Origin of the sequence: Agreia sp. Leaf335, assembly GCF_001423605.1 — a bacterium.
Taxonomy (GTDB): Bacteria; Actinomycetota; Actinomycetes; order Actinomycetales; family Microbacteriaceae; genus Agreia.
Genome location: NZ_LMOQ01000001.1, coordinates 446,734 through 504,404, shown reverse-complemented (window position 1 = coordinate 504,404; position 57,671 = coordinate 446,734). Strand labels below are relative to the sequence as shown.

The following is a 57,671-nucleotide window of genomic DNA, read 5'->3' as shown; positions in this document are numbered from 1 at the left end:
CGACGTCTTCGACCATGACGGCGGCCTTGACGGCGTCGCGGGCGTCTTTGCCGATCGTGAACGGTCCGTGGCTCTTCATGAGCACGGCGCGCGAGCGGTGGCCCTTGAGCGTCTCGACGATGCCGCGACCGATCGAGTCGTCGCCGATGATCGCGAACGGGCCGATCGGAATCTCTCCGCCGAATTCGTCGGCCATGGCCGTGATGACGCACGGGATCGGCTCGGCGCGGGCGGCCCAGGCGACCGCGTAGGTGGAGTGCGTGTGCACCACTCCCCCGACCTCGGGCATGTGCCGATACACGTAGGCGTGCGCGGCCGTGTCGCTGGAGGGCGAGCGGTCAGAACCGGGTGTGCCCGGGATGACGGTGCCGTCGAGATCGCAGAGGATCATGTTCTCGGGCGTGAGCTCGTCGTAGTCGACGCCGGATGGCTTGATCACGAACAGGTCGGCACCCGGAACGCGGCCGGAGATGTTTCCGCCGGTCCAGATCACGAGTCCGTAGCGCACCAGCTCGCCGTGCAGCCGCGCGACGTCGCCGCGAACGCGGGCGATCGCATCCTGGATCTCGGGCGAGAAGTCGATCACTGAGTCGCTCACGCGAGGGCCTTCTTTCGTGCGGTCTTGAGCCGCTTCATCACATCGTTGGCGCCGCGACCGAAGTAGTCGTGCAGCTCGGAGTAGTCGGCGTAGAGCGCGTCGTAGGCATCGGCGTTAGCCTCGTTCGGCACGTAGACGGCCACATCGAGGCGGCCCATGGCGTCGCTGGCGGCGAGCACGTCGGGGTACGCGCCGGCCGCGACCGCCGCGTGGATCGCGGAACCGAGCGCGGGGCCCTGCGTGCTCGCGAGCACAGAGATCGGCATGCGCAGGATGTCGCTGTACGTCTGCATGAGGAACGCGTTCTTGATCAGGCCGCCGGCCGCGATGAACTCGGTCACCTCGACACCCGACTCGTTGAACGTCTCGATGATCTTGCGCGTTCCGAAGGCGGTCGACTCGAGCAGGGCGCGGTAGATCTCTTCTGCGCGGGTCGCGAGCGTCTGCCCGACGAGCAGCCCGGAGAGCTCGGTGTCGACGAGAACGGAACGGTTGCCGTTGTTCCAGTCGAGGGCGAGCAGCCCGTGGCCACCGACCGGCTGGTGCTCGCTCAGCTCGGTCAGATACTGGTGGATGCTGATGCCGCGTGCATCGGCCGCCTCACGATAGTGGGCGGGAACCTGGTTCTCGACGTACCAGGCGAAGATGTCACCGACGCCGGACTGGCCGGCCTCGTAGCCGTAGAGGCCCGAGACGATGCCGCCGTCGACGACACCGCACATTCCGGGTACCTCTTTGAGGATGTCGGAGTTCATGACGTGGCAGGTCGACGTACCCATGATGGCGACCATCTGTCCCGGCTTAACGGCGCGCGCGGCGGGAGCGGTCACGTGGGCGTCGACGTTGCCGACGGCCACGGCGATGCCCTCCGGCAGGCCCGTCCATGCTGCGGCTTCGGCGGAGAGCCGACCCGCGGCATCCCCGAGCTGGCCGATGCGGTGCTCGACCTTGCCGGTGGCGAAGTCGGCGAAGTCGGGATTCAGCGCGGCGAGGAAGTCGGACGACGGGTACTCGCCGTCCTGCCAGATTCCCTTGTAGCCGGCGGTGCAGGCGTTGCGCACGTACTCACCGGTGAGCTGCCAGACGATCCAGTCGGCGGCCTCGACCCAGTGGTCCATGCGGTTGTACAGCTCGGGGTCTTCTTCGAGCAGCTGCAGGCCCTTGGCGAACTCCCACTCGCTCGAGATGAGTCCGCCGTAGCGGGGAAGCCAGGACTCACCGCGCTCCTCGGCCACCCGGTTGATGCGGTCGGCCTGAGGCTGCGCCGCGTGGTGCTTCCAGAGCTTCACGTACGCGTGCGGACGGTCGGCGTATTCGGGCAGCTCGTTGAGCGGCGTGCCGTCTGCGATCGTCGGAACCATCGTGCAGGCCGTGAAGTCGGTGCCCACTCCGATGACCTTCGACGGGTCGATGCCCGCCTCGGCAAGGGCCGCGGGAACCGTGCGCTTCAGCACGTCGACATAGTCGCTCGGCACCTGCAGGGCCCACTCGGGCGGCAGGGCGGCACCGGATGCCGCGAGCGTGCGATCCATGACCGCGTGCGGGTATTCGAGAACACCGCTGCCCAGTTCGGCGCCGTCGCTGACGCGCACGACGACGGCACGACCGGAGAGGGTTCCGTAGTCGATGCCGACGACGTAGCGTTCGTCGTCGTTCGTGTCGGCAGTACTCATCGGGGGAACTCCTTCGTTCGTTCTCACGCGGTGGATCCGGCGAATGTGACCGTTCACATTGCCGTGTTCATGTTACCCGAGCGTCGCGGCGGAATGTCAAGCGCGGCGTCCGCGCCGACCCGGTGCATCCGCGCCTGGTCGACCAGGGGCGGATGCACCGAAGAGGCGCGGATGCTCAGCGCGAGCGGGGCGGAGCGGTCGACGACCGCACGATCAGATCGGGCACGAGGGCGCGCTCCTCTGCGGGGGCACTGCGGATCGCGGCGAGCAACAGGCCGATGCAGCGCCGCCCGAACTCGTCGAAGTCCTGCCGCACCGTCGTGAGCGGTGGCCAGAAGTGCGCGGCCTCGGGAATGTCGTCGAAACCGACGACGCTGACGTCACCCGGAACATCCAGCCCGGCGTCGCGCAGCGCGTGCAGCAGGCCGAGGGCCATCTGGTCGTTGGAGGAGAACACGGCCGTCGGTCCGCCATCGCGGGCGATCGTCTGCCCGGCGGCGTAGCCGGATTCCGGGGTCCAGTCGCCGACGAGCGGCTCGACCCGGGGCAGCCCCGCGGCCTCGAGTTCCGCATGGAATCCCACGATGCGCGCCTCCGCCTCGATCCAGTCCAACGGACCGGCCAGATGCTGGATGCGCGTGTGCCCGAGGTCGATCAGATGCCTCGTCGCGCGCCTCGCGCCCGTGATCTGGTCGACCGAGAGCGCATGGTCACCCTGTCGACCCGTGGACTGCATCGTGACGAAGGGCAGGTCGAGCCCGAGCGACACCAGGGCGTCGAAGACCCTCACCTGCGGCGCGATCACCACGAGCCCCTCGATTCCGAGGTCGAGCAGGTGGGTGAGCGCGGCCTCGATCTCGCCGACGTCGGAGCCGTCGACGTTGACCGTGTTCACGAAATAGCCCTCGGCACGGGCCGCTCGCTCGATGGCACGGATGCTCGAGGCCGGCCCGTACTGGGCGCTCGACGCCGAGAGCACCCCGAGGGTCGCCGAACGCGAGGTCACGAGCGCCCGTGCGGCCCGATTGGGGCGGTAGTTCAGTTCGCCCATGACGGCGAGCACACGCTCGCGGGTCTCGGGCCGGATGCTCGGGTGGGCGTTCAGCACACGCGACACCGTCTGGTGCGACACCCCCGCAAGACGGGCGACATCGCGGATGCTGGGGGCCCGCCCGGATGCCTGCGGCTGGGTCACGCGGCCCTGCGCAGGGCGTGCGCCATCCACCACCACACGAGAGAGCCGGCAACGGCATAGAAGGCGACCGAGACGATCGCTCCGATGATCGAGACGGCGACGACCACGCCCGCACTGGCCATGCCATCATCGGTCGGCGTTCCGCTCGCGGCGAGGGCGCCGAACATGATCGAGAAGAGCGGACCGGCGACCGGCGAGATCACCGACGAAGAGATGAGCCCGAGTCCGAGCAGGATGCCCGTCGCGCTCCAGGTGACGCCCCACGGCCTGGCCGCACCGGATTCCGCGAAGATGGCTTTGCCGATCCAGATTCCGGCCCAGGTGACGAAGCCGCCCGCGACCAGGACGACCACGATCACGACCCAGAAGATCCAGGCGTCGGCAGGATCGTAGCCGAGCCACTCGAGGACCGACTCGACCGGCCCTCTGTTGTCGAACTTCGGTCCCGCCGACCCGGACGATCTGACCAGGACAAGAACGAATTGCCAGATGACGCCGAACAGGATGACGAAACCGGCCGCCGAGACGATGCCGAGTCCGGCGGTCAAGACCGTGTTCGAGATCGCTCCGGCCCGGAACGCCCGCTTGCGCTCGTCGTTCGACAGCGGAGGTCGGACGACACGCTGATTCGGGTACGAGAAGGCGGGGGGCTGGCTCAGCTGGCTCACGCGGACTCCTGTCTCAGGCTGTGTCGCCAGGATACCGGCTGGCCGCGAGCGCACGTCGACCCGTCTCGCAGTCGGGCCGAAGCGTGGCGACAGAGATGTGGCAACAGGTGTTTAATGAGGCATCATGACGTTATGGGACTTTTCGGATTCGTGCCGATCGACCCCGCTCTCCTGACGTGACGAAGACCGGGGGCGCACCCAGAACGATGTCGGCGTGGAGCACGTCGATGCTGTTGCAGTGCGCGGCATTCGGCGCGGTCACGGCCGTGATCATCGTGGCGATGAGCCCGCTCACCTCGTCGGTCGCGCTCGCCTCACCCATCGCCTACTCGGTGATCGGCTCGGTCTCGTCGCTCGTTCCCCTCGCGGCCGCGCGCTGGATCCGGGCGCCGGGCTCTCTGCTGCTCACGGCCCTCATCGCGAGCCTCCTGGCACTGCCCTTCACCGCGCTCGGTTTCTTGATCGTGATCGCCCTCGGCGTGCCCGCCTTGACCGCCGAATTCGTTCTGCTGGCCGGCCGCTTCTACATCCGGGCGAGGGAGCCGATCTGGTACCTCGCCGCCGGCGCGCTGGCCCTCGTGCTCTTCGCCATCTCTCTGCTCGTCATCGACCCCGCGGTGATGTCGGTGTGGGTCGTCATCTTCACCTTCATCGGGCGGATGCTCTCGGTTCTGCTGCTCGCGGTCGTCGCCGTGCGCATCGAGCGGGCTCTGTCGAGGGCCGGCATCCGCAGGCGTTATCGCGGGCGGGGTAGCTCGTGACCGTCTGGGGCGCTCCCCGGCTTCCGCCGAACCTCGTCGCGCGACCCGGACTCGTCTCCATCATCGAATCCGCCGCACCCCTCGTGATCGTGCACGGCCCGGCCGGAGCGGGAAAGACATCGCTTCTGGCCGAATGGGCCGCGAACACCCCGCAGCGCGGCATCTGGGTGCAGCTGGAATCGGCCGACACCTCCGGCCCGGCCGCGGTGTCGCTCGTCGCCGCCGAGCTGTCGGCGGCCGGCATGCTGCTCGAGACGAACCCCCTGCGCATGGCCGACGCGGCGCTGGTCGGCGGCACCGACGAGTGGTCTCTGCTGCGGCGCGGACTGCAAGCGCTGGGCGACGACGTCGCGCTGGTCGTCGATCGCGCCGATCTGCTGAGCGCCGAGGCGCTCGCCTTTCTCCTGGCGGTCCTTCCTCGCGTGCCCCGTCTGCGCCTCGTGCTGTCGGCTCGGCGCATCGCCGTCGTCGATGCATCGGGGCCCGTCCTCGCCGCCGAGCGCGCCGTGATCGGGTGGCGCGAACTCGCGTTCTCGCGAGACGAGGCCCGTGCCGTCCTCGGCCCCGACGAGTCCGAAGACCTCGTCGACGAGGTTCTGCGCTGGGGTGGCTCGCCCCTGCTCACGCGGGCCGTCGCGGCGGCCGCACCCCAGGCATCCGGTGCCGCCGCGCGCGTCGCGCGCGCCGTCGACACCTACGAGAGCTATCTGTGGGCCAACGCGGGCTCGTCCGAATCCGCCCCGGCCGACGACGAGTACCGCTCGTTTCTGCTGGCGATCTCGATCGCCGACGTGCTCACCGAATCGCTGGCGCACGACCTGTCGGGTTCGCCCGACGCTGCTCGCCTTCTCGCCCGCGCAGAGCAAGACGGGCTGGGACTGTGGCACGGAGACGCCAGAGACAGGGTCTTCACCCTGACGCCACTGCTTCGCGAGTCGTTCCAGCAAGAGTTGATCCGTGCCGATCGAGGCTCGCTCAGAGGGCTGCGTCGTCAGGTGGCGCAGTGGTCGCACGATCACGGTCGCCCCTACGAGGCGCTCGAGTTCGCGGTGCACGCACGAGACCTCACCCTCGCATCGACGTTCGTGCGGGACTCGTCCTTTCTCCTGCTCCGCAATCATCCGACGCAGGTCGTCGAGCTCTTTGCGAAGACACCCCTGCTCGCGCTCAGGCAGTACCCGCTGCTCGCGATGCTGCTCGCGCTCATCTTCAACGCGCGAAAGCAGCACCGGCTCCGGGCGATCGAGCTGTTCGGCCTGGCTATCGCCTCCTCGCGCATTCAGGGCGATCGGGCCGATCCTCCCGACAGGGCGCTCTTTCGCACAATCGAGAGCGCCTCGCTGAGAGTCCTCGGCTCGTTCGAGGCATCGCTGACGGCCGCGGAGGCCGCCTACGAGACGCTCACCGTCATGAGTCTGGAGGATCGAGCGCTGCTCGGTCGGCTGGTGCCCGTGCTCTTCACCCACATCGGCACGAGCTTCTTCTACAACGGCCGTATGGACAAGGCGATGGACTGCTTCCGCCGGAGCGCGTCGATCGGCGAGGCCGAGAACCTCCCCGCGGGTCTCGAGGGGCTGGCGCTCGAAGCCGGCGCCGCCGCCATCACGGGCGACCTCGTGACCGCCGAGGAGCGGGCAGCAGAGGGCGAGCGACGAACGTGGCCCGACGGCTGGACCACCGGTTACGCGGGGAGCTTCTCGCAGATCGCGCGGGCCTTCATCGCTCTGGAACGCTTCGATGACGAGACCGCGCACACCCACGTGCGGTCGCTCGACAAGCACCGGCCCACCATCGAGCACTGGCCGATCCTCGCGCACCTGGATGCTCTCATCGCGCTGTTCCGCGGAGACATCGATCGCGCCCTTCTCGACTTCGAGCGCGAGGTCGAGACGCATCTCAACCGGTCGGCACTCGGCCCCTTCACCGCGGCCCGGCTCCGGGCGACTCGATCGCTGCTGTATCTGTCGGCGGGCGACGCGGATGCCGCCGAGCAGGCACTCTCGGTACAGGGCAAGCGCGGCCGACGAGATACCGTGGCCCTGGCGCGGATCTCGCTGGCCCGCGGCAACCCCGATGCGACCCTCGAGCTGCTCGAGCGCACCTCCCCCGCAGACGATCAGACTCCGCGTGTCGAGGCCGAGGTGCTGGTTCTGCGCGCGGCTGCCCTCGTCGCGACCGGACGCGCCGAAGGATCCGCGGCCACCCTGCGAGCCGTGGCCTTTCTGCGACACAACCACCAGGGCCTCGCGTTCGCGCTCATCCCCGAACAGATTCAGCAGGCGATGCTGAACGAACTGAACGGGGTCGATTCCGCCCTCGAGGCCGCGCCGTCGCTCATCCCCATCGCCCCGACGCGCATTCCCCTGACCTCTCGCGAGGAGGCGGTCGCCGAGCAACTGGTGCGCCTGGCGTCGGCCTCCGACATCGCTGCGGCTCTCGTGGTCTCGCCCAACACCGTCAAGTCTCAGCTCAGGTCGCTCTATCGCAAACTCGGCGTGACGAACAGAGCCGATGCCATCGCCGCCCTCAGCGCTCGGCGCCACCCGCGTTAGGGCGCCGAGACAGCCCGGGGTGCTGGATCGAGCCTTGACAGGTGACCAAAGAGTCACATAACGTCGGCCTATGGATGAGGTGTTCCGGGCCCTGGCCGACCCTACGCGCAGAGCGATCCTCGACGCGCTCTTTCTCGACGACGGCCAGTCGCTGGGTGCGCTCGAAGCGCGATTCGACATGAGCCGCTTCGGCGTCATGAAGCACCTGGGCATTCTGGAGGAGGCGGGACTCGTGATCACTCGACGACGAGGCCGCGAGAAGCTGCACTTCCTCAACCCCGTGCCCATCCGGCTCGTGCACGACCGGTGGACGAGCAAGTACGCGGAACCCTGGGTCACTGCGCTCGGCGACCTCAAGACAGAACTGGAGAGAACCATGGAGAAAGTATTCGAGATCTACATCCGCACCACTCCCGAGCGCCTCTGGCAGGCGATCACCGATACGCAGATCCGCAGCATCTACAGCTTCGGCAACCGCATCGAGTCGGACTTCACCGAGGGGTCGAGCTACGTGCAGACCAACCCCCACGCGAACGCCCCCCTCGGAGACGGGGTGAACCTGGTCGTCGACCCTCCGCGCAGGCTGGTGCAATCGATGCACGCCCGGTGGAGCGACGAGGTCGAGGCCGAGGGCACCACGCGCATCACGTGGGAGATCGAGCAGGTCGGAGACTCCTGTCGGCTCGTCGTCACCCATGACGAGTTGCGCGACGGCGCCAACGATCAGCTCTACGGCGGCTGGCCGATGATCCTCTCCGGCCTCAAGACCTACCTCGAGACCGGCGAGAAGCTCACCACCCCGGGATCGCTCATGTACTCCTGATCAGGCGACGCGGCCGAGAGCCTGGTCGAGGTCGGCGATGAGGTCGTTCACGTCCTCGATGCCGATCGACAGCCTGACCAGGCCCTGGCCGATGCCGAGCCGCTCGCGCAGCTCCTCGCTGAATGAGATGTGCGTCGTGGTCGCGGGGTGCAGGGCCATCGACCTCACATCGCCGATGTTCGTCATGCGGCTGATCACGCGCAGTCCGTCGAGGAAGGCCCGGGCGCCGGCCGCTCCCCCGCGCACGGTCACGGCGAAGACCGATCCAGTGCGACCGCCGTACAGCCGCTGAGCCAGCTCGTGCGCGGGATTCGATTCGAGCCCGGCGAAGTCGACGCTCTCGACCTTCGGGTGCTGCTCGAGCCACCGCGCGACGGTCACCGAGCTGTCGAGGTGCCGTTCCATGCGCAGCGACAGGGTCTCGATGCCCTGGTGCAGCAGGAACGAGTTGAACGGCGAGAGGGCCGGCCCGATGTCGTTGACCACGGCCTCGCGGGCGAGGCGCGCGTAGCCGGTGCGGCCGTAGCGCTCCAGCAGCGACAGTGCAGCGGAGCCCTGCGGCTCGGTCAGCAGCGGATAGCGCCGCTCGGACGCGGCCCAGTCGAAGGTGCCGCCATCGACGATCGCACCCGAGAGGCCGGCGCCGTGACCCGAGAGGAACTTCGTCGACGAGTGCACGACGACCGCGGCGCCGTATTCGATGGGCCGGATGACATAGGGCGACGCGATCGTGTTGTCGACGACCAACGGGATGCCGTGCCGGGCGGCCACCCGGGCGACCTGTTCGATGTCGACGATGTCGTTCTTGGGATTCGGAATGGTCTCGGTGAAGATCGCCTTGGTGTTCGGCTGGATGACCCGATCCCACTCGTCATCGTCGGCCGTGTTCCAGACGTAGTCGACGGAGACCCCGAATCGGGCGAAGCTGCGCCCGAAGAGCACCCGCGTTCCGCTGTAGATGCTCGCTGTCGACACGATGCGTTCGCCGTTCTCCGCGAGCGCGAGCAGGGCCGACGTGATGGCCGCCTGACCCGACGCTACCACGATCGCCTCCGAACCTCCTTCGAGCGAGGCGATGCGCCTCTCGGCCACGGCACCCGACGGATTGCGTTGACGCGAGTAGATGAGCCCGTCCGCGTCTCCCGAGAACCGGTTGCGGGCGTCGTCGAACGAGTCGAAGCGGTAGCCGGCGGTCATCGCGATGGGCGAGACGCGGGCTCCGGCGTTCAGATCCTCGTACTCGCCGGCGTGCACCTGGCGGGTGTCGAAGGCGTATCCCTGCCAGTCGTACTCGGGCTGCGCGACATCGGAGGGCTGGGTGGCGTCGGTCACAGGAGGCTGCTTTCTTTGAGGGCCGGGCTGAGACATCGGCGAACGGCCGCCGCCATCTCGATGACCGCCTGCTCGAGGATCGGTCTCGGCATGGCGAAGATGATGCGGGCATACCCCTCGTACCCTCGACCGCAGAGCGCACCGTCGGTCACGGTGACCCCGGCCTGCGTCCGAAAGAACTCCGCGACCGACCCCGGGATCTCGAGATCGGAGCAGTCGAGCCAGGCGATGTATGTCGCATCCGGAATCGTGTAGCGCACCTCGGGCAGGTGCTCGTCGAGGAGTTCTGCGAGCAGGCGCCGGTTGCCGTCGAGGTAGTCGACGACCTCGGTGAGCCACTCCCGACCCTCGGTGTAGGCCACGGTTGCGGCGATGACGCCCGGAGTCGCCGCCCCGTGCATGACCGCGAATCCGAAGGTCTGGTAGAGCTCTTCGTCGGCCGTGTTGGAGGTGATCAGCTGCGCGGTCTTGAGGCCGGGCAGGTTCCAGGCCTTGGATGCCGAGGTCGACGTGATCGTGTGCCTCGCCGTGGTCTCGCTCAGCGACGCGTAGGGAATATGGGTGACGCCCTCGTAGCGCAGCGGCGCGTGGATCTCATCGGCGAAGACTCGACCGTTGTGCCGGTCGACGATGGCCGCGATCGCCTCGAGTTCGTCGCGCGTCAGCACCGTTCCGGTGGGATTCTGCGGGTTGCAGAGGATGAGCGTGCGCGCCCCCGCGTGGAACGCCGCCTCGATGCCGGCGAGGTCGTGCTGCCAGCGACCGGTTCGGGCATCGGTCACTCCGGGAACCTCGAAGACTTCCCGGCCGAGGGTGGGGACGAAGCTGAGGAACGGCATGTATGCCGGGGTCGGGATGATGACGCCCGTACCGGCCGGAGAGAACTTGGTGATGGCGACTTCGAGCGCCGCCATGACGTCGGAGACGGCGTGCACGTTCTGCCACGGAAAGTCCCACCCGTACTCGTCGCGATGCCAGGCCGCGGTCGCCTTGCCCATCTCGTGCGAGGTGGCCGGCGCCAGGTAGCCCAGGTTGCCGTCGTCGATGGCCTGGTGCAGAGCGCGGGTCACCTGCGGCGCGGTTCCGAAGTCCATCTCGGCCACCCACGCTCCGATGGTTCCGGGGTGCAGGCTCCACTTGCGGCTCGACGGGATGCTCAGCTCGGCACGGGTGATGCGGTCGAAGGCGTGAGTCATGCAGCGATCGTACGGACTGCGTCGCGCTGCCCGCCTCTGCTTTACGTCATGTGTCATCGCCGCTCGGCTTCGTCGGAGCGCGCGCCTATCGTCGTCGCATGACCACCCCCACGCCCGTGCGCACCCTCGAACGCGATGGACACCTGGTTCTCGGGGCGATGGTGCGCACACTCGGTGCGTTCCCGTCTGGCTGGCGCTATCCGGGCGCTCACAAGAATCCGGCGAACGATCCGGCCGCGCTCAAGCGGCTGGCACGCACCGCAGAGAAGGCGGGGCTCGACTTCCTCTTTCTCGGCGACTGGCTCTCGTCGAGCTCAGACCTCGAATACACAGAGCCGTCACTGCTCGCCCGCATCGATCCGTTCAGCTCGGCGGCCTATCTCGCCGCCGTCACCAATCACATCGGCCTGATCGCCACGGCCAACACCGCGCATTCCGAGCCGTACGCGATCGCCCGGGCCGCGGCATCCATCGACCGGCTCTCGGGCGGTCGCTTCGGCCTCAACCTCACCGTCGGCACCGACCCGAGGGCGAGCGCCAATTTCGGCAGAACGGATGCCGCGGGCTCCGACGACAACCGCTTCGAGACCGGGGTCGAGTTCGTGCGGGTGCTGCGCGGCCTCTGGGACAGCTGGGACGACGACGCAGTGCTCGCCGACGCGAGGCGCGGAACTCTGGTGGATCACTCGCGGGTCGACCCGATCGATCATCAGGGTCGGCGCTTCAGCGTCGCGGGCCCGCTCAACGCGCTGCGCCCGGTACAGGGCCAGATTCCGGTGGTGCACGCGGGTGTCTCGACGCGCGCCCGCGAGTTCGCCGCCCAGCACGCGGACATCCACGTGGTCGCTCCGTCGAGCCTCGGCGACGCCGTCGAGTTCCACCGACAGGCCCAGCAGCGCGCGGTCGCGGCCGGCCGCGCACCCGGCGATGTCACGATCATCACGCCCATCCTGCCCATCGTCGGCGAGACCCGAGAGGCGGCGTTCGCGCTCTACGACCAGCTCGTCGAGCTCATGCCGCTCGACGACGGCGAAGCACAGCGCACTCCATCGCCTCCCCTCCCTCCGAACCGGTCCGCGGCGGCGCTCCTGCGCTCCGTAGGCCTTCCGCTTCTCGAGCGCTCCGTCGATGAGGCCGTCTCGATCGCGACGGCCGAGAGGTTCAACGCGGTCGGTCAGCGCCTGCTCGAGGTCGTGGAGTCGCGCGCGGGTCGCACGGTCGGGGGCGCGCGGCCCGTGACCTTCCGACACCTCATCGTGGCTCAGGCCGTGCCGGCGCCCATCGTCGTGGGATCGCCCACGGACATCGCGGACCATCTCGAGCGCTGGTTCCGCGCGGGCGCCACCGACGGGTTCGCGGTGCAGAGCGCATTTCTGCACGAGCAGTTCGACGCCTTCGCCCGCCTCGTCGTGCCCGAGCTGATCCGCCGCGGCCTCGTGAACGAGGGCTACGACGCGAAGACCCTGAGAGGCCACCTGCATCTCACAAAGCCCGCTCGCGAAGCACCGGTGACACCCGAGATCGCGCCGAACTGGGTGATCTGACGCATTGTCGCCCGGCAGCGCCTTTCGGGCGGCGTCAAGCTGCGTTACCTCGCGTTGCGTACGTGACGTCGTGTGTCGCGAGATGTCCGCAATGATCGGTCCCGGTTCGTAGCGTGTGGGCATGAGCACAGTGCAGTCAGAATCTGAAGCAGCCGTCGATGACACCGCCTTCGCCGCCGAATGGCAGGCGTGGCACGACGCCCACGAGACGAACCGGGCAGACCCGCACGGATTCCTCGCGGTCACGAGCCTCAACTGGCTCGACGAGACCCCGACGAGATACCGGGATGCCCCGGGCGAGTGGTCGACGTCGGACGCCGGACCCGTGGTCACCCTGGCCGAGGGCGAAGAGCTCGTGATCGACGGAGAGAAGGCCACCGGGCGGCACGCCTTCGGCGTCATCCCCGAGCGCGGCGGAGTCACCGTGAGCGCCGGAGACGCACAGTTCGAAGTCGCCAGACGCGGAGGAGCCGACATTCTGCGCCCGCGGCACCCGTCGCATCCGACGCTCGTCGACTACACGGGCACCCCGGTCTACCCGCCGAGCGCGCGCTGGAGGGTCGAGGGCGTCTTCGTGCCCTTCGACGAGCCGAAGCCGGTGACCGTCGGCTCCGTGGCAGAGGGCCTCGAGCACGTCTACGACTCCCCCGGAGTCGTCGAGTTCGAGCTGCGAGGCGAGACCTTCTCGCTCACCGCGTTCAACGGGCAGGCGCCCGGCTCCCTGTTCGTGCTGTTCACCAACGCCACGAGCGGGGTCACGACGTATGCCGCCAACCGCTCGCTGCAGATCGCCGCGCCGGATGCCTCCGGTCGGGTGACGATCGACTTCAACCGGGCGACGAATCTTCCGTGCGCCTACACCGAGTTCGCCACCTGCCCGCTGCCTCCCGCCGAGAACCGGCTGCCCATCGCCGTGGAGGCGGGCGAGAAGACTCCCTTGCATCCGAGCACGGGAACGGAAGGAGCACCGCGATGAGCCGCACACCCTTCCACCTCGGCATCGCCCTCGACGGGGCGGGCTGGCATCCCGCCGCCTGGCGCCTCGACGCCGCGCGCCCCGCGGCCCTGTTCGACGCCGACTACTGGCTCTCGCTCGTGGTCGAGGCTCAGGCCGGCGGCATAGACCTCGTGACCATCGAGGACTCCTTCGGTCTGCAGACGACGGGCTATGGCGCGTTCGAGCTGCGCGGCGACGAGGTGCGCGGCCGGCTCGACGCGCTGCTGCTCGCCAACACCATCGCGGCGCAGGTGCCCGGCATCGGCGTCGTGCCGACCGTGACCACCACGCACACCGAACCGTTCCACACCGCCACGGGCATCCAGACCCTCGACCATGTCTCAGAGGGCTGGGCCGGATGGCGGGTGCAGGTGTCGGGCCGCTCCCACGAGGCCGCCCACGTCGGTCGGCGCGTGACTCCCGCGCTCGACCCGGTTCGCGCCGCGGCCGGCACAGACGAGGAGCAGACCGCGCTCATCCGAGAGCTGTTCCGCGAGGCGGCCGACGCGATCGAGGTCGCCCGGCGGCTCTGGGACAGTTGGGAGGACGACGCGGTGATCCGCGACGTCGCGACGGGCCGCTTCATCGACCGCGAGCGCCTGCACTACGTCGACTTCGAGGGCGAGAGCTTCAGTGTGAAGGGGCCATCGATCGTGCCTCGCTCGCCACAGGGTCAGCCGCTCGTGTACGTGTTGGCCCACCAAAAGGTGCCCTACGAACTCACCGTCGCACAGGCCGACATCGTGGGCGTCACTCCGCACTCCGACGAGCACCTCGAGCAGATTCTGGGTGAACTGGGCGACGCGGAGCTGGCGATCGATCGTCGCGTCGACCAGCCGCTGCGCGTCTGGGGCGAGGCCGTGGTGCTCATCGAGGAGACGCGCGAGGCGGCCGCGGCAGCCCTCGCGACGCTCGACGAGCTGCACGGCTCGCCCTACGCATCCGACGCCGTGATTCTCGCCGACACGGCCGAGAACGTCGCGGCGCAGCTGCTGCGCTGGCAGCAGGCCGGCCTCTCTGGAGTGCGGCTGCGGCCCGCGCGCCTGCCGCTCGATCTCGAGCGCATCACCCGGAGTGTCGTGCCCGTGCTGCACGAGACGGGGGTGCTCGAGCGCCCGCAGTCCCCGACCACTCTCCGCGAGCGCCTGGGGTTCGCCCCCGCCGAGAACCGCTATGCGACAGCCCGCCCCGAGACCGCTGACCTGATCGAGAGCGCCAGCCGATGACCACCTCCTTGTCGAAGCCCACGAAGCAGATCCACCTCGCCGCCCACTTTCCCGGCGTGAACAACACCACGGTCTGGAGCGACGAGCGTTCGCGGAGCCAGATCGCCTTCTCGTCGTTCCGCCACTTCGCGCAGAACGCCGAGCGCGGCAAGTTCGACTTCCTGTTCCTCGCCGAGGGTCTGCGACTGCGCGAGACGCGCGGACTCATCCACGACCTCGACGTCGTCGGTCGCCCGAACACGCTCGCGATCCTCGCCGCGCTCGCCGGCGTCACGACGAACATCGGTCTGGTCGGCACCCTGAGCTCGACGTTCAACGACCCCTACGAACTCGCGCGGCAACTCTCCACTCTCGACCACCTCAGCGGAGGGCGCGCGGGCTGGAACATCGTGACCACCTCCGACGCGTTCCACGGTGCGAACTTTCGCCGCGGAAAATTCCTCGACCTCGCCGATCGCTACACGAGGGCGCAGGAGTTCTTCGACGTCTCGTCGCAGCTGTAGGACAGCTGGGCCGACGACGCGATCGTGGCAGACAAGGCATCCGGCGAGTTCGTGCGCACCTCTGGCCTCGGGCTCGTCGACCATCACGGCCCGCAGTTCGATGTGACCGGCTACGCGACTCTGCCGCCCAGCCCGCAGCGGCATCCGGTGATCGTTCAGGCGGGCGATTCGCCCGACGGCCGCGATTTCGCGACGAGCTCTGCCGACGTGATCTTCTCGAGGCACGCCGATTTCGAGGCCGGGCGCGCGTTCTACGACGATGTGAAGGGGCGATTGGATGCCGTGGGGCGCCCCCGCGATTCGCTCAAGATCCTGCCCGCAGCGACTTTCATACTCGGAGATACGCACCCCGAGGCGCTGGAGCGGTCGCGTGAGATCTCGAGACTGCAGGTGAGCCCGCAGACCGCCATCTCGTTTCTCGAGCAGGTGTGGAACACCGACCTCTCGGGCTACGACGTCGAGGGCCCGCTGCCCTCGATCGATCCCGTCGTCACGGCGGAGGGCGGCGCGAAGGGCCGAGCCCACGTGCACACCGACCCGGTCGCCACGGCGAACGCCTGGCGCGAACAGGCAGAGGCGTCGGGCTGGTCGATACGCGAGCTCGTGATCTCGTTCGCCGCGAAGCACACCTTCGTGGGAACACCGACCGTCGTCGCGGAGACCATCAACCGGCATGTGCAGGAGGACGCCTCCGACGGCTTCGTTATCGTGGGCAACACGAACCCGACCGGCCTCGACGACTTCGTCGACCGGGTGATCCCCGAACTGCAGGAGCGCGGCGTGTATCGCACCGACTACGACGAGGGCGCCACGCTGCACGAGACGCTCGGGCTGCCGGCCGTGCCTGCGCATTCGGCCTCGACGTCGGCTGGCGCAGGGTTGGTCTCGGCCTAGTGGTCACGCGAGCAGACGTCGTCGTGGTCGGCGGCGGAGCCATGGGTTCCGCCGCCGCCTGGCAGCTCGCCCGCCGGGGCCGCGAGGTGACGCTGCTCGAGCGCTTCGGCCCCGGGCACACCCAGGGCGCGTCGCACGGAGCGTCGCGCAACTTCAACCTCAGCTACGGCGACGACACCTACCTGTCGCTGCTGCGCGAAGCGCTGCCAGTGTGGCGCGAGCTCGAGGCCGAGTCGGGCGTCGCCGTTCTCGATCAGGTCGGGCTCGCTAACCACGGCGCGAATCCGGCCTTCGACGCGGTGGTATCGGCCTTGCCGGCGTACGGTTTCGACGCGTCGTTCCTCGCCCCGGAGGAGGCCGGCGAACGCTGGCCGGGCATCCGCTTCGATGGTCGAGTGCTGTTCACTCCACAGGCCGGCAGGCTCAATGCGGATGCCGCGGTGTCGGCCCTGCAGCGGGCCGCGGCCGCGCGCGGCGCCGTGGTGCGGCACCATTCTCGGGTCGTCGCCATCCGGGTCGTGTCACCCGATTCGGTGCTGGTCGAGGTGCAGCCGGTCGACGCGGTGAGCGGCGAGCCGGCGGGTTCTCGCGAGATGATCGACGCGAGGCGAGTGGTCGTGACGCTCGGAGCCTGGACGCAGAAGCTCCTCGGCTCGACGGTGGCCCTGCCGCGACTCGTCGTCACTCAGGAGCAGCCGGCCCATTTCGCGGTGCGCGACTCGTCGATCGCATGGCCGGGGTTCAACCACGCGCCCAGCCCTCTCGACCCGTCGTACGACTACTGGTACTCGCCCGTGTACGGCATGTTCACGCCGGGCCAGGGCGTGAAGGCCGGATGGCACGGCTCGGGCGCGGTCATCGATCCGGATGCGCGCACGTTCGCGGCGGAGCCGGCCCAGTTGGCGGCGCTTCAGCGCTACGCCCGGGAGTGGCTGCCGGGGGTCGACGCGGAATCGTTCGTGGAGATCAGCTGCACGTACACGACGAGCCCCGACTCGAACTTCGTCGTCGACTCGGCGGGTCCTCTGGTGATCGGCGCGGGCTTCTCGGGCCACGGGTTCAAGTTCACCCCGTCGATCGGCCGCATTCTGGCCGATCTCGTCGAGGACGTGGCGTCGGCGCCCGCCTTGTTCTCGCTGGCCGCGGCCCGCTGACCTCTAGGACCACGACGCATGCAAACGGGAGGAATTGCGCGCATCCAACTCACATACGGCGTCGATCTACGGAATCTCCTCCCCTTTGCCGGCGAACGGACGGAGAACAGCGCATCCGAGCCGTATATGAGGTCTGTTGAACGGATCTCCGCCCATTCCCGACGAGGCTTGGCCCGCCCCAGGCCGCGGGGCCTCGAGATGCCAGTTGCACCATTGAACGAGAACTTCCTTGGTCTCGGACGTGACGTCGGCCTCGCACGCCAGACGTTCAACCGGATTCGCGTCGGTTACGGGATCAGAACGATCTTTCCGCGGGTGTGGCCCTCTTCGCTGAGGCGCTGGGCGTCAGCGGCGCGGGCCAGTGGAAAACGCTCCGAGACTTCCACGTCGAACCTGCCCTGAGCGGCAAGCTCGATCGCGGCGGGAACGCCCTCGGCCCGTAGCCGGACCTCCTCGTCGGTGAGTGGCACCGGGCTTCCGCCCATCCACGCCCGGATACCCAGCTCGGCGGCTCGGCCTCCGACCACGATGGTGCCGATGCGCGAGCGGTCGTCGACCAGCTCGAAGGATGCCTGGAGGGCCTCCTCTGTTCCGGCCCCGTCGAGCACCACGTCGATGCCCTCCGGCGAGGCCTCACGCACGCGCTCGACGAGCCCTTCCCCGTAGCTCAACGGAACCGCGCCGAGTTCGACCAGCCGCTCGTGGTTCGCGGGGCTCGCGGTGGCGAAAACGCGGGCTCCCCACGCCACAGCGAACTGCACGGCCGCCTGTCCCACGCCGCCCGTTCCACCATGGATCAGGAGTCGGGTTCCCTCGGTGACGCCCAGCGATCGCAGCGCCTGATAGGCGGTCGAGACCGGAATGCCCACGGCCGCCGCCTGCGACCAGGTCCAGACGGAGGGCTTGCGAGTGAGGTTCGAGGGCGCGACCACGAGGTGGCTGGCGTACGCGCCGGTGGCGCCCTGGATGATGACCTCGTCGCCCGAGACCCATCCCTCGACGCCGGAACCGACCTCGAGAATGACGCCGGAGGCATCCGCACCGACGCCGCGAGGGCCATCGAGCGGGCCCGACTCCCGGAGCCCGGAACGCAGTTTCGAGTCGATGGGATTCACCCCGATGGCCTGGATCTCTATGAGCACGTGGCCGTCGGTCACAGAGGGAAGAGGAACCTCGACGACCTCGAGAACGTCCGGTCCTCCGAGACGTGAATACTGAACAATTGTCGCCATTTTCGGCCCCGTTCTGTTCACCGAGTGCAGGTTTTTCACCGGCTCTGCGCGACGCTAGTTCGCCGACGCGCGCTTTGCAAGCCTGCGCCCCGCACATGCGGGGAGCTCTCACCTACCGGGCGCAGGACGAACCGGCCCGTCGAGCGCGAACAGCGCCGATGCGGCCGGTTTCTCCTGAATACGGGCGCCGCGTACGCTCGATCTATGCTCGAACCGCTCGACTCCCCCGCTGACACCGCATCTGACCCGGCCGCGGCCCCTGCATCTGACCCGGCCGCGGCCGCCGCTTTCACCGTTCGCCTGGCGCGACCCGACGAGTACGACGCCGTGGGCGAGCTCACCGAGCTCGGCTTCGCCACCGGTCCCTACGCTCACCTGCCACGCAGCCCCGAGCGGGCGACGCTCGAGCGCGATGCGGGTGCCCGCGCCGCCGACGGAGGCTTGCTCGTGGCCGTCGACGAGGGCACAGAGAAACTCCTCGGCACGGCGACGGTCACCCGCGCCGAGAACCCCATCTCGCGCCAGGCTCGCGACGGCGAGGCAGAGCTGCGCCTCGTGGCCGTCGACCCGGCCGCCCGGGGACGCGGCGTCGCGCAGGCGCTGGTGCAGGCATCCATCGACCTGGCCCGCAGCTGGGGTGCGCCCGCCCTCGTGCTCGACACGGGACCGCTCAACCACACGGCGCAGCGCAACTACCTCCGCGCCGGCTTCGAGCGGGTCGTGGCGCGCGAGCTCGGTACCGAGACCGGAATCGGCACTCCCCAGGTCTACCGCTACCCACTCGAGAACGTCGCACCCGTGCGCATCCGGCTCGTGCGATCCCACGAGCTCGAGGCTGTCGCCCGCCTCACGGTCGACGCCTACACGAACGACTACGACCTCTCCGAGAGCTACGTGCGGTCTCTGGCCGATGTGCATGGCCGCGCGAGGTCGGACGAGGTGTGGGTCGCTGAGGACACGGCGACCGGCGCCATCCTCGGCACCGTCTGGACGCCCCGGCCCGGCGCGCGCATCTCGCCGGTCGCGCAGGGCGACGAGCTCGACTTCCGGCTGCTGGCCGTGGCCCCGGATGCCCGGGGGCGCGGAATCGGCGAAGCGCTCGTGTCGCACGTGGTCGGCCTCGGCCGCATCCGGGGTGTGAAGCGCGTGGTGATGAACACCGGCAGCATGATGCTCCCCGCGCAAAGGCTGTACACGCGACTCGGCTTCGCGCGCCTGCCTGAGCGCGAGGAGCGCATCGAGGTGGAGCCGGGCAGATTCGTCGACATCTACGCCTTCGGGCTCGACCTGTAGCGCCGTCCCCGAACTGACTGTGCCCGAATACCTCCATTCGTGCGCCGGGACGGACGCGGAATGGCGGTATTCGGGCACAATCGCCGAGCGCGCTAGTCGGTCTTCGGCAGCCCGGGCGGGTTGATCTGGCTCGTGGGAATCGATTCGCTGTCGAGCCCCCAGCGGTCGAGCACCTCCTGGTACTGGCCACCCTCGATCGTGGCGTTGATGACGATTCCCACGGCGTCGATGAGGCCGTTGCCCTTCTTCGTCGCCGCAGCGATGTCGGCCGTCTGCGGCCATCCGCCACTCACGGTGCCCACCTGTTTGGTGTCGCCTGTCGAGGCCGCGGCGTAGGCGCCGCTCGCGTTCGGGTAGAAGTACGCGTCGGCTCGCCCTGACTGGATGGCGAGGTTCGCCGCGGCGTTGTCGTCGTAGTAGACGAGCTCGGCCGGCTTCTTACCCGCCGCGGTGAGCTCTTCATTCCAGGAGAGCAGGATCTTCTCCTGGTTGGTTCCCGATCCCACGATGATCGTCAGCCCCGAGATGTCGTCGGCGCTCTTGATCGAGGCGATGTCGCTGTCGGCCTTCACATAGAAGCCGAGCAGATCGACGCGGTAGCTGGCGAAGTCGTAGAGCTCTTTGCGCTCTTCGGTGACGGTGACGTTGTTGAGGATGATGTCGTACTTGCCCGACTGGATTCCGAGCGGCCAGTCCGCCCAGTCGACCGAGACCGGGTTGTACTCGAGACCCAGGCCGTCTGCGACGAGAGCCGCGAAGTCGGCCTCGCTTCCGAGCGGCGTGGTGTTGTCGTCGGATGCCGCGAAGACGAGAGGCGGGGCACCGCTCTTCACGGTCTGGGCGACCGTGAGCTTGCCGGCTTCGATCGGCTGGAAGCCGCTGGCCTTGAGGGACGCGACCGCGTCGGCGACGGGGTCGATACTGGGCCGGTCGGCCGCGTTCTTGGTCGTGAGGTCGAACGAGGTGGCCGCCGCGACCTGCTGCTCGGTCGAGCCGGCGGGTGCGCCGTCGGCGGAGCTCGTGCCGTTCGCGTTGGCCGCGAGGGCGATGCCGCCTCCGGCCAGGGCGACGATGACGACTGCGCCGACGATCGCCCCGATCTGCTTCTTGTTGATGGCCATGATGGTGGTACCTCTCTTGGATGCTGTTGTGGTGCGGTAGGAGTGATGCGGTGGTGCTGGGCGGTGGCCGCGCTCAGAGCACCTTGCGAAGAAAGTCCTTGGTGCGCGCATGACGCGGCCTCGACAGGACCTGGCCGGGCGTTCCCTCTTCGAGGATCTCGCCCTGTTCGAGGAAGACGACGCGGTCGGCGACCTCGCGGGCGAACCCGATCTCGTGCGTCACGATGATGAGCGTGGTGCCGCTCTTCGAGAGCTCCCGGATGACGTCGAGCACCTCTCCGACGAGCTCGGGGTCGAGCGCGCTGGTCGGCTCGTCGAACAGCAGCACCTTCGGGTTCAGCGCGAGCGCTCTCGCGATCGCCACGCGTTGCTGCTGACCGCCGGAGAGCTGCCGCGGGTAGTGGTGCTCTTTGTCTGCGAGCCCCACCCTCGCGAGCAGGGCCTTCGCCTGCTCCCGGGCCTCGGCCTTGCTCGCTCGCTTCAGGGCAACAGGCGCCTCGACGACGTTCTCGAGAGCGGTCAGGTGCGGAAAGAGATTGAAGTTCTGGAAGACGATGCCGATCTGCGTGCGACGCTCGAGGACGTTCTTCTCCGGGAGCTCGTGCAGCCTGCCGGAGCGGAGCTCGTAGCCGATGTACTGCCCGTCGACCGTGACCGATCCGGCGTCGACGGTCTCGAGGTGGTTGATGGTGCGCAGCAGCGTGGATTTGCCCGATCCCGACGGGCCGATCAGAGCGATGACCTCGCCGGGCTGCACCGTCAGCGATACGTCGCGCAGCACCCGCACGGCGCCGTAGCTCTTCGAGACGTCGGTGATCTCGACCAGTCCGACGGTGGCGCGAACCGGCTTCGCGAGGAGGGGGATCGCCTGCTCGTCGAACGAACGGATGAATGTCGGTGTGCTCATGATCCACTTCCCAGAACGAGGTCGTGTCGTCGGTTCTTCTCTGCCGCGAGCGGGTCGTCTGCGGTCTCGTCGCCGAGGCGCGCCCACTGCTGTTTCACCCAGCCCGTCGCACGCTGCACGGGCGTCGGCGGAAGCTCGCGATGTGCTCCGCGGGCGTAGTGCCGCTCGACGTAGAACTGGATGATCGAGAGCACCGTGGTGATGATCGCGTACCAGACCACGGCCACCAGCAGCATCGGGATGACCCGCTGGTTGCGGTTGTAGATCACCTGCACGGTGTAGAAGAGCTCGGGCAGCGCCACCACGAAGACCACGGAGGTGCCCTTCACGAGGCCGATGACCTCGTTGAAGAAATTGGGCAGGATGGCGCGGGCGGCCTGCGGCAGGATGATGCGGAAGAAGCGCACCCGTCGCGGCAGGCCGAGAGCCGCGGACGCCTCGAGCTGGCCCTGGTCGACAGACAGGATGCCGCCGCGAATGATCTCCGCGAAATAGGCGGCCTGGTGCAGGGTGAGCCCGATGGTGGCCGCCGCGAACGCCGTGATCAGCGTGGTGGTCGAGAACTCGACCAGCCAGAAGTCTGTCGTGAAGGGGGTCCCGAGGCCCAACGTCGGGTAGAGGTAGCCCAGGTTGTACCAGACGAGGATCTGCACGAGCAGCGGCACCGAGCGGAAGAACCAGATATAGACGTAGGCCGCCCCGCTCAGCAGCGGTGACTTCGAGAGCCGGAAGTTCGCGAGCACCGCTCCGAGGACGAACCCTCCGATGACCGACACGACCGTGAGGCCCAGGGTCACGCCGAGGCTGTTCAGCACCGACTGCGAGAAGAAGTACTCGGCGAAGACGTTCCACTCGTATTGCTTGTTCGTGACGAGCGACCAGGCGAACTGCAGCACCGCGAAGGCCACGAGCGCGCTCAGCACCCACCGCCACCAGTGTCGTGTGGGTACCACTTTCACACTGCTGCGCTGGTCGAGTAGGCCGCCCGCGGCCGTATCGAGTCCATCGGATGTGGTCTCGATACGCGGTGCTCGTTCCTCGCGACCGCTACTCGACCGGCGCAGACCGAGGCTGGCGTCATGCGCCGTCGTGATGCCGGCCACGTCGAGGGGCGCGGCATCCAGGCTCTTGGCGAACCCGTGCACGATCACCTCTTCGGGATCGAGCGTGGTGTCGAAAAGCGGGGTGTACCCCGTCTGGAAGTAGAGGTGCTTCGCCTCGGGCTGGCGCGGACCTGTCGTGAGGTACGCCCTCGTGTATCCGCGACGCACCGCCTCCTCCTCGAGCTCCTTCACCACGCGTCGGGCGAGTCCCTGCCGCCGATGCGACGACGAGGTCCAGATGCGCTTCAGCTCCGCCGTTCGCTCGTCGAATCTCTTATATGCGCCTCCGGCTATGGCGACGCCGTCGCGCAGGAGCAGCACGAATGCGCCGCCCTCGTCGGGCGAGAACGCCGACGCCGGATAGCGGCGGATCTCGGCCGACGCCTTCTCGCCGAAGAACTCTCCATAACGCGCGTCGTACTCCTGTTCGAGCTCCCGCAGCAGCGGTTGGGCCGCGGGGTCGTCGGCCGAGACGTAGACGAACCTGTCGGTACCCCGCGGTGTCTGGTCAAGCAGCGTCACGGGATGCCTCCGCCCTGGTCGATGCCGACTGCGACGCCGTCGATGACGCGGCTGCGGCCACTGCGTCGCGCTTCGCGACCTCGTCGCGCACGAGCGGAATGACGTAGCGACCGAAGTCGACGGTGTCGTTCACGAAGTCGTAGCCGCGGGCCGAGATGATGTCGACGCCCAGATCGATGTAGTCGAGCAGGGCAGCGGCCACGGTCTCCGGCGTGCCGACGAGGGCGTTCGAGTTGCCCCGCCCGCCGGATGCCGCGGCCGGCCTCGTCCACAGAGCCCGGTCGAAGCGGTCGCCCTGGTTCGCGATCGACAGCAGCCTCTGCGAGCCGGCGTTCTCGGGGTTCTTCAGGTCTCCGACGAACGACGAGGGAGCTGCCTGCGCCTGGCGGGCCTCGATCTTTCCGAGGATCTCCTCGGCCTTCTTCCACGCGAGTTCCTCGGTCGCGCCGAGGATCGGGCGGAAGGCGACCTGGATGCGGGGGCGCTCGGTGCGTCCCGCCGCGTGCGCCTCCACAGTGATGCGCTCGATCTGCTCGGCGGTGTTCGCCAGCGGCTCGCCCCACAACGCGTAGATGTCGGCGTCGGCAGCGCCGATCCGGTAGGCCGCCTCGCTCGATCCGCCGAACGAGATCTGCGGACGAGGCTGCTGCGCGGGCCAGATGTCGCTGACGAAGTTCTCGAAGCGGTAGTGGGCACCGTCGAAGCTGAAGGGCTCGCGGCTGATCCACGCCTTCTTCACAATCTGGATGTACTCGCCGGTGCGGGCGTAGCGCTCGTCCTTGGTGAGGAAATCGCCCTCCGCCGCCTGGTCTGCCGTCGACCCGCCCGTGATGACGTGCACGTTGAGGCGCCCGTCGCTGATCTGGTCGAGGGTCGCGAAGGCCTTCGCGGCATAGGTGGGGTACGACACGTTCGGCCGGTGCGCCAACAGGATCTTGAGGTGGTCGAGCTTCGACGCGATGAAGGCCGCCGCGGTCGCCGGGTCGGGCGAGCCCGAGTGGTAGGCGAAGAGGATTCGATCCCAGCCGTTGTCTTCGTGGGCTCGAGCGAACCGCAGCGTGTAGTCCTTGTCGAAACTCGCACCCGAGCGGGCCTGGGTCTCGCCGCCGTCGTTGAGCCCGGCGATGCCGAGGAATTCGATGGGCATATCTGCCTCCTTACGTCTTGCGTCTCGACACGGGCCGTGTCGCGTTGGTGAGACGTTAGGTCGGGCCGTGCAAGCGGGCCAAGCAGATTCGTTCACAATTCGTCACGTCGTCACAGGGGGTCACAAACCTCGATTTCGATGGACGAAACGTCGACGGTTGTGTCATGTCGCACGCGCCCACCTCCCTCATAGACCCGCCCGAGTTCCGGATCGCCCTCATCGGCGGCGGCCCCCGCGGAGCCGGCGTTCTCGAACGGATTGCGGCGAATCTGCCCGAGCTGTGGCGATCCGACGCACGCATCCGCATCCACGTGATCGACCCCCATCCGGCGGGCCCCGGGCGCATCTGGCGCTTCGACCAGTCGCCCCTGCTGAAGCTCAACTCGATGGCGGCCGACGTGACGATGTTCACCGACGAGTCCTCGACCATCGACGGCCCCGTGCGCCCCGGACCGTCGCTTATCGAGTGGGCTCGACTCGTGAGCGCTGGCGAGATCGCGATCCCCCGGGTCGATGCTCGCCTGCGCCAGGAGATCGAGAACCTCGCGCCCGCCAGCTTTCCGACGAGACGCCTGCAGAGCCTCTACCTCAGCTGGTTCTTCGCGGATGCCGTGGGCCTCCTTCCCGAGACCGTCACGGTGGTCGTGCACCGGGCATCCGCGGTCGAGACCGTCGACGACGGGCCGACCCAGCGCATCCTGCTCGACGACGGCGTCTCGATCGCCGCCGATGTCGTGCTGTACTCGCTCGGTCACACCGGCGCCGACGCCGAGCCCGAGCACGCCGACCTCATCGACTTCGCACGCCGCCGTGAGCTGTTCTACCTGCCACCGGCATTCACTGCGGATGCCGACACCCGGCCGATCGTGCCCGGCCAGCGGGTCATCGTGCGGGGCATGGGCCTGGCGGCGGTCGACCTCACGGTGCTGCTGACCGAGGGCCGGGGCGGCCGCTTCGACCGCGGCGACGACGGGGTGCTGCGCTACACCGCATCCGGCCTCGAGCCGCGGTTGTACTTCGGATCGCGCCGCGGCGTTCCCTATCACTCGAAGATCTCGTCGACACTCGCGGGCGAGCGGCCTGCGGCACGGTACTTCACTCCGGCGATCGCACGCGCGCTCGAAGAGACTCGCCCCTCACTCGACCTCAGCGTCGATGTGTGGCCGCTGATCGCCAAGGACATGCTGTGGGGCTACTACCGCGAGCTCTTCACCGGGCACCCCGACCGGGTCGAATCCAGTTGGGACTCGTTCGCGTACGCCTTCGACCGGCTCGATCCGCGTGCCCTGCTGCTCGCCTCGCCGCACACCGAGCTCCACGACGGCACCCCTCGAGGCCACGCGATCCCCTCGCGCGACGAACTCGCCGGCGACGACGACCTCATCGCGCGCGACGCGCAGGCCTTCGTCGACCTGGTCGAGGGCAGCGTCTCGTACTCCGACGACAGGCTCTTTTTGCCCGAACTCGATCGGCCGCTGGGTGGCGCGCTGGTCGCGGACCCGGAAGAGCTGCAGGAGCTCGTGCGCGACTACATCCGCACCGATCTCGCTCTGCGCACACGCCCGGAGCACAGCGCCACGCTCGGACTGTTCGTGGCCCTGCTCACCAGCCTGTTCACCCTCTCCGACCTCATCGACTCGCCCAAGTGGACCGCGCAGTCGCGTGTGCGCGACATCCACGGCTGGTGGCTCGGCTACTTCAGCTTCATCGCGAGCGGCCCTCCGGCACATCGGCTCGAGGAGCTCGTCGCGCTCTCCGAGGCCGGCATCGTCAAGTTCCTCGGAGCAGGAGTCTGGGTGCAGGCCGACGAGGAGGAGGGGATCTTCCGCGCCGGCAGCGCGACGACGCCGGTCACCGTCACCGCGAGCGCCCTGGTGGATGCGCGGCTTCCCGCGACGGCGATCTCGCGCAGCGACAACGAGTTGCTGAGGTCGCTGGTCACGAGCGGCGTCGGACTCGAGGAGGTCGTCACCGACGGGACCTTCTCGGCCAGCACGGGCAGGTTGTCGGTGCGGCAGCTCGACACCAGGATTCTCGGCGCGGGCGGGCAGCACTCGTCACGCCAATACGCAATCGGGCCGTACACGAACTCCCCGTTCGTCGGGGCGTTCTCGCGCCCGCGCACGAACGCGATCTCCTTCCGAGAGAACGACAAGGTCGCTCGCGCCATCCTGAGTCGCCTCGCCGAGCTGGCCGAGGAGCGAGGTGCCACTTTGCGCGCGACAGAGGCCGCGTGGTGACAGTTCGGTTGACCCGAAGTGTCACCACGCGACCTCCCGCACCGCGTCGTCAGCGGCGCAGTGCTTTGCGCGCGAGGTAGTTGCCCAAGAACTGCACCAGCTGCACGATCACGATGATCACGAGCACGGCGGCCCAGGTCACCACGGGATGGAACTGACGGTACCCGTACTGGATCGCGAACGTGCCGAGGCCGCCACCTCCGACGTAGCCGGCCACCGCCGACATGTCGACGAGCGCCACCACGATGAACGTGTACCCGAGAATCAGCGGGCCGAGCGCCTCGGGAATCAGCAGTGTCAGCATGATTCGGCTCCGGCTCGCTCCGACCGACCTCGCGGCCTCGATCACTCCGGGCTGCACCGTGAGCAGGTTCTGCTCGACGATGCGGCTGATGCCGAAGGCCGCCGCCAGCGACAGGGTGAAGATGATCGCCGTGTTGCCGATCCCTGTGCCCGTGACGAAACGCGCGAGAGGCTGAGCCGCGGCGAGGAAGATGATGAACGGAATCGGTCGGAACACGTTGACCAGCACGTTGAGCACGCCGAAGACAGGCCTGTTCGAGAAGAGGCTGTTCGATCGGGTCGTGTACAGACCGAGGCCGAGGAGCAGGCCGCCGAGGCCGCCGAAGATCAGGCTGAGGCCCACGATGTAGAGGGTCTCGTAGCTGGCTTGCCAGAGCTTGGGCAGCAGGGGAATCAGGTCATCCATGGCTCGGTGCCTCCGTGACGTCGACCTTGGTCGCGATCGTGGCGAGTGCGCGATCGACAGCATCGGCGTCGCCCGTCAGCGCGAGGGTGAGATGGCCGAAGACACGGCCCCGGATGTCGTTGATGCCGCCGTAGACCAGCTCGAATGCGACGCCGGCCCGGGCGAGGTCGGAGAACACGGCGCCCTGCGACGTGTTGCCGTCGCGGAACGACAGGGTCACGATGCGACCCGGATGCCGCTGCCGGAGCGCCGTGAGTTCGGTGGCGGACGGCACACCGCGCACCACCGTCGACACGAAGCGCTGCGACGACGCCTCCGTGGGCTTCGAGAAGACGTCGAACACGTCGCCCTGTTCCACGATGCGCCCGCCATCCATGACCGCGACCTTGGTGGCCAACGTCTGGATGACATCCATCTCGTGGGTGATGACCACGATCGTGACGCCGAACTCGGTGTTCACCCGCTTCAGCAGCTCGAGTACCTCGTGGGTGGTCTCGGGGTCGAGCGCGCTGGTCGCCTCGTCGGCGAGCAGGATGCGGGGGCTCGTCGCGAGGGCCCGAGCGATGCCGACCCGCTGCTTCTGCCCGCCCGACAGCTGTTCGGGGTAGTTGCGCGCCTTGTCGGAGAGACCGACGAAGTCGAGCAGCTCGGCCACCCGCGGGGCGATGTCGCCGCGGGGCGTCTTTGCGACCTCCAGCGGGTACGCGACATTGCCCGCGACGGTCTTGGAGGTGAAGAGGTTGAACTGCTGGAAGATCATGCCGATGCCGAGGCGCAGGCGGCGCAGCTCGCGCTCTTTCATACGGGTCACCTCATCGCCATCGACCAGGATGCTGCCGCTGGTCGCGTGTTCCAGAGCGTTGATGAGCCGCACGAGGGTGCTCTTGCCCGCTCCGGAATAGCCGATGATGCCGTAGATGTCGCCCGCCTCGATGTCGAGGGTGAGGCCCTCGACGGCGTGCACGACGTCACCGCCACGCCGGGAGGGCGGATAGGACTTGGTGACGTCGCGCAGACTGATGAGAGGCATCGAGCCGATCAGCCCTTGGCCTTGATGTCTGCCTGCACCTTGTCGAGCGACGACTGCAGGTCGGAGACGGGAGTCTTCACGAACACGGCAGTCCCGCCCGAGTTCTCCTGAACCGCGTCGGTGACCGTCTTGGTGTCCTGGTAGATCGGCACGAGTTTCTTGAAGGTCTCGTTGTCCTTGTCTTCGGCACGCGCGGCGAAGATGTTCACGTAGGGCAGAGCGTTGGCGTCGGCCGGGTCGTCCTGGGCGATCGCGTCGTCGAAGGTGAGCCCGGCATCCGCCACGAAGTCGTTGTTGATGATCGCGGCGGCCACGTCGGGAAGCGAGGTGGCCGTGAGCGATGCCTCGAGCGTCGTGACCTTCACCGTCGACTTCTCGGTGTCGACGTCGTCGACCGTCGAGAAGATGCTGCCGCCGTCTTTCAGCTCGACCAGGCCGGCTGACTGCAGCACGAGCAGGGCACGCGACAGGTTCGACTCGTCGTTCGGAATCGCGACGGTATCGCCCTTCTCGATGTCTTTCACCGAGTCGTACTTCGTGGAGTACAGAGCGAGCGGGTAGATGGCGGTGGCACCGACGGGCACGAGGTCTTCACCCGAGGCCTCGTTGTACTGGCCGAGGTAGACGATGTGCTGGAACTGGTTGAGGTCGATCTCGCCCTCGGAGAGAGCGGGGTTGGGCTGGGGGTACTCGGTGAAGTCGACGATGTCGACCGAGATGCCCTCGTCTGCCGCCGCCTTCTTGTAGATCTCCCAGTAGGGGTCGCTAGCGCCGACGACGCCGAGCTTCACGGGGTTGTCGGCAGTGCCCTTCTCGGCGTCGCCTGCGGATCCGGCGCACCCCGCGAGGGCTGCGATGAGGGGAAGAGCGGCTGCTGCGGCCAGGATCTTCTTGGAGAGGGACATGGTGCTTCCTTTCGTGGAGCAGGTGCTTTTGTGGAGCAGCTGTCCACGCTACGGACACCCCGAACGGGTCACGAAACGACGGTGTAACAAAGGGACTTGCACTGCATCCAGTGCACGCGACCCCCGCGGGTGACCCCTCTCGTCAGGTGACCGCTCTCCGCGGGTGCCGCTCTCGTCAGGCGCGGGCTCGTCGGCGAGCGAGGATCACCAGCACCAGGCCGCCGGCCAAGACGACGAGCCCTAGCGCACCGACCGCCACGGCTCCGACGACGTCCAAGAAGGTCACCACCGGTCCCACCGTGAACCGGGCATCTGAGACGGGGCCGTCACAGGAGATCCGGAGGGCACCCGCCGTGTCGGCCCCGAAGCTGCCCTGCGAGTCCCACCGCTCGGGCAGAAGCAGCCCCTGCTGAATCATGCTGGGCCTGAGTCCGAACTCTTCACCGTCGAGGTCGCCGGTGCACGAGATGTCGCTCCACCGCTCGTTGGGCGTGACATAGACGGCGTGGTCTCCGCGTGACACCTCGACCGTCATCACCTCGCCGAACGGCACGGCCGGCGCCACCTGAAACCCGGCGCCGAACCCCAGGTAGGCTCCGCCGAGCAGGCCGAACACTCCCAGCGCCGTCAGGATCAGCCCGATGACGGTGAGCGCGCGCGCCGGCCGTGCGCGGGGCTTGTTCTCATTTTCGTTCAACGGTGAGGTCACCATGCGACGAACCTACACGTCGACAACAGGCCGGTAGTGGCGCAGCACCGGCGAGAGCGGCGTCGTCGGCGTGCGCACCGCCACATCGAAGCGCTGCAGCATCGCCGGAGTGGTCGGCGTGATCTCGATGCGGCACTCCAGCTCGCCCGTGCGACCGGGAATCGTCCAGGCGACATGGGCGGGGGCGACCGACCAGGTGAACCGGGCGTCGAGCGGCGCCGCGGCCGCGGCATCCACGACCCCGCCGACCTCGGCGACGGCCGCAGCGATACGCGCATCGCGCACCTCGGCCGGCACGTCGCCGAGCAGATTCGGGCTGAACACGGTCGACGCATCGGCCGCGTCGAGGATGCGCCCGGAACCGAGAACGACGGCATCGACGGCGCGGGCCGCCGCCACGGTCGCCGGCCACAGCTCGATGCGCCGCGCGGGCTCGTCGACGGAGTCGAGAACGAGCCGCAGCATGTCTGCGGCGGCGACCGACAGCTTGAGTCCGTTCGTGTTGCCGAAGACCACCGCGCCGAGCCCCGACTCCAGGTGCCAGCGCATGTTCGACGACCAACCCGGCAACCCGCCCGAGTGCTGAGCGAAGCGGCCGAACCGCACGTCGTGCTCGACGTACAGCCCGAGCCCGTACCCCTGCGCCTCGAGGGTGGGTGACGCTGTGCGGTCGGCCGCGCCCGGTGCGACGGTGTGGATGCGCTGCATCTCGCGGCGCGACGCCCTGCTGAGAATGGCGTCGTCGGTGTTGGTGACGTCGAAGGCGCTCGAGAGCCAGCCACTCCACCGCGCGATGTCGGGCGGGGTGCTGAACATGCTCGCGGCGCAGGCCCCGATGCCGCCGCCGACGACGGGACGAGGAACCCAGCTCGAGCCCTTGTCGTAGCTCGTGTAGCCGTGCGCGATGCCGTCGCCGGGCTCGCCGTCGCCCGCGAAGTCGGCGGGCTTGTATCCCGTGCTCGTCAGCCCGAGCGGCTCGAGGAACGTCTCGCGCGCGAACTGTTCGAAGCCCTGGCCCGCGAGGTCTTCGACGATCACGCCGAGCAGCCAGAAGCCCACGTTGGAGTACTGGAAGCCCAAGCCCGGCAGGCCGGCGAAGCCCAGCCCCGCGTCGACGACCGCCAAGAAGTCCTCGCGAGAGAGGGCGAGTTCGTGATCGGCCCAGCCGTTGTCCTCCGGCAGCCCCGAAGAGTTGCTCATGAGCATCCGCACCGTCACGGGTTGAACGACACCGGCAGCATCGACCGGGTCGCGGAACTGCGGCACGAGCTCGGCGACGCGGTCGTCGAGCGACAGCAGACCGCGATCGCGCAGCACGAGTACGGCAGCGATGCAGAAGCTCTTCGACATCGAGGCGATGCGGTAGATCGTCTCCTCACCGGGAGCGCGGCCGTCGAGTTGGAACTCGCCGACCCCGTGGTGGAACAGCACGCCCTGTCGGTCGAACACGGCGTAGCTGAGTGACGGGCTCACCAGATCGGTGTCGTCGAACCAGGAGCTGAGGCGCGCGACGACGTCGGGTGAGAGTTCGGTTGCGGCACTCATGATCAGCGGGTCTCGGATGCCGGGCCGGCGTGGGCGGCGTCGTCGAGCGCCGGGCCTCCGATGGCCTGGCCCATCCAGGTGAGCGCGCGCCAGCCCGAGTCCTGGCTGCCTTCGAGGACGACGACGCCCGTGTTGCTCAGCGAGTGTTCCGCCGAGAAGTCGGCGCTCACGTTCTCGGCTCGGGCTCCGACCCAGGAGCGGATGATGGCTCCGTGCGACACGACGGCCACGCAGGGCAATCCGGTGGCGACGGCCTCTGCGATCACCTCGTCGTAGCGGGCGTACACCTCGGCGCCCGACTCGGCCCCGGGCATCCTGCGATCGACATCGCCGTCGGCCCACGCGATGACGGTCTCCATGTAGATCCGCACGGCCTCGTCGTCGTTGCGCATCTCGAGCTCTCCGGCATCCACCTCGCGGAGGCCCGAGCGGATCTCGACGGTGAGGCCGCGATCCTCGGCGAGAGGAGCGGCGGTGAGCTGTGCGCGTAGCTGCGTCGACGCGAAGATCGCCCCGATGGGCTCTGCGGAGAGTGCCGCGGGAACGGCGTCGGCCTGCTCGAGACCGAGCTCGGTGAGCCCCGGACCGGGGATCGCGGTGTCGAGGGCCCCGATGACGTTCGAGGGAGTCTGGCCATGTCGGATCAGCAATAAACGCATCCCTCGAGATTACCGGCCCCGTTCGTCGAGCTCGTCGAGACGAGCCTGGAACAGCCCTTCGAGAGGCTCAGGGAGTGGGAGACGAGAACGGCGTGCCGTAGTGCTCTGCCAGGCGTCGCAGGCCCTCGTCGAGACTCACCGCCGGCTGCCACTGCAGCTCGGCGCGCGTGCGGCGCTGGTCGAACCAGTGCGCGGTCGACAGCTGCTCCGCAAGAAAACGCGTCATGGGCGGCTCGTCCGCTCCCGGCTTCACGCGCCAGACGGCCTCGATCGCTGAACCCGCGGCGCGCGCGACGCCGGCAGGAACCCTCCACGCGGGTGCGGGGACTCCGGCGGCCGCGCAGATGCCGGCCAACAGCTCGGCAACCGGTCGCGGCTCGCCGTTCGTGATCACGTAGGCGTTGCCGTGCACCTCGTCGACGCGCTGGAGGGCGGCAGCGATCGCGGAGGCCGCGTTGTCGATGTACGTCGTGTCGATCAATGCGGCGCCGCGATCGAGCAGCGGAAGCCGCCCCGCCCGCGCCCGCTCCACGATGCGCTCGATGAGCTGCGTGTCTCCCGGGCCCCACACCAGATGCGGGCGTACCGCGACCACCCGCAATGACTCCGAGTCGGCACGCAAGGCCAGCTGTTCCGCGAGCGCCTTCGTGCGGGCGTACTCGCCGCGCGCGTTCTGCGGGTCGGCCGGCTGAGCGTCGTCGCCGACGATGGATGCCCCGGCGTGCGCCACCGACGGCGACGACACGAACACGAGACGGCCGACTCCCCCGTCGCGCATCGCCGCGATCAGCGTTCGGGTTCCCTCGACGTTCACGGCCGCGAACTCCGCCGGATCGCCCGCCAGCGAGACCTTCGCGGCGAGGTGCACCACGGCATCCACACCCTCGACGGCGCGCGCGACATCGGCGGGCGACTTCAGCGAGCCGAGCACGTCGTCGACTCCCACGACACCGGATGGCCGCCGCTGGAACGTGCGCACCTCATGACCGGCCGTGGCGATCTCGCGGGCGACGGCTCCTCCGAGAAAGCCGCTGGCTCCCGTGACCAGAACCCTCACGGCGCGCTCAGTTTCTGACCGGAGAGCACACCCTCGGCCCAGCGCGAGAGAGCAGAGCGGTCGATCTTCGAGTTGTGCCGGATGTCGGTGGGCAGCACAGGCACCACCAGCACCGCCGCGATGTCGAGCCCTGCGGCGTGGCGCACGGCGGCGCCCAGCTCGGGGTCGGCGAGGGCGGGGCGGCGGGCCGGAGGGTCGGTCTCGAGCACGACGACGAGCTGCTGCGTTCCGCGAGGTCCGATGCCCGCGAGCGCCACTCTGCCGACGCCGAGCACCGATTCGATCTTCTGCTCGGGCCCGACGGGGGTGATGACTCCGCCTGCCGTGACGATGACGTGCGGAAGCCGACCCTCGACCCAGAGTCTGCCCTGGGCGTCGAGGTGGCCGACGTCTCCGGTGCGGTGCCACCGTTCGGCGGGAGCGTCGCCGGACTCGTCCGAGATCGAGTCGGCGTCGGCGATGCGGTTCGTTGCCCAGAGTCGGTCGTACGACTGCTTCAGGTGCGGGGCAGAGAGGACGATCTCGCCCGTGACTCCCGGCCGCTCGCTCGGCTCTGCGGTCGGCATGCCACGCTCGTCGAGCCCTGCGATGCGCACGCGCACCGACCCGGCGGGCACTCCCACGCACACTCCGCCGGCGTGCTCGCCGTCGGCCAGAGCGGCGGCATCCTCTGCGGCGGCGCGGATGCCCTCCAGCGTGATGTCCGTCATGAGCAGGCCCTCGGTCATGCCGTAGGGGGTGTGCGGGGTCGCGTTCGGCATCAGTCGGCCTGCGGCGGCGAGAAGGGCCTCGGGCACGGGAGCACCCGCCGAGAGGAAGGTCTGCACGCCCGCGAGCGCCGCGGTGTCGGCGGCGTTCAGGGCATCCGCTGTCGCGACCACGTTCGCGAGCGCCGCGGGCGAGAGGAAGACGACCGACGCATCCACCGCCGCCGCGGCCTCGGCCGTGGCCTTCGCGGTGAGGGTGCGCGGCGACGTGACGTTCATGTCGGGGGTGACCGAGCGGGCGCCGAGGGCGGGTCCGAGCAGGGCGAAGGGGGCGAATCCCGCCACGAGACCCGTTCCGACGCCGATGTCGTACTGCGACGACAGTGCGTCGCGCACCGCCTCGAGCTGAGCGTGCGTGTAGACGACGCCCTTGGCGGGACCCGTCGATCCCGAGGTGAAGAGAACGGCGGCGACCGCGGATGCCGCTGGCGGCTCGGGCAGCGATTCGTCGGCTCCCAGCCGGGCGAGCTCGCAAAGGGAGTGTCGAACGCCGAGCGCCAGGGCGCTGGACCTCGGAAGCGTGGTGGTCGAGATCTTCTGTCCGGGCCACGAGAAGGCGCGCGCGACGGTAAGGCCCGGGAGGGCACCGATCACATGGTCGGGGCGGGCTCCGCGCACTGCGCGGGTCAAACCGGGAAGGCCGAGTCCCGCGTCGGCGACGACGACGATGGCTCCGATACGCAGGCACGCGTAGAGCACCGCGGTGAGGTCGGCGCTCGGCGGAATGAGCAGGGAGACGCGGTCGCCGGGCTTCACGCCCACTCGAACGAGGCCGGCGGCGAGCTGCCGAACCCGTTTGGAGAGGAGCTTCCACGAGACGTCTCGCCGCGGCTTCATGTCGACGAGGGCGATCTCGGTGCTCTCGCGCCGCTCGTCGAGCACGCTCCAGAGGGGTCGCTCCGACGGGGTGGTCTCGATACCCCGGCTCATTCCTCGCGCGGCTACTCGACCAGCGCGCTGGTCGAGGCCGCCCAGCCAGTCGAGCACGACGGGCGCGTAGTCCACGTCTTCGGCGATCATGTGCCCGGCGCCCTCGAACCTGTGGATGTCGGCCTGCGGCATCCGCTCGGCGAGATCGTCGAGATAGGTGTCGGAGAAGATGGGGTCTCGGGGGCCCCACAGCATGAGCGAGGGAACGCCGATCTCGCGCACACCGGCTGCGATGCGCTCGAGCTCGTTCCACGATCGGTGCTGCTCGTCGACGGGGATGTCGGCTACGAAGGCGCCGATGCCGCCGCGGCGCTCGGCCGAGCGATAGGGCGCGCGGTACCCGTTCTTCACGTCTGACTCGAGCGACGGATGCGCGAGCGCCAGCGTGGTCTCGAGGAACCCGGGCGTGACCACGGTCGCCCGCCCCAGCATGCCGCGCTGCAGCGTGAGACGCAGCGGCCACGGAATAGCGCGATCCTCGGGCTGGTGGATGGCCGTGTTCAGCAGCACGATGCCGGAGAGCTCGTTGGGGTGGTCGACGGCCCAGCCCATCGAGACGACTCCGCCCCAGTCGTGGCCGACGGTGACCACGGGGCCGGAGAACTCGAGCGTCTCGGTGAGAGCGGAGAGGTCGGAGACTCGTTGCTCGAGCCCGCGCTCGATGCCGGTGCGCTCCGAGAAGCCCATCTCGAGCTGATCGACGGCGATGACCCGCCACACCTCGCCGGAGCCGGTCTCGGCCGCGATGGCGGCGGCATCCGTCACGGCACCGACGAGCTCGCGCCAGAGGTACGACCACGTCGGGTTGCCGTGCACGCACAGCATCGTGCCCACCGGCGTCACGCCGAGCTCGTCGAGCACCGCCGCGTTGTCGAGCAGATGCCAGGTGACCGGGCGACCGGAGTCGCCGTCGACGACCTCGACCAGGCGCGAGAATCGCGCATCCATGCCCGGCAGACCTGCCGGGGGAAGCGACGCGGGAGCGGTGCGACCCGCCGACCGGGGCAGGCGGGAGGAGCCGTGACTCACCAGGCGATCTCCATCATGGAGGTGTTGAGGCCCGAGCCGACCCCCATGAGCAAGACGCGGTTGCCGCGCGCGAGCTTCGAGGATTCTTGAGCGAGCGTGATCGGAATCGACGCGGGGCCGACGTTGCCGAGCAGGGGGAACGTGACGGGCACCCGGGTGGCGTCGAGGTTCGCCGCCTTGACGATGGCGTTGGTGTGCACCGACGAGACCTGATGCATGATGTAGCGGTCCATATTCGACCAGCTCCACTGGCGCTTGGCGTCCTTCCAGGCGCTGACCACGAGCTCCATTCCGCCCTTCAGTAGCGCCTTCGCGTCGGTGAACATGCCGTCGACGCTGCCGACGCAGAGGTCGTTGAACTGGGTCGCGGCGCGGGTGATGCCGCCGAGCATGCGGTGGCCTTCGGGGTGCAGATCGGCGCGACCGATCACTGCGGCCGCGGCGCCCGAGCCCAGCGTGAGGCTCGCGAACTCGCTCATGAAGTCTTTGCGCTTGATGCCCTCGCGGCCCAGGCGCTCGATGGTGTTGACCTGGATCTCGTCGGCGTCTTCGCCGTCGATGATCACGGCGTAGTCGATCTGGCCGGCGTCGATGAGCTGGCCCGCCAGCGCCATGCCGTTCACGAAGCCGAGGCAGGCGTTGGCGATGTCGAAGTTGGTGGCCGAGCTGGGCAGGCCCAGACCGTGGTGGATGCGCACGGCCACGGAGGGCTCGAGGTGCTTGCGGGTCACCGAGGTGTTGATGAGCAGGCCCACCTGGTCGGGGCGGATGCCCGCCTCGGCGAGCGCCTTCTTGCCGGCCTCGATGGCGGCGTCGTCGAAGGTCTGGCCTTCACCCCAGTTGCGGCGCTCGTGCACGCCTGCCACGCGCTGCAGCAGCCCGGTGGGCAGCTTCAGCCGCTTGAGCGCGGGAGCGAGGCGACGATCGATCTCTTCGGATGTCGTGATTCGGGTCGCCATGGTGGTTGCGACCGACAGAAGTGCGACATTGCGGTGAGTCGTCGTAGCGTTTCCGTCCAACGGAGGTTCCTATCGAGTTGTGTTCGTGGGGTGCGGCTCGCAAACTGAGCGATCGTCCAGAGGAGAGTTTAGTTCCTCACAAGCTGGAGGTTGCCCTCCTTGACTCCAGCACCCCGGGCGCGGGTGTTCCCGCCGGGCGTCGTGGCTGGGCCACGGCGCCCGGCGTAAACACCGGCGATCGAGTCAGTCCTACTTGACCGCGGCTGCGACACCCTCGGCAAGGGGAGTGCTCTCGCGTCCCAGCAGGTGCTGCAGATCGCGGGACTCGGTGTACAGGTCGCCACGGCTCGTCGCGACCTCGAGAGCGGTGACGAAGCCGGCCGTTCCCGCGTCGAGTCCGACGCTCTCGAGCATCGCGGTGTACTCGTCGGGCGCGATGTCGCGGTACACGATGGACGTGCCGAGCGCCGACGACAGAGCCGCCGCGAGGTCGGTCATCGTGTAGGCGGGGGCGCCGCCCAGCTCGTAGACCGCGTTCTCGTGGCCCGGCTGCACGAGCGCCGCAACGGCAGCCGCGGCGAAGTCGGCTCGCGTCGCGCCGGAGACGAGGCCGTCGCCTGAGGCTCCCACGATCTCGCCGGTCGCGCGGTACTGGTCGAGCTGGGCTACGAAGTTCTCGATGTACCAGCCGTTGCGCAGAAGGGTGAACGCGATACCGGATGCCCGCAGCGCCTCTTCGGTCGCCTTGTGCTCGGGGGCCAGCACGAGTTCGGTGGTGTCGGCGCGCATCACGCTCGTGTAGACGATACGAGAGACTCCGGCGTTCTTCGCCGCGTCGATCACGTTGCTGTGCTGCGCGACGCGCTGGCCGACCTCGCTGCCGGAGACGAGCAGAAGGGTGTCGACGCCGGCGAGGGCGGCGGCGAGCGTCTCGGGAGCGGAGTAGTCGGCGGCGCGCACCTGAACGCCCTGCTCGGAGAGATCGGCGACCTTCGAGGGGGTGCGCACCAGGGCGACGATCTCGCTCGCGGCGACTCCCGCCTCGATGAGGCCGGTGACGGCGAGGTGCCCGAGCAGTCCTGAGGCTCCGGTGACGGCGTATGTGGTCATGATTTCTCCTTTGTGGCGGGCTTTCGTTCGTGTAGCACTAACTATTACACAGTACCCACGAATGCGCAGCACGCGCTACGATGAAGACATGACAGATCAGGAAACTCCGAGCAACGAGCTCGTCACGTCTGTCTTCGCGCGTGCCTGCATGTCGCGCGCCGCCCTTGAAGACGTGTCGACCAAATGGTCGAGTCTCGCCCTTCTGGCGCTCGGCGAGGGCGACTTCCGCTTCAATGCGCTGCGCCGCAAGGTCGAGGGAGTCAGCGAGAAGATGCTCTCTCAGACCCTGCAGGCCCTTGAGCGCGACGGAATGGTGACCCGCGAGGTGCACTCCACGATCCCGCCCCGCGTGGAGTACTCCCTCACTGCTCTCGGAGCGCTGGTCGCCGAGAACCTGCGCGCCCTCGCCGACCTGCTCGAGGCATCCGCGCTCGAGATCGGCACGTCGCGCGCCACGTACGACGAGGCCCGCTCGGCCTGACGCGTCCGCGCCTTATCGGCGCATCCGCGCCCGGCCGTGTAGCAGCGGATGCGCCGAATGGGCGCGGTTACGCTCGCCGTAGGCGAGTCAGTGGCCCGTGTTGGTGCGGCGCGGAAGCGCGAAGACCAGCAGGAACGCCAGCACGGCGAAGCCGAGCGAGACGACCATCGCGGCGGCCGCGGCATCCGTGAATCCGGTGGCCACGGCATCCGCCGTCTTGCCGCCGATCACCAGACTGCCGAAGAACACGCTGCCGATCACCGCGATGCCGACGGCGCTTCCGATGCGCTGCACGGCGCCGATCACGCCACTGGCGGCTCCGGCCTCGCGGGGGTCGACGGTCGCCACGATGAACTGCGCGTTCGGCGCGATGAAGAGCCCGTTGCCGAGACCGGCGATGAGCAGCGGAGCGATGAGCAGCCAGTTGGTGAGGTCGGCGGCGTTGGTGAGCAGCAGCACCAACCAGAGCCAGGCGAGGCCAACGACGACAAGCATGGTTCCGATGATCAGAACGGTGCGGCCCAGACGCTGCGTGAGCCTGTTGCTCTGCGAGCTGCCCACGATGCTTCCGATCGCGAACGGAATCGACACGATGCCCGATTCGAGCGCCGTGTGGCCGAGGCCGGACTGCCAGAGGATCGAGATCGTGAAGAAGATGCTCGTGAAGGCGGCGAAGTAGACCAGGGCGAGGATGACTCCGCCGGTGAAAGCGGGGTGTGAGAACAGGCGCGGCGGCACGAGCGGGCTGCGGCCGCGCTTGGAGTAGGCCACCTCCCACGCGCCGAAGGCGACCATGAGCAGGGCGCCCCCGATGAGCGACAGGATCGTCCAGAGGGGCCAGCCCGTGTCCTGGCCCTCGATCAGCGGAACGAGCAACGCGATGAGGCTCGCCGACACCAGCACGAGCCCGATCCAGTCGAGACCCGAACGGTCGGCGCGGCTCGCCTCCTCGTCGCTCTGCTTGGGCAGCAGGATGGCCGCCGCGAACAGCGTCGCGATGCCGATGGGCAGGTTGACCCAGAACACGAGCCGCCATCCGTCTGTCTCGCCGAAGGCCTGGATGAGCAGGCCGCCGATGATCGGGCCGAGAGCGGAGGAGACCCCGATGACGGCGCCCATGATAGCGAACGCCTTGCCGCGCACGCGGCCGGGGAAGAGGAGCTGGATGAACGCGGTGACCGCGGGAACGAACATTCCTCCCGCAAGGCCCTGCACGACGCGGGCGACGACCAGCTGCACGTCGTCTTGAGCGAGGCCGCAGAAGAGGCTGGCGATCGTGAACAGGGCGAGTCCCGTGAAGAAGACCCACTTGTGCCCGATGCGGTCGCCGACCCGGCCGGCCGGGATCAGCGCGAGACCGAACGCGAGCGCGTAGCCGGAGATGATCCACGAGAGCGTGCCCTCGCTGGCGTCGAGCGTCGTGCGGATCGTGGGCAGGGCCACGTTGACGATCGTGGTGTCGAGCAGCGCCATGAACATGCCGGCGAGCAGAACGATGAGAGCCTGCCATGCCCGACGCGAGACGACGGGGGCGGCAGACGGAGAGGAGGAGGGGTTGTCGCCCCGGACAGTTTCAGCCACGAACGGGCCTTTCAGAATCAAAACCAGCCGCGCGAACAGATCGCACGAACGAAGCCCGGGTGCGGACGACTTGAGAATCATACGCTCGCATTCGCTTCGCGGCGCACCCCTTGCGTCGAAGCATGTGCGCGGGCGTTTCCCACCCCCTGTCCGCCGCGCCCCGGGCCGCGCTACCCTCGCCCCATGAGCGACTTCTTGGATCACTACGACGTGGCCGTCATCGGCGCGGGCCCCGCAGGAACGGCAGCGGCACTCCGGGCCGCCGAACTCGGCGCGAGCGTCGTCGTCCTCGAGGCGGCGCGAGTCGGCGGCACGTGCGTGAACACCGGCTGCGTTCCGACCCGGGTGCTGGCCAAGACGGCCCGCCTGATCAGGGAGACCCGGAACGCCGACGTGTACGGCGTCGAGGTCGCCGCTCCGACGATCGACTGGACGACCACGGTGGCGCGGGTGCGCGAGCGCGTCGATCGGGTGCGCTCGATCAAACGCGAGGCCGAACGATTCGCCGAGGCGGGCATCCATCTCATTCACGAGGGGCGCGCGCGCTTCGCCGACGACTCGACCCTCGTTCTCGACAGCGGACGCCGCATCACCGCCTCGTCGATCCTCGTCTGCGTCGGCGGCCACTCGAGGCGGCTGCCGATTCCCGGAGCAGAGCTCGCCACCGTTCCCGAGCACGTCCTCGACCTGCCGTCGCTCCCCCGTCGCGTCGCCGTGATCGGAGCGGGCAACACCGGTGCCCAACTGGTCACGGTGTTCAGCTCGTTCGGCTCCGAGGTCACCGTCCTCGACCTCGCGCCACGAGTGCTCATGCCCTCCGATCCGTCGGTCTCCGAGGCCGTGTCCGCCGCCTTCGTCTCGCAGGGAATCGACGTTCGCACCGGAATCGAGGGCGTCGACGGCCTGGCCCGAGCGTCCGACGGGAGCATCACCCTGTCGTGGCGACATGCGGGCGAGGCACATTCGGCCGACTTCGATGCCGTCATCATGGCGACCGGATGGCCGGCAGACGTCGAGGACCTCGGTCTCGAGAAGGCGGGCGTCGAGGTCGTGCGCTCGGCCATCCCCGCCGACGCGTACTTCCGCACGGTCGTGCCGCACATCTTCGCGGTCGGCGACGCGAACGGTCGCGACATGCTCGTGCAGGCCGCGCAGTTCGAGGGCGAGGCCGCGGCCGAGAACGCCGTGCTCGGCGCGAACCGACGCACCCCGCACCACCTGCTTCCGGCCGGCGGATTCACCGACCCTGACTACGCGGGAGTGGGGCTCACCGAGGAACAGGCCCGCGGCCGCGACATCACCTGCGTGGTCGCGACGGTGCAGTTCTCGGCCGTCGACCGCGCGGTCATCGACGACAGGGAGACCGGCTTCTTGAAGCTCATCGCCGACCCTCGACGCGAGCTGATCCTCGGCGCGCACGCTGTGGGCGAGAACGCGATCGAGGTCATCCAATCGGTGACCACGGCGATGGCGGCCGGGGTCGACGTGTCGACGCTGGCCAACGTGCGCTTCGCCTACCCCACCTACAGCGCCGTGATCGGCATGGCAGCGCGGGCGCTGCTGGCCGAGGCCCGGCCCGACATCGCAGCGGGCTGACGGCGTTACGGCGTCGTGCGGCTCAGCGCGACGAGCTCGCCGCGCGTGCGCACGCCGGCCTTGCGCAGCACGTTCGACACGTGGAACTTCACGGTGTTGGCGCTGACGCCCAGCTGCTCGGCGATCGCACGGTTCTGAGCTCCCGACGCCACGAGCTTCAACACCTCCCGCTCGCGGGGTGAGAACGAGACGACGTCGGCGAGGGGCTCGGGTGCGGCAGGGGGATCCAGCGGGAGCGTGATCTCGACCGACGATCCCCATCCGGGCGTCGCGGTCACGTCGAGGCCGCCGTTCAGCGCGGTGACCCGCTCGGCGATGGGCCGCAGCGAGTCGTCGTGCGGCGTGAGCTCGCCCGCCCCATCGTCGCGGATGCCGATGAGCAGGTTCAGGCCGTCGCAGTCCCACTGGATGCGTACCTTGCGACTCTCGCCCGCATCGACAAGGGCCAGCACGGCGCTGCGCACGATCGCGCGGGCCGCGTGCGCGACCTCGCCGGGAAGAGCCCGGCCGGTCGACGGCGGCTCGACGAACTGCACGTCGAGGTCGCCGAAGCGCACGAGCGGCCTCAGATCGCTGCGCAGCCGGGCGAACGCTCCCACCACCGGCTCCAGTTGGGCGCTCCACCGCTCGTCGCTCGCGGTGCGCAGACCCACCAGGGCCGATGCCGCCACCTCGATCGCCATGGCGCGGGATGCGCGGTCGTCGAGCCGCGTCGACCTCAGCACGGCGAGTACCGATTCAAGTGCCACGGCGTGCTGATCGGTCTGCTCGGAGGAGAGACGCGCCTGCTCGGCTCGCCACCGCCTGCTCGACGCAGAGGAGACATCGTCGGAGTGATCGGGATCAGTCATCCGGCCACCCTACCCGGGCCCCGCCGCACCTACCCATCGGTATAGGCAGAACCGGCCGCACGGGCGGGCGCAGCGTGACGCCGACCGGCCGAGACTGGAGTCATGAGTTCAGACGTGCCACGGTTCGACCACTCCCTGCTCTTGATTGCCGACGAGCTGAGATCGGTCGTCGAACGACTCACCTCCGGCGACGACGCTCACGCCGACGTCTCCCCCGCCGATGCACTGGTCGATGAGATCGCCCGGGCCCGCAGGGTCTTCGTGCACGGAGCCGGCCGCTCGGGTCTCGCCCTGCGCATGACCGCCATGCGGCTGATGCACCTCGGCCTCGACGTGCACGTCATCGGAGAGACCACCACGCCGGCGATCACCGAGGGCGACGTGCTGCTCACCGCCAGCGGCTCGGGAACGACCGAGAGCATCGTGCGCGCGGCGCACACCGCGGTCGAGGCGAAGGCCCGCGTCGCTCTCATCACGACCGCCACAGAGTCTCCCCTCGCGGAGCTCGCGTCCGCGACCCTCGTCGTGCCCGCCGCGGCCAAACTCGACAGGTCGATGACGGCATCCGCCCAGTACGCCGGCGGCCTCTTCGAGCAGACGGTCGTGCTGGTCGGCGACGCCCTCTTCCACACCCTGTGGCAGCGCTCGGGCCGCACCGCCGACGAGCTGTGGCCCGGGCACGCGAACCTCGAGTGACCTCGCGCCCCCTTCAGACTTTCCCCTCCCACCCGCAACACGAAGGAACACAATGAAACTGCAGTTCGCCATGGACACCACCACCACCGAAGCCGCCCTCGAGCTGGCCGCCGCGGCCGCGCCGCACGTCGACATCCTCGAGCTCGGCACGCCGCTCATCAAGAGCGCTGGCCTCTCGGCCGTCACGGCCATCAAGGCTGCTCACCCCGACAAGATCGTCTTCGCCGACCTCAAGACGATGGATGCCGGAGAGCTCGAGGCCGACATCGCGTTCGCCGCGGGAGCCGACCTCGTGACCGTGCTGGGCACCGCCGGTGACAGCACCATCGTCGGCGCGGTCAAGGCTGCGAAGAAGCACGGCAAGGGCATCGTCGTCGACCTGATCGGCGTCGCGAACAAGCCCGAGCGCGCGAAGCAGGTCGTCGCCCTGGGCGCCGAGTTCGTCGAGATGCACGCGGGCCTCGACGAGCAGGCCGAGGAGGGCTTCACGTTCTCGACCCTGCTCGACGACGGCAAGGCATCCGGTGTGCCGTTCTCGGTCGCCGGCGGCATCAACGCCTCGACCATCGCCGCGGTTCAGGAGTCGGGCGCCCAGGTCGCCGTCGCCGGAAGCGCGATCTACAGCGCCTCCGACGTGGGAGCCGCCGCTGCCGAGCTGCGCGCCGCCATCGTCTAGGCCTGCTGCTCTATAACGAACGCGGGTGTTCCCGCCTGCCGCGGTGATTGATCCACCGCGCTGGGCGGGAACACCCGCGTTCGTCGCATTCTGTGCTCACGACGCGGCGAGAAACCTGCCGCGCTCTTCGATGAGGCGTCGCAGATAGGGGGCGAGCGCCACCCTCTCGACAATGCGACCCAGAGGCCCGAACGGCGCCGCGAACTCGAGGCGATCGATCATGACCGAGCCCCCTTCTGAAGGCTCGAAACGGTGCTCGTGCCGAAAGGTCGCAAACGGGCCCCGGGTCTGCTCGTCGACGAAACGGTGGGGAGCATCGAATTCGGTCACGGTGCTCGTCAACCTGAAGACGATGCCGAAGTGCCGTGCGCTCCACGTGACGTCTTGCCCCAGACCGATGAGTCCGTCAGTCACCCCGGCCACGGCCTTCTCTCCCGAGGCGGCCTGTGACCGGGTGTGACTGTCGATGCTTCTCGCCAGATCGAACATCTCGCGCTCGGTCTTGGTCGAGCGCGTCACGCACTCGAACGAGACGACCACGCGTCGGACCTAGAAGTCCCAGTCCTCGTCTTCGGTGACAACAGCCTTGCCGATGACGTACGACGAGCCCGAGCCCGAGAAGAAGTCGTGGTTCTCGTCGGCGTTCGGCGAGAGCGCCGACAGGATCGCCGGGTTCACGTCGGTGACCGTCTTCGGGAACATGGCCTCGTAGCCGAGGTTCATGAGCGCCTTGTTGGCGTTGTAGTGCAGGAACTTCTTGACGTCTTCGGTGAGACCGACCTCGTCGTAGAGGTCTTGCGTGTACTGCACCTCGTTGTCGTAGAGCTCGTAGAGCAGCGAGAACGTGTAGTCCTTGATCTCGTCGCGACGCTCCTGGCTCACCGTCTCGAGTCCGCGCTGGAACTTGTAGCCGATGTAGTAACCGTGCACGGCCTCGTCGCGGATGATGAGGCGGATCATGTCTGCCGTGTTCGTGAGCTTGGCGCGGCTCGACCAGTACATGGGCAAGTAGAAGCCCGAGTAGAACAGGAACGACTCGAGCAACGTCGAGGCGACCTTGCGCTTCAGGGGGTCGTCACCGGTGTAGTAGTCCATGACGATCGAGGCCTTCTTCTGAAGGTTCTCGTTCTCGGTCGACCAGCGGAACGCCTCGTCGATGTCTTTCGTGTTCGACAGGGTCGAGAAGATCGACGAGTAGCTCTTGGCGTGAACGCTCTCCATGAACGCGATGTTCGTGTAGACGGCCTCTTCGTGAGGCGTGATCGCGTCGGGGATGAGGCTGACCGCACCCACCGTGCCCTGAATGGTGTCGAGCAGGGTGAGCCCGGTGAACACTCGCATGGTGAGCTGCTGCTCTGCGGGCGTCAACGTGTTCCACGACTGCACGTCGTTCGAGAGCGGGATCTTCTCGGGCAACCAGAAGTTGTTGACGAGTCGGTTCCACACCTCGACGTCTTTGTCGTCCTGGATCTTGTTCCAGTTGATCGCATTGACGTGCGACACGAGCTTGAGCTTCTCGACCATGACCTTATTTTCTTTCGTTGACTGAGCTTGTCGAAGCAGAGGATGCGGCCCGCGCTAGAGAGCGCAGGACACGCAGCCTTCGATCTCGGTGCCCTCGAGGGCCATCTGGCGAAGACGGATGTAGTAGATCGTCTTGATGCCCTTGCGCCATGCGTAGATCTGCGCCTTGTTGATGTCGCGAGTGGTCGCCGTGTCTTTGAAGAACAGCGTCAGCGAGAGGCCCTGGTCGACGTGCTGCGTCGCCGCGGCGTAGGTGTCGATGATCTTCTCGGCGCCGATCTCGTACGAGTCCTGGTAGTACTCCAGGTTGTCGTTCGTCATGAACGGAGCCGGGAAGTACACGCGGCCCAGCTTGCCTTCCTTGCGGATCTCGATCTTCGCCGCGATCGGGTGGATCGATGCGGTGGAGTTGTTGATGTACGAGATCGAGCCGGTGGGCGGCACGGCCTGCAGGTTCTGGTTGTAGATGCCGTGCTCCATGACGGATGCCTTCAGCTGGTCCCAGTCGGCCTGCGTCGGGATGTGCACCCCGGCCGTGTCGAAGAGCTCGCGAACGCGGTCGGTGGCGGGCACCCACTCGGCGTCGGTGTACTTGTCGAAGAACGCGCCTGACGCGTAGGTCGAGTCCTCGAAGCCCTCGAACTTGACGCCGCGCTCGATCGCGATGGCGTTCGAGGCGCGCAGCGCGTGGAACAGCACCGTGTAGAAGTAGATGTTCGTGAAGTCGATGCCCTCGTCGGAGCCGTAGAAGATGCGCTCACGGGCGAGGTAACCGTGCAGGTTCATCTGGCCGAGGCCGATGGCGTGCGACTTGTCGTTGCCGTCTTCGATGGAGCGCACCGACGTGATGTGGCTCATGTCGGAGACCGCGGAGAGCCCGCGGATCGCCGTCTCGACCGTGAGGCCGAAGTCGGGCGCATCCATGGCCAGCGCGATGTTCATCGAGCCGAGGTTGCACGAGATGTCTTTGCCGATCGTGTCGTACGACAGGTCTTCGTTGTACGTGGTCGGGGTGTTGACCTGCAAGATCTCGGAGCACAGGTTCGACATGTTGATGCGGCCCTTGATGGGGTTCGCCGCATTCACGGTGTCTTCGAACATGATGTAGGGGTAACCCGACTCGAACTGGATCTCGGCGATCGTCTGGAAGAAGTCGCGGGCCTTGATCTTGGTCTTCTTGATGCGCGAGTCGTCGACCATCTCGTGGTACTTCTCGCTCACCGAGATGTCGCCGAAGGGCACACCGTAGACACGCTCCACGTCGTAGGGAGAGAAGAGGTACATGTCTTCTCCCTTCTTGGCGAGCTCGAAGGTGATGTCGGGAACCACGACGCCGAGCGAGAGCGTCTTGATGCGGATCTTCTCGTCGGCGTTCTCGCGCTTGGTATCGAGGAAGCGCATGATGTCGGGGTGGTGGGCGTGCAGGTACACGGCACCGGCACCCTGACGGGCACCGAGCTGGTTGGCGTAGCTGAAGGAGTCTTCGAGCAGCTTCATCACGGGGATGATTCCCGAGGACTGGTTCTCGATCTGCTTGATCGGCGCACCCGACTCGCGGATGTTCGACAGCAGCAGCGCGACGCCGCCGCCGCGCTTGGAGAGCTGGAGGCTGGAGTTGATCGCGCGGGAGATGGACTCCATGTTGTCTTCGATGCGCAGCAGGAAGCAGGAGACGAGCTCGCCGCGCTGCGCCTTGCCCGTGTTGAGGAACGTGGGGGTGGCCGGCTGGAAGCGGCCGCCGAGAATCTCGTTGACGAGGTTGATCGCGAGCTGCTCGTTGCCGCCGGCGAGGCCGAGGGCCGTCATCACGACGCGGTCTTCGAAGCGCTCGAGGTAGCGCTTTCCGTCGAACGTCTTCAGCGTGTACGAGGTGTAGTACTTGAACGCGCCGAGGAAGGTGTCGAAGCGGAACTTCTTGGAGTAGGCCAGGTCGTTGAGCTTGGTGATGAACTCGAACGAGTACTGCTCGATGGTCTCGGCCTCGTAGTACTCCTTCTCGATCAGGTAGTCGAGGCGCTCACGCAGCGAGTGGAAGAAGACGGTGTTCTGGTTGACGTGCTGCAGGAAGAACTCGCGCGCCGCCTCTTTGTCTTTGTCGAACTGGATCTCACCGTTCGGCCCGTAGAGGTTCAGCATCGCGTTCAGCGAGTGGTAATCCATCTGCACCTGACCCGGGGTCTCGATGCGGGTGTTCTCTAGTGATGCTGTGGGGACGTCCAAAACGCTTCCAATCCTTCGTGGACGGCGGTGACGTCGTCCGGGGTTCCGAATACTTCGAATCTGTAGAGGTGGGGAACTGCGCACTTGCGGGAGACGATGTCTCCCGCTTTGCAGAAGGCTTCACCGAAGTTGGTGTTGCCGGCGGAGATCACTCCGCGGATGAGGGATCGGTTGTTCTCGACGTTGAGAAACGAGATCACCTGCTTGGGAACCGCCCCGCCCTCGGTGCCCCCACCATAGGTGGGGAGCACGAGGACGTAGGGTTCGGTGGCCATCAGTCTCGGCTGCCACTTGTGCAGTGGGATGCGATCGGCTGGCATCCCGAGCTTCTCGATGAAACGGTGGGTGTTGCCCGACACCGACGAGAAGTAGACCAGGTTCGACAGGGTGGGGATCGTGTCGACCACCGCTGCGAGTGACACGGGGTGACTAGCCGGCGAGACGGGCCAGCTCATCGATCTTGTCGGGGCGGAATCCCGACCAGTGGTCGTTGTCGGTGATGACGACGGGCGCCTGCAGGTAGCCCAGCTCCTTGACGGCGGCCAGGGCCTTCTCGTCGACCGACACGTCAAAGATCTCGTACTCGAGGCCCTTGTTCTCGAGGGCACGGTAGGTGGCCGTGCACTGCACGCAGGAGGGCTTCGTGTAAACCGTGATTGCCATGGAAATGCGCCTTTCAGACGAAGAAGGTGGGTGGACTGTTCTGTATTGGTTTCAGTGCTGGCGAGGTGAATATCGGGCCGTTGGGCCCCGTCACCGTGCCGGGAGTTCAATACTACATATAGGGATGGGTCTCTTCGAGTGCCACTAGATGAAGTGTTACACCCGTGTAATTCTCCACAAGGAGTGCACATGGTTATCAACCGTTTGTCCACAAGAAAAATGCCTGGAATCCACGGTTGATCTCGGCCGTTGTGGATAACTCGGCGTACGAAAAACTTTCCAAAAAAGATGCGGCGTTCAGCGCCCTCGGCGTGTCGCGTCGGATGCCGTCGACCGCGACTTCACAAGGCGACCGATAGCCCACAGAACGACTCCGACACCGAGCAGAACCCCGGCGATCTCGTACTGCTCGACGGGCCTGCCCGACGACCACGGCAGCACCAGGTAGACGCACACGATCACGCCCAGCACGGGCAGTACGGTCGGAGTGGTGAAGTGCTCGTGGTCGACTTTCTCGCGCCGCAGCACGAGCACGCTCACGTTGACCAGAGCGAAGACGGCGAGCAGCAGAAGCGACGTCGTGCCGCCGAGGAGGATGACGAGCGGGTTCTTCGGATCTATCGACACGTAGGCGGTGAGCGCGAGCGCGATGCCCGTGGTGAAGAGGATCGCCGCGAACGGAGTCTGCCGCTTCGTGTGCACCTTCGACAGGAACGAAGGAAGCACACCCCTCTTGCTCATGCCGTAGAGCAGCCTGCTCGCCATCATCATGTTGATCAGGGCACTGTTGCCCACGGCGAACAGCGAGATGAACGGAATCAGCGCCGAGATGGGAAAGTCGGGGGCCGCGGTCTGCACGACGGTGACCAGCGGGGTGTCGTTGCCGGCCAGCTCGCCGACGGGAACCACGGCGACGGCGATGATCGCCACGGTCACATAGACGATCGCCGTGATGGTGAGCCCCGACAGCAGCGCCCTCGGAAAAATACGGCTCGGGTTCTTGACCTCTTCGACCATGTTCACCGAGTCTTCGAATCCGACCATCGCGAAGAACGCCAGCGACGTGGCGGTGCTGATCGCCAGGAAGATGCCCTTGTCTTCCGGGGTGTCGAACGCGACCACTCTCGAGAAGTCGGCGTTGCCGCCGAAAATGGCGAAGCATCCGATGAGGATCACGAGCAGCAGGCCCGACAACTCGACCAGCGTCAGGACCACGTTGAGCCCCACGCTCTCGGCCACGCCCCGCAGATTCACGGCCATGATCAGCACCATGAAGAGCAACGCGACGACCAGCAGGATGCCGGGGTTCGTGCTGTCGAGGCCGAAGCCGGTGGCGAAGTTGCTCGCGAACGCGCCGGATGCGGCCGCGGCCGAGGTGAGCCCCGAGCACATCACGGTGAAGCACACGATGAACGTCACGAAATGGATGCCGAAGGCCTTGTGCACGTAGAGCGCCGCTCCGGCGGCCTGCGGATACTTGCCCACCAGCTCGAGGTAGGAGCATGCGGTCAGCAGGGCCACGCCGAAGGCGACGAGGAAGGGGAGCCAGGCCGCTCCCCCGACCTCGGCCGCCACCTGTCCGGTCAGGGCATAGATGCCGGTGCCGAGGATGTCTCCGACGATGAAGAGGAGGAGGAGCTTCGGGCCCATGACCCGCTTGAGCTCTGACGGCTGCGACTGCGCGGAGTCACTCGCCTTCTCGTCGATCGTCATGATCCACCGCCCCTCTGCCCCCAGCCTGCACCCGAGACAGGGCCGCGGTCTAGCCCCGACGGCGCACAGCTACGCCGAGAGCTCGCCCCGCAGCAGGGCCGCGCCCGCGCCCAGAGCCGCGAGCTTCGCGCGGGCGACGCTTCGAGGCAGGGGCGCCATGCCGCAGTTCGTCGAGGGGTAGAGCTTGTCGGCATCGACGAACTGAAGCGCGCGCTGCAGAGTGCTGGCGACTTCTTCGGGTGTCTCGATGGTGGATGTCGCCACATCGATGGCCCCGACCATCACCTTCTTGCCGCGGATGAGCTCGATGAGATCCATCGGCACGTGGGAGTTGTGACACTCGAGCGAGACGATGTCGATGTCGGAGGCCTGGATCTTGGGGAAGATCCCCTCGTATTCACGCCACTCCGCGCCCAGGGTCTCCTTCCAGTCGGTGTTGGCTTTGATGCCGTAGCCGTAGCAGACGTGCACCGCGGTCTCGCAGGTGAGCCCCTCGATGGCTTTCTCGAGAACCGCGACGCCCCAGTCGTTCACCTCGTCGAAGAAGACGTTGAATGCGGGCTCGTCGAACTGGATGATGTCGACCCCCGCGGCCTGCAACTCCCTGGCCTCCTGATTGAGGATCGTGGCGAACTCCCACGCCAGCTTCTCGCGGCTCTTGTAATGAGCGTCGTAGAGGGTGTCGACCATGGTCATGGGGCCGGGCAGCGCCCACTTGATGGGCTGATCGGTCTGCTCTCGAAGGAATCGAGCGTCGTCGACGAACACCGGCTTGTCGCGGGTGACGGCGCCGACGACGGTCGGAACGGAGGCGTCGTAGCGATCGCGAATCCTCACCGTCTCGCGCTTCTCGAAATCCACTCCGCCGAGGTGCTCGATGAAGGTGGTGACGAAGTGCTGCCGGGTCTGCTCGCCGTCGCTGACGATGTCGATGCCCGACTGCCGCTGGTCCTCCAGCGACAGGCGCAGCGCATCGTGCGTACCCTCCACCAGCTCGTCACCGCTCAGCTTCCACGGAGACCAGAGCGTCTCGGGTTGGGCGAGCCACGAGGGCTTCGGCAGGCTTCCAGCGGTCGTCGTGGGAAGAAGCGTGTTCACGACCGTGCTCCCTTCAGATCGGCGTGATGGCGAGCGGCGTCGGTCGACCAGCTCTCGAGGATGGTCTTGTAGGGCTTCATGAAGTGCTCCTCGGCGAATCGGCCCTGCTCGAGCGCCAGCCGACTGCGCTCCTCTCGGTCGTAGACGATCGCCGTCGTCGAGAAGCTGGGGTTCGTGAGACTCGGCTGATAGCTCGCCCCGGCTGCGGAGTGGGCGTTGTAGATCTCCGGACGGTAGATCTTCTGGAAGGTCTCCATCGTGCTGATCGTCGCCGCCAGTTCGAGGTCGGTGTAGTCGTTCTGCAGATCGCCCAGGTGATAGAAGGCCAGAGGGGCCACGCCGTTCGGCGGCATGAAGAAGCGCACCCCCAAGCCCATCTTCTCGAAGTAGGCGTCGGTCAACGAGTACTCGCTCTGCCGGTATTCGACACCCAGAATCGGATGCTGGTTCTCGGTGCGCGAGTAGGTCTTGCTGCTCGAGACGCTCAGGCAGATGACGGGCGGCTTGCCGAACCGCTCTGCGTAGGCGTCGGAGTGCAGAAAGCTCTTGAACAGATTGCCGTGCAGCTCGCCGAACCCCTGCGGCAGCCCCTCGGCCGAGGGCTTCGCGGCATGGGCGGGCAGCACGATGCTGAAGTCGTAGTCCCTCACGTACGACGAGAAGTTGTTGCCCACGATGCCCTCGACGCGTTCACCGGAGCGGCGGTCGACGACGGTGGTCTGCAGCACCTCGATCAGCGGCACCGCGTCGCGGAGTGCTCCGCCGTCGATATCGACGCTCACAGAGATGATGTCGAGCTCGACCGAGTATCGCCCGCCGTCTTCGTCGTCACCGCGAACGAGTCCGTTGAAGCGATCGTCGATCATCGCGAACGTGCTGCGCAGATTCTGCAGCCGACTCTCTCCGCGTGCGAGGTTGGCGAAGTTGGTCGTGATGCGGGTGGAGGCCAGGGGGCTGTAGTCCTCGTCGAAACGAGTTGTCTCGATCGAGAAGGCGACGTTCGTCATCGACAGGACTCCGTGCCGGAGAGAACGATGTATGCGCCGCTGAGGCGAGCGTTCGTGATGGTGACCATGGCGGTGTGCTCCTCGAATGGGGAAGCCGCGATGGCGCGACTCCACGGATGGCGATGTCGCAGGCGTGTCCCCGATCGGGACGCGAGGCTTCGTTTGCGCACTGCCCTAGCAGGCTACGACAGCGTCGATCGATCGAGCGCAGCATGACCTCACGTTACGTACGGGCCTGCCTCAGCCCTCGATCTGCAGCACGGGAACGTCGACCGGAACGAAGCCCATGACCTGCCCGTAGAACGACAGCTCGGCCTCGGTGGCCGAGATGATGGTGGATGCGCGCCGGAAGCCGTGCGACTCGCCCTCGTAGGCGAGGTACGCGTGCCTCAGGCCCTTCGCCTCGAGCGCGTCTCTGAAGCGCTCGGCCTGCGAGGGAGGAACGATCTCGTCGTCGAGGCCCTGAAGCAGCAGCACCGGGCATGACAGCCCGTCGACGTTGTTCAGCGGCGCTCTCTGCTCGTACAGGTCTGCCGCCTCGGGCAGTGGACCGACCAGCCCGTCGAGGTAGCGCGACTCGAAGTCGTGCGTCTCGGCCGCGAACAGGGTGAGCTCGGCCACCCCGAAGTAGGAGGCGCCGCAGGCGAAGACGTCGGACTGCGTCAGCGAGGCCAGCACTGTCCACCCGCCGGCGGAGCCACCGCGGATCGCCAGGCGGTCGCCGTCGGCGATGCCCGCCTCAGCAAGCCCGCGTACCGCGGCGACCGTGTCGTCGACATCCACGATGCCCCACTGCCCGCGCAGGCGGTCGCGGTACGCGCGCCCGTAGCCGGTGGATCCGCCGTAGTTGATGTCGACGACGCCGATTCCCCGCGACGTGAAGTAGGCGATCGCGGGGTTCACCGCGGGCACGGTGCGACTCGTCGGGCCCCCGTGCACGAAGGCCACGAAGGGCGGCCGCTCGCCATCGGGAGCCGCGAAGTCGGGGTTCGCCGGCTCGTACACGAAGGTGTGCACCGGCCGCTCGTCGGTTCCGAAGGTGCGGGCGACGGCCGTCGGCAGATACGCCGTGTCGGGCAGGTCGTCGACAGTCAGCTTGTTATCAACAGAGAGTCGGATGTCTCGGAGCGCGAGAGTCTGCAGGTCGAGTTCTCGAAGCCCCGACGCCAGAACGGCGCTGCCGCCCGTGACGAGGACGCGATCTCCGCGACGGGCGCCGAACGAGAGGGAGTCGATCTCGAGAGGCAGCTCGGTGAGCTCGCCCGTCGACACATCGAGGATCGCGGCCTGGTCTGTGCCGAAGGTGCGCACCGTGAGCAAGCGGTCGTCATCGAGCACCGAGTACCAGGTCGTGCCCAGCATCCAGAGGGCGCCGCCGAAGTCGAACTCCGCCGCGTGCAGGGGGCGCAACTCGGCGTCTGCGAGCTCGACGAGGTAGAGGTTCCACCAGCCGGTGCGGTCGCTGATGACGAAGAGGGCGTCGTCGCCGCGCCACTCCGGCTGCAGCACCGACTCGGTGGTGCTGCCCGCCAGGGTGCGCCACTCGCGCACGTGCCCGCTCTCGTCGAGGTCGCCGACCCTCAACTCCGTGCCGTCCCACGGCATCTGGGGGTGCTCCCAGGCGATCCAGGCGAGCTTCGTGCCGTCGGGAGAGATGCGCGGCGACGCGACGAAGTGCGAGCCCGCGACGATCGAACGGATGCGCCCGGCGTCGTGCGCCGCGCTGCCGTCGAGCGGTATCGCGACGATGTCGCGGGAGAGGCCGGCCTCGCCGTGCGTCTCGCGAACCGCGATGATCTCGGCGCCGCGCTGCTGCAACTCCGCGAACCGCATTCCGAGCCCCTCGGGCGTCAGCGCGTGCGGAACGGCGTCGACCGTGTCGACATCGAGCCGGTAGACGCGCTGATCGTCGAAGTTCGCGAAGACGAGAACAGCCGGTCCGTCGGCGAGACCGGTCACGGTCCACGCTCCCCCGCCATATTCGTGCACTCGGGTGCGGGCGTTGAAGGGAGCGGGCAGCACGTCGATCGGTTCGCCGTCTGCACCGGCGCGACGAATCGAGAGGCGTCCGCCCTCTGTGGGCCGCAGCTCCTGCCACCAGACCTCGTCGCCGGCGTAGGCTCCGCCTCCGACCGGATGGCCCGAACTCGCGAGGGATTCGGCGCTGATCGGCGAGGTCCAGGTTCCGTACGGGGCGATGCGGGAGTCGGTCATGCGCCCACGCTACAACGGGGTGCTGACAACGAAATCTCCGACAGCCTGATCGCCAGAGGGCGCCGTCGGCAGACCGGCCGCCTCGAGCGCTCGCGCATCCTGTTTCGTCGCGGCCGATCGAGCCGAACGCCTGGCAGCGCGAGCCATCATCCGGTCTACGAGGAGTCCCAGCAGAACGGCCGAGACGGCGGCGATCAGCGCCGAGAGGAGCGGATTGTTCTGGATCCACGTCGAGGCGACGAGCGCGACGACGAACATGTACAGCGACCACGAGACGCCGGCCACGACGCTCAGCGGCACGAACGTGCGACGCGAGAGGCCGACGCTGCCCGCCGTGAGGTTCACCGCGATGCGGCCCACGGGAATGTACCGGCCCGTGATGATGAGGCTCGCCGGCCGCACCCGCAGCTGCGTCGACGCGCCCGCCACCGCCGCGCGCATCGGGCGGCTGCGCATCCATCTGTATCTCGTGGTGCCCACCCGGCGGCCGATCTCGAACACGATGTTGTCGCCGACGATCGCCCCCACCGCCGCGACCAGCACGAGCGGAACGAGCAGCCCCGGCGATCCTGCGACGGCGACGGCCACCGCGGCGACGAGAACGATGTCGCTGGGAACGGGCGGGAAGAACGCGTCGAGCATGCAGACCGCGAAGACGACGACAAGAACCCAGGGCGACGACACGGCTCCCACGAGCAGATTGGTGAGCTGTTCCATGACGCCTTTCGAGATGATGTCGGGGTGTGGCTCCACCCTAGAAAAGGCGAGGGAAGCAGTACATCCACCCGGGGGACCACGCGCGTCGCACCCCGGTCTCATCGTCGACGTTAGGTTATGGCTGCACCGCCGCGTAGGGGTATTCGGTTGAACGTTTCTGGAATTCGAGGATCGCCTCGTTGCGCACGAGGCCTCCCTCGATCTCGATGGCACGCCGGATCGTCTCCGACGCGGCCCACGACGACGATCCCTCCATCACCGTGCGGAGGAAGGGCATCAGCGCCTCGCTGATCTCCCAGGTGGTCGAGTTCCAGAGCAGCGACGGGCTGTGATCGACGGCGTAGTAGTTCGTCGAGTCGCCGACCGTGAACATCGGATCGGCGAACGTCGTGGCTCTCGCCCACTCGAAGCCCATGCCCTCGTCGACCGACACATCGATGATGAGGCTGCCCCCGCGGAACATGCTCAGGTCTTCGGTGCGCAGATACGTGAGCGGCGCATTCGGATCCTGCAGGGTGCAGTTGACCACGATGTCGTTCTCGGCCAAGAAAGGCGCCAGCAGTACCGGCCCGTCGTCTGTGTTGACCGTGCTCTCGAACGGAGCAGAGTCGTTGTGCTCGAACTGGATGATGTCGACCGACGGGATGGGCGATCCCACGGCCGCTATCCCCCGGTTGGTCAGCACCCGCACATCATGGATGCCGTGGGCGTTGAGGGCGGTGACGGCCCCGCGCGCGGTCGCACCGAATCCGATCACCACCGCCGTGAGCCGACGTCCGTAGTCACCCGTCGAGCCGCACAGCTGCAGCGCGTGGATGACGGAGCAGTAGCCGGCGAGTTCGTTGTTCTTGTGGAAGACGTGCAGGCCGAAGCCGCCGTCGGCCTGCCAGTGGTTCATGGCCTCCCACGCGATGAGGGTCAGCCGCTTGTCGATGGCGAGCTGCGTGATCTCCCGATCCTGCACGCAGTGCGGCCACCCCCACAGGACCTGCCCGTCGCGCAGTTCTGCGAGGTCGGAGGCCTGTGGCTTGGGCAGCAGCACCACGTCGGAGCGCTCGATGATCTCTTCGCGTGTCGCCATCGACCCGACCAGCGGTTCGAGTTCGGAGTCGTGGATGCCGAAGCGCAGGCCGTAGCCACGCTCCAGAATCATGTTCGCCCGTACATCGTCGTCGATGCGCTCGAGGTGTGCGGGGTGAAGAGGGAGGCGCCGTTCGTCGGCCTTGCGTGACGTGGCCATCACACCGAGGCGCAGCAGGCCGGGCGTGGATGTCGTTTCGCTCATACCTGACCCTAGGGCACCGGGCGATGCGTGACGATCATCTCATTCGCCCGAGAACTCGCCCGCCACGATCGCGTCGGCGTAGGTGCGAATGTCAGGACCGGGTTCGAAATCGATGAACTTGTCCTTCAGCGCCGAGAAGAGATCTGCGTAGACCTCGTCCGACGAGCGCCCCTCCGATGTCTTGGCCAGTTCGAGTACGGCTTCGCGCAGAACGCGATCGCTGTCTTCGAGGATCTTCGCGCGGGCTTCGTCGTTCCAGGAGATGTCAGATGAATTCATGCCCCCACGCTATGTCGCGCTCAGGAGGCAGACCCGGGGGTTGCCAGGTCGCTACTTCTTGGGCAGGGCCTGTTCGACGTCGGCGAGCAGGTCGTCTGCATTCTCGATGCCGACCGACAGACGGATGAGGTTCTCGGGCACCTCGAGGGCCGTTCCCTTGACCGAGGCGTGCGTCATCTCGGTGGGGTAGCCCACGAGCGACTCGACCCCGCCGAGCGATTCGGCGAGCGAGAAGAGCTTCGTCGACTCGGCGAACTTGCGGGCCGCCTTCGGTCCTGCCTTGAAGGCGAGAGAGAGCATGCCTCCCGGGCGGCGCATCTGCCGCTTCGCGAGTTCGTGGCCGGGGTGCGATTCGAGCCCCGGGTAGAACACCGTCTCGATGGCGGGGTGGCCCACGAGGTATTCCGCGATCTTCTGGGCGTTGTCGCTGTGGCGCTCCATGCGCACGGCGAGAGTCTTGATTCCTCGAACCGTGAGCCAGGCATCCATCGGGCCCGATACCGCGCCGGCAGCGAACTGCTGAAAGCGCACCTTCTCGTGCAGTTCGTCATCGTCGAGCACGAGTCCGCCGCCGAGAACGTCGGAGTGGCCGCCCAGGTACTTGGTGGTCGAGTGCACGACGACATCGGCACCGAGAGCGAGGGGCTGCTGCAGATAGGGCGACGCGAACGTGTTGTCGACGACCACGAGGGCCCCGGCGGCGTGGCCGATCTCTGCCAGCTCGGCGACGTCGCTGATCTTCATCATCGGGTTCGACGGGGTCTCGAGCCAGAGGATCTTCGTCTTGCCCGGAATGACCGCCTTGGCGACGGCCTGCAGGTTCATCATCTCGACGGTGTCGTTCTCGACGCCCCAGCGACCGAAGACGCGGTTGATCAGCCGGTGCGTACCGCCGTAGACGTCGTTGCCCAGCACCACGTGGTCGCCGGGTTCGAGCACGGCGCGCAGCAGCGCGTCTTCGGCGGCGAGACCCGACGAGA

General features: G+C 67.7%; 49 protein-coding genes and 2 pseudogenes (2 of these 51 only partly in view). 14 read left to right on the top strand and 37 right to left on the bottom strand.

What is annotated here, in order from left to right; translation table 11 throughout:
* The 4 genes from ASF79_RS02485 to ASF79_RS02470 all read right to left on the bottom strand — a co-directional run.
* Positions 1-598: the 5' portion of an L-ribulose-5-phosphate 4-epimerase gene (locus ASF79_RS02485; protein WP_055851564.1), read on the bottom strand. The gene continues 125 nt to the left of window position 1, outside the view; 598 of the gene's 723 nt are visible here — the first part of the coding sequence; its start codon is at positions 596-598; its stop codon lies off the left edge, out of view.
* A complete protein-coding gene (gene araB, locus ASF79_RS02480) occupies positions 595-2,271 on the bottom strand; it encodes a ribulokinase (RefSeq protein ID WP_055851561.1) in 1,677 nt (558 codons plus the stop codon). Before araB ends, ASF79_RS02485 begins: the two co-directional genes overlap by 4 nt.
* 175 nt (positions 2,272-2,446) lie before the next feature.
* Positions 2,447-3,466, bottom strand: coding sequence for a LacI family DNA-binding transcriptional regulator (locus ASF79_RS02475; RefSeq protein WP_055851557.1), 1,020 nt, complete (start codon positions 3,464-3,466; stop codon positions 2,447-2,449).
* The gene (locus tag ASF79_RS02470; protein WP_055851554.1) at positions 3,463-4,134 is read right to left on the bottom strand and encodes a hypothetical protein; all 672 of its coding nucleotides are present in this window, start codon (positions 4,132-4,134) and stop codon (positions 3,463-3,465) included. Before ASF79_RS02470 ends, ASF79_RS02475 begins: the two co-directional genes overlap by 4 nt.
* A gap of 176 nt (positions 4,135-4,310) precedes the next feature.
* Between ASF79_RS02470 and ASF79_RS02465 the strand changes: the two genes are divergently transcribed.
* The 3 genes from ASF79_RS02465 to ASF79_RS02455 all read left to right on the top strand — a co-directional run bounded on the left by ASF79_RS02465 (position 4,311) and on the right by ASF79_RS02455 (position 8,270).
* Complete coding sequence (locus ASF79_RS02465) at positions 4,311-4,895, top strand: hypothetical protein (RefSeq protein WP_156366133.1); 585 nt, start codon at positions 4,311-4,313, stop codon at positions 4,893-4,895.
* The gene (locus tag ASF79_RS02460; protein WP_055851548.1) at positions 4,892-7,447 is read left to right on the top strand and encodes a LuxR C-terminal-related transcriptional regulator; all 2,556 of its coding nucleotides are present in this window, start codon (positions 4,892-4,894) and stop codon (positions 7,445-7,447) included. The genes ASF79_RS02465 and ASF79_RS02460 overlap by 4 nt, the downstream gene beginning before the upstream one ends.
* Before the next feature lie 70 nt (positions 7,448-7,517).
* Positions 7,518-8,270 carry an ArsR/SmtB family transcription factor gene (locus ASF79_RS02455; RefSeq protein WP_055851546.1) on the top strand — a complete coding sequence of 251 codons (753 nt, stop codon included), beginning with the start codon at positions 7,518-7,520 and terminating at the stop codon, positions 8,268-8,270.
* Here ASF79_RS02455 and ASF79_RS02450 read toward each other — a convergent pair whose 3' ends face one another.
* Both ASF79_RS02450 and ASF79_RS02445 read right to left on the bottom strand, forming a co-directional pair.
* Positions 8,271-9,602, bottom strand: coding sequence for an O-acetylhomoserine aminocarboxypropyltransferase/cysteine synthase family protein (locus tag ASF79_RS02450; protein ID WP_055851543.1), 1,332 nt, complete (start codon positions 9,600-9,602; stop codon positions 8,271-8,273).
* Positions 9,599-10,798 (bottom strand): MalY/PatB family protein, encoded by a 1,200-nt coding sequence (locus ASF79_RS02445; RefSeq protein ID WP_055851540.1) that lies wholly within the window; start codon positions 10,796-10,798, stop codon positions 9,599-9,601. The genes ASF79_RS02450 and ASF79_RS02445 overlap by 4 nt, the downstream gene beginning before the upstream one ends.
* 98 nt (positions 10,799-10,896) lie before the next feature.
* Between ASF79_RS02445 and ASF79_RS02440 the strand changes: the two genes are divergently transcribed.
* The 5 genes and pseudogenes from ASF79_RS02440 to ASF79_RS02420 all read left to right on the top strand — a co-directional run bounded on the left by ASF79_RS02440 (position 10,897) and on the right by ASF79_RS02420 (position 17,116).
* A complete protein-coding gene (locus ASF79_RS02440; protein ID WP_055853027.1) occupies positions 10,897-12,342 on the top strand; it encodes an NtaA/DmoA family FMN-dependent monooxygenase in 1,446 nt (481 codons plus the stop codon).
* A 121-nt stretch (positions 12,343-12,463) separates the two neighbouring features.
* Positions 12,464-13,318 (top strand): DUF1684 domain-containing protein, encoded by an 855-nt coding sequence (locus tag ASF79_RS02435; protein WP_055851537.1) that lies wholly within the window; start codon positions 12,464-12,466, stop codon positions 13,316-13,318.
* Positions 13,315-14,565, top strand: a complete 1,251-nt coding sequence (locus tag ASF79_RS02430; RefSeq protein ID WP_055851535.1) for an LLM class flavin-dependent oxidoreductase — start codon at positions 13,315-13,317, stop codon at positions 14,563-14,565. The genes ASF79_RS02435 and ASF79_RS02430 overlap by 4 nt, the downstream gene beginning before the upstream one ends.
* Positions 14,562-15,962, top strand: a pseudogene (locus ASF79_RS02425) (NtaA/DmoA family FMN-dependent monooxygenase). The gene ASF79_RS02430 and the pseudogene ASF79_RS02425 overlap by 4 nt, the downstream one beginning before the upstream one ends.
* On the top strand, positions 15,962-17,116 hold the full coding sequence (locus tag ASF79_RS02420; RefSeq protein WP_082495642.1) for an FAD-dependent oxidoreductase: 1,155 nt from the start codon (positions 15,962-15,964) through the stop codon (positions 17,114-17,116). Before ASF79_RS02425 ends, ASF79_RS02420 begins: the two are co-directional and overlap by 1 nt.
* Positions 17,117-17,403: 287 nt before the next feature.
* Here the strand turns inward: ASF79_RS02420 and ASF79_RS02415 are convergent, their stop codons facing one another.
* Positions 17,404-18,348: a quinone oxidoreductase family protein gene (locus ASF79_RS02415; RefSeq protein WP_055851532.1), complete on the bottom strand. Its 945-nt coding sequence runs from the start codon at positions 18,346-18,348 to the stop codon at positions 17,404-17,406.
* A 204-nt stretch (positions 18,349-18,552) separates the two neighbouring features.
* On the opposite strand from ASF79_RS02415, the gene ASF79_RS17275 reads away from it, so the two are divergent.
* Positions 18,553-19,641 (top strand): GNAT family N-acetyltransferase, encoded by a 1,089-nt coding sequence (locus ASF79_RS17275; protein ID WP_156366132.1) that lies wholly within the window; start codon positions 18,553-18,555, stop codon positions 19,639-19,641.
* Between the two features lie 92 nt (positions 19,642-19,733).
* On the opposite strand, the gene ASF79_RS02405 is transcribed toward ASF79_RS17275, so the two are convergent.
* The 5 genes and pseudogenes from ASF79_RS02405 to ASF79_RS02390 all read right to left on the bottom strand — a co-directional run bounded on the left by ASF79_RS02405 (position 19,734) and on the right by ASF79_RS02390 (position 24,441).
* The gene (locus ASF79_RS02405; protein WP_055851529.1) at positions 19,734-20,762 is read right to left on the bottom strand and encodes an ABC transporter substrate-binding protein; all 1,029 of its coding nucleotides are present in this window, start codon (positions 20,760-20,762) and stop codon (positions 19,734-19,736) included.
* Positions 20,763-20,835: 73 nt separating this feature from the next.
* Positions 20,836-21,669, bottom strand: coding sequence for an amino acid ABC transporter ATP-binding protein (locus ASF79_RS02400; RefSeq protein WP_082495641.1), 834 nt, complete (start codon positions 21,667-21,669; stop codon positions 20,836-20,838).
* Positions 21,666-22,691 (bottom strand): amino acid ABC transporter permease, encoded by a 1,026-nt coding sequence (locus ASF79_RS17640; RefSeq protein ID WP_442853849.1) that lies wholly within the window; start codon positions 22,689-22,691, stop codon positions 21,666-21,668. Before ASF79_RS17640 ends, ASF79_RS02400 begins: the two co-directional genes overlap by 4 nt.
* Before the next feature lie 168 nt (positions 22,692-22,859).
* Positions 22,860-23,294 (bottom strand): annotated as a pseudogene (locus ASF79_RS17635) (GNAT family N-acetyltransferase); the annotation flags it as partial.
* Positions 23,281-24,441, bottom strand: coding sequence for an LLM class flavin-dependent oxidoreductase (locus ASF79_RS02390; RefSeq protein WP_055851526.1), 1,161 nt, complete (start codon positions 24,439-24,441; stop codon positions 23,281-23,283). The pseudogene ASF79_RS17635 and the gene ASF79_RS02390, both read right to left, overlap by 14 nt.
* A gap of 164 nt (positions 24,442-24,605) precedes the next feature.
* Here ASF79_RS02390 and ASF79_RS02385 point away from each other — a divergent pair, with 164 nt between their 5' ends.
* On the top strand, positions 24,606-26,681 hold the full coding sequence (locus ASF79_RS02385; protein WP_055851522.1) for an FAD/NAD(P)-binding protein: 2,076 nt from the start codon (positions 24,606-24,608) through the stop codon (positions 26,679-26,681).
* Positions 26,682-26,730: 49 nt separating this feature from the next.
* On the opposite strand, the gene ASF79_RS02380 is transcribed toward ASF79_RS02385, so the two are convergent.
* The 10 genes from ASF79_RS02380 to ASF79_RS02335 form a co-directional block, all read right to left on the bottom strand.
* Positions 26,731-27,390 carry a methionine ABC transporter permease gene (locus ASF79_RS02380; protein WP_055776018.1) on the bottom strand — a complete coding sequence of 220 codons (660 nt, stop codon included), beginning with the start codon at positions 27,388-27,390 and terminating at the stop codon, positions 26,731-26,733.
* Positions 27,383-28,420, bottom strand: a complete 1,038-nt coding sequence (locus tag ASF79_RS02375; protein WP_055851517.1) for a methionine ABC transporter ATP-binding protein — start codon at positions 28,418-28,420, stop codon at positions 27,383-27,385. Before ASF79_RS02375 ends, ASF79_RS02380 begins: the two co-directional genes overlap by 8 nt.
* An 8-nt stretch (positions 28,421-28,428) precedes the next feature.
* On the bottom strand, positions 28,429-29,325 hold the full coding sequence (locus ASF79_RS02370) for a MetQ/NlpA family ABC transporter substrate-binding protein (RefSeq protein ID WP_055851512.1): 897 nt from the start codon (positions 29,323-29,325) through the stop codon (positions 28,429-28,431).
* 175 nt (positions 29,326-29,500) lie between these two features.
* Positions 29,501-30,037 carry a hypothetical protein gene (locus ASF79_RS02365; RefSeq protein WP_055851509.1) on the bottom strand — a complete coding sequence of 179 codons (537 nt, stop codon included), beginning with the start codon at positions 30,035-30,037 and terminating at the stop codon, positions 29,501-29,503.
* 9 nt (positions 30,038-30,046) lie between these two features.
* Positions 30,047-31,579, bottom strand: coding sequence for a serine hydrolase domain-containing protein (locus tag ASF79_RS02360; RefSeq protein ID WP_055851506.1), 1,533 nt, complete (start codon positions 31,577-31,579; stop codon positions 30,047-30,049).
* Positions 31,580-31,581: 2 nt separating this feature from the next.
* Positions 31,582-32,238, bottom strand: coding sequence for a histidine phosphatase family protein (locus ASF79_RS02355; protein ID WP_055851501.1), 657 nt, complete (start codon positions 32,236-32,238; stop codon positions 31,582-31,584).
* Positions 32,239-32,305: 67 nt separating this feature from the next.
* Entirely contained in the window at positions 32,306-33,295 is a 990-nt protein-coding gene (locus ASF79_RS02350; RefSeq protein ID WP_055851499.1) for an NAD-dependent epimerase/dehydratase family protein, read from the bottom strand.
* Positions 33,292-35,940, bottom strand: coding sequence for an alpha/beta fold hydrolase (locus ASF79_RS02345; RefSeq protein WP_055851493.1), 2,649 nt, complete (start codon positions 35,938-35,940; stop codon positions 33,292-33,294). Before ASF79_RS02345 ends, ASF79_RS02350 begins: the two co-directional genes overlap by 4 nt.
* 77 nt (positions 35,941-36,017) lie before the next feature.
* The gene (locus ASF79_RS02340; RefSeq protein ID WP_055776038.1) at positions 36,018-37,040 is read right to left on the bottom strand and encodes a 3-oxoacyl-ACP synthase III; all 1,023 of its coding nucleotides are present in this window, start codon (positions 37,038-37,040) and stop codon (positions 36,018-36,020) included.
* Positions 37,041-37,229: 189 nt separating this feature from the next.
* Positions 37,230-38,090, bottom strand: a complete 861-nt coding sequence (locus ASF79_RS02335; protein ID WP_055851489.1) for an SDR family oxidoreductase — start codon at positions 38,088-38,090, stop codon at positions 37,230-37,232.
* Between the two features lie 88 nt (positions 38,091-38,178).
* On the opposite strand from ASF79_RS02335, the gene ASF79_RS02330 reads away from it, so the two are divergent.
* Positions 38,179-38,571, top strand: a complete 393-nt coding sequence (locus tag ASF79_RS02330) for a winged helix-turn-helix transcriptional regulator (RefSeq protein WP_055776044.1) — start codon at positions 38,179-38,181, stop codon at positions 38,569-38,571.
* Positions 38,572-38,658: 87 nt separating this feature from the next.
* Here ASF79_RS02330 and ASF79_RS02325 read toward each other — a convergent pair whose 3' ends face one another.
* The gene (locus tag ASF79_RS02325; protein WP_055853013.1) at positions 38,659-40,152 is read right to left on the bottom strand and encodes an MFS transporter; all 1,494 of its coding nucleotides are present in this window, start codon (positions 40,150-40,152) and stop codon (positions 38,659-38,661) included.
* 183 nt (positions 40,153-40,335) lie between these two features.
* Between ASF79_RS02325 and ASF79_RS02320 the strand changes: the two genes are divergently transcribed.
* Positions 40,336-41,748, top strand: coding sequence for a dihydrolipoyl dehydrogenase family protein (locus ASF79_RS02320; RefSeq protein WP_055851486.1), 1,413 nt, complete (start codon positions 40,336-40,338; stop codon positions 41,746-41,748).
* Positions 41,749-41,753: 5 nt separating this feature from the next.
* Here ASF79_RS02320 and ASF79_RS02315 read toward each other — a convergent pair whose 3' ends face one another.
* Positions 41,754-42,599: a helix-turn-helix transcriptional regulator gene (locus ASF79_RS02315; RefSeq protein WP_055777418.1), complete on the bottom strand. Its 846-nt coding sequence runs from the start codon at positions 42,597-42,599 to the stop codon at positions 41,754-41,756.
* Between the two features lie 102 nt (positions 42,600-42,701).
* Here ASF79_RS02315 and hxlB point away from each other — a divergent pair, with 102 nt between their 5' ends.
* Positions 42,702-43,295 (top strand): 6-phospho-3-hexuloisomerase, encoded by a 594-nt coding sequence (gene hxlB / locus ASF79_RS02310; protein WP_055851483.1) that lies wholly within the window; start codon positions 42,702-42,704, stop codon positions 43,293-43,295.
* Between the two features lie 52 nt (positions 43,296-43,347).
* The gene (gene hxlA / locus ASF79_RS02305; protein ID WP_055776051.1) at positions 43,348-43,971 is read left to right on the top strand and encodes a 3-hexulose-6-phosphate synthase; all 624 of its coding nucleotides are present in this window, start codon (positions 43,348-43,350) and stop codon (positions 43,969-43,971) included.
* 96 nt (positions 43,972-44,067) lie between these two features.
* Here hxlA and ASF79_RS02300 read toward each other — a convergent pair whose 3' ends face one another.
* The 13 genes from ASF79_RS02300 to ASF79_RS02240 all read right to left on the bottom strand — a co-directional run.
* Positions 44,068-44,511 carry an SRPBCC family protein gene (locus ASF79_RS02300; protein WP_235500606.1) on the bottom strand — a complete coding sequence of 148 codons (444 nt, stop codon included), beginning with the start codon at positions 44,509-44,511 and terminating at the stop codon, positions 44,068-44,070.
* Between the two features lie 9 nt (positions 44,512-44,520).
* Positions 44,521-45,495: a class 1b ribonucleoside-diphosphate reductase subunit beta gene (gene nrdF, locus ASF79_RS02295; RefSeq protein WP_055776053.1), complete on the bottom strand. Its 975-nt coding sequence runs from the start codon at positions 45,493-45,495 to the stop codon at positions 44,521-44,523.
* A gap of 54 nt (positions 45,496-45,549) precedes the next feature.
* Positions 45,550-47,655 carry a class 1b ribonucleoside-diphosphate reductase subunit alpha gene (gene nrdE / locus ASF79_RS02290; protein ID WP_055851480.1) on the bottom strand — a complete coding sequence of 702 codons (2,106 nt, stop codon included), beginning with the start codon at positions 47,653-47,655 and terminating at the stop codon, positions 45,550-45,552.
* Positions 47,656-47,690: 35 nt separating this feature from the next.
* Positions 47,691-48,101 carry a class Ib ribonucleoside-diphosphate reductase assembly flavoprotein NrdI gene (gene nrdI, locus ASF79_RS02285; protein WP_235500662.1) on the bottom strand — a complete coding sequence of 137 codons (411 nt, stop codon included), beginning with the start codon at positions 48,099-48,101 and terminating at the stop codon, positions 47,691-47,693.
* A 43-nt stretch (positions 48,102-48,144) separates the two neighbouring features.
* Positions 48,145-48,378: a glutaredoxin-like protein NrdH gene (gene nrdH / locus ASF79_RS02280; RefSeq protein ID WP_044441583.1), complete on the bottom strand. Its 234-nt coding sequence runs from the start codon at positions 48,376-48,378 to the stop codon at positions 48,145-48,147.
* 297 nt (positions 48,379-48,675) lie between these two features.
* On the bottom strand, positions 48,676-50,091 hold the full coding sequence (locus tag ASF79_RS02275) for an APC family permease (protein WP_055851475.1): 1,416 nt from the start codon (positions 50,089-50,091) through the stop codon (positions 48,676-48,678).
* 69 nt (positions 50,092-50,160) lie between these two features.
* Positions 50,161-51,189 (bottom strand): methionine synthase, encoded by a 1,029-nt coding sequence (locus ASF79_RS02270; protein ID WP_055851472.1) that lies wholly within the window; start codon positions 51,187-51,189, stop codon positions 50,161-50,163.
* Positions 51,186-52,196 (bottom strand): putative oxygenase MesX, encoded by a 1,011-nt coding sequence (locus ASF79_RS02265; protein WP_055851469.1) that lies wholly within the window; start codon positions 52,194-52,196, stop codon positions 51,186-51,188. The genes ASF79_RS02270 and ASF79_RS02265 overlap by 4 nt, the downstream gene beginning before the upstream one ends.
* Positions 52,197-52,436: 240 nt before the next feature.
* On the bottom strand, positions 52,437-54,410 hold the full coding sequence (locus ASF79_RS02260; protein WP_055851466.1) for a S9 family peptidase: 1,974 nt from the start codon (positions 54,408-54,410) through the stop codon (positions 52,437-52,439).
* Positions 54,411-54,419: 9 nt separating this feature from the next.
* Positions 54,420-55,127, bottom strand: coding sequence for a DedA family protein (locus tag ASF79_RS02255; RefSeq protein ID WP_055851464.1), 708 nt, complete (start codon positions 55,125-55,127; stop codon positions 54,420-54,422).
* Between the two features lie 115 nt (positions 55,128-55,242).
* Positions 55,243-56,412 (bottom strand): N(5)-(carboxyethyl)ornithine synthase, encoded by a 1,170-nt coding sequence (locus ASF79_RS02250; protein WP_055851461.1) that lies wholly within the window; start codon positions 56,410-56,412, stop codon positions 55,243-55,245.
* A 39-nt stretch (positions 56,413-56,451) separates the two neighbouring features.
* The gene (locus tag ASF79_RS02245) at positions 56,452-56,691 is read right to left on the bottom strand and encodes a hypothetical protein (protein WP_055851458.1); all 240 of its coding nucleotides are present in this window, start codon (positions 56,689-56,691) and stop codon (positions 56,452-56,454) included.
* Between the two features lie 51 nt (positions 56,692-56,742).
* A protein-coding gene (locus ASF79_RS02240) for a cystathionine gamma-synthase (RefSeq protein WP_055851453.1) crosses the window boundary here: on the bottom strand, positions 56,743-57,671 show its 3' portion. Its footprint extends 229 nt past the window's final position; the window shows 929 of its 1,158 coding nt (coding positions 230-1,158); the start codon falls outside the window, past its right edge; it ends in the stop codon at positions 56,743-56,745.

Bases quoted from the DNA above. Each gene is read 5' to 3' on its own strand.
- hxlA (WP_055776051.1), top strand. From the start codon at position 43,348: ATGAAACTGCAGTTCGCCATGGACACCACCACCACCGAAGCCGCCCTC.
- ASF79_RS02335 (WP_055851489.1), bottom strand. From the start codon at position 38,090: ATGACCACATACGCCGTCACCGGAGCCTCAGGACTGCTCGGGCACCTC.
- ASF79_RS02430 (WP_055851535.1), top strand. From the start codon at position 13,315: ATGAGCCGCACACCCTTCCACCTCGGCATCGCCCTCGACGGGGCGGGC.
- ASF79_RS02330 (WP_055776044.1), top strand. From the start codon at position 38,179: ATGACAGATCAGGAAACTCCGAGCAACGAGCTCGTCACGTCTGTCTTC.
- ASF79_RS02415 (WP_055851532.1), bottom strand. From the start codon at position 18,348: ATGGCGACAATTGTTCAGTATTCACGTCTCGGAGGACCGGACGTTCTC.
- nrdF (WP_055776053.1), bottom strand. From the start codon at position 45,495: ATGGTCGAGAAGCTCAAGCTCGTGTCGCACGTCAATGCGATCAACTGG.
- ASF79_RS02370 (WP_055851512.1), bottom strand. From the start codon at position 29,325: ATGTCCCTCTCCAAGAAGATCCTGGCCGCAGCAGCCGCTCTTCCCCTC.
- ASF79_RS02355 (WP_055851501.1), bottom strand. From the start codon at position 32,238: ATGCGTTTATTGCTGATCCGACATGGCCAGACTCCCTCGAACGTCATC.
- ASF79_RS17275 (WP_156366132.1), top strand. From the start codon at position 18,553: ATGCTCGAACCGCTCGACTCCCCCGCTGACACCGCATCTGACCCGGCC.
- ASF79_RS02385 (WP_055851522.1), top strand. From the start codon at position 24,606: ATGTCGCACGCGCCCACCTCCCTCATAGACCCGCCCGAGTTCCGGATC.
- ASF79_RS02405 (WP_055851529.1), bottom strand. From the start codon at position 20,762: ATGGCCATCAACAAGAAGCAGATCGGGGCGATCGTCGGCGCAGTCGTC.
- ASF79_RS02255 (WP_055851464.1), bottom strand. From the start codon at position 55,127: ATGGAACAGCTCACCAATCTGCTCGTGGGAGCCGTGTCGTCGCCCTGG.
- nrdE (WP_055851480.1), bottom strand. From the start codon at position 47,655: ATGGATTACCACTCGCTGAACGCGATGCTGAACCTCTACGGGCCGAAC.
- ASF79_RS02380 (WP_055776018.1), bottom strand. From the start codon at position 27,390: ATGGATGACCTGATTCCCCTGCTGCCCAAGCTCTGGCAAGCCAGCTAC.
- araB (WP_055851561.1), bottom strand. From the start codon at position 2,271: ATGAGTACTGCCGACACGAACGACGACGAACGCTACGTCGTCGGCATC.
- ASF79_RS02275 (WP_055851475.1), bottom strand. From the start codon at position 50,091: ATGACGATCGACGAGAAGGCGAGTGACTCCGCGCAGTCGCAGCCGTCA.
- ASF79_RS02260 (WP_055851466.1), bottom strand. From the start codon at position 54,410: ATGACCGACTCCCGCATCGCCCCGTACGGAACCTGGACCTCGCCGATC.
- hxlB (WP_055851483.1), top strand. From the start codon at position 42,702: ATGAGTTCAGACGTGCCACGGTTCGACCACTCCCTGCTCTTGATTGCC.
- ASF79_RS02315 (WP_055777418.1), bottom strand. From the start codon at position 42,599: ATGACTGATCCCGATCACTCCGACGATGTCTCCTCTGCGTCGAGCAGG.
- ASF79_RS02440 (WP_055853027.1), top strand. From the start codon at position 10,897: ATGACCACCCCCACGCCCGTGCGCACCCTCGAACGCGATGGACACCTG.
- ASF79_RS02375 (WP_055851517.1), bottom strand. From the start codon at position 28,420: ATGCCTCTCATCAGTCTGCGCGACGTCACCAAGTCCTATCCGCCCTCC.
- ASF79_RS02455 (WP_055851546.1), top strand. From the start codon at position 7,518: ATGGATGAGGTGTTCCGGGCCCTGGCCGACCCTACGCGCAGAGCGATC.
- ASF79_RS02390 (WP_055851526.1), bottom strand. From the start codon at position 24,441: ATGCCCATCGAATTCCTCGGCATCGCCGGGCTCAACGACGGCGGCGAG.
- ASF79_RS02265 (WP_055851469.1), bottom strand. From the start codon at position 52,196: ATGACGAACGTCGCCTTCTCGATCGAGACAACTCGTTTCGACGAGGAC.
- ASF79_RS02435 (WP_055851537.1), top strand. From the start codon at position 12,464: ATGAGCACAGTGCAGTCAGAATCTGAAGCAGCCGTCGATGACACCGCC.
- ASF79_RS02320 (WP_055851486.1), top strand. From the start codon at position 40,336: ATGAGCGACTTCTTGGATCACTACGACGTGGCCGTCATCGGCGCGGGC.
- nrdH (WP_044441583.1), bottom strand. From the start codon at position 48,378: ATGGCAATCACGGTTTACACGAAGCCCTCCTGCGTGCAGTGCACGGCC.
- ASF79_RS02345 (WP_055851493.1), bottom strand. From the start codon at position 35,940: ATGGATGCGCGATTCTCGCGCCTGGTCGAGGTCGTCGACGGCGACTCC.
- ASF79_RS02245 (WP_055851458.1), bottom strand. From the start codon at position 56,691: ATGAATTCATCTGACATCTCCTGGAACGACGAAGCCCGCGCGAAGATC.
- ASF79_RS02250 (WP_055851461.1), bottom strand. From the start codon at position 56,412: ATGAGCGAAACGACATCCACGCCCGGCCTGCTGCGCCTCGGTGTGATG.
- ASF79_RS02400 (WP_082495641.1), bottom strand. From the start codon at position 21,669: ATGAGCACACCGACATTCATCCGTTCGTTCGACGAGCAGGCGATCCCC.
- ASF79_RS02365 (WP_055851509.1), bottom strand. From the start codon at position 30,037: ATGGTGACCTCACCGTTGAACGAAAATGAGAACAAGCCCCGCGCACGG.
- ASF79_RS02445 (WP_055851540.1), bottom strand. From the start codon at position 10,798: ATGACTCACGCCTTCGACCGCATCACCCGTGCCGAGCTGAGCATCCCG.
- ASF79_RS02360 (WP_055851506.1), bottom strand. From the start codon at position 31,579: ATGAGTGCCGCAACCGAACTCTCACCCGACGTCGTCGCGCGCCTCAGC.